The sequence below is a fragment of the Roseibium sp. AWQ4_254 genome, from assembly GCF_056161025.1.
Genome location: NZ_JBSWYH010000011.1, coordinates 57,128 through 113,643, shown reverse-complemented (window position 1 = coordinate 113,643; position 56,516 = coordinate 57,128). Strand labels below are relative to the sequence as shown.

At 60.3% G+C, this 56,516-nt stretch carries 50 protein-coding genes and 1 tRNA gene (2 of these 51 running past the window's edge); 27 read left to right on the top strand and 24 right to left on the bottom strand.

Features of this window, described 5'->3' with window-relative positions:
- A protein-coding gene (gene betA, locus ACXAIC_RS10600; protein ID WP_475177551.1) for a choline dehydrogenase crosses the window boundary here: on the bottom strand, window positions 1-1,159 show its 5' portion. It extends 500 nt beyond the left edge of the window; 1,159 of the gene's 1,659 nt are visible here — the first part of the coding sequence; it begins with the start codon at window positions 1,157-1,159; its stop codon lies beyond the left edge, outside the window.
- 4 nt (window positions 1,160-1,163) lie between these two features.
- Window positions 1,164-1,778, bottom strand: a complete 615-nt coding sequence (betI, locus tag ACXAIC_RS10595) for a transcriptional regulator BetI (protein ID WP_475177546.1) — start codon at window positions 1,776-1,778, stop codon at window positions 1,164-1,166.
- Window positions 1,779-1,972: 194 nt separating this feature from the next.
- Between betI and ACXAIC_RS10590 the strand changes: the two genes are divergently transcribed.
- The 4 genes from ACXAIC_RS10590 to ACXAIC_RS10575 all read left to right on the top strand — a co-directional run bounded on the left by ACXAIC_RS10590 (window position 1,973) and on the right by ACXAIC_RS10575 (window position 5,548).
- The gene (locus ACXAIC_RS10590) at window positions 1,973-2,917 is read left to right on the top strand and encodes a choline ABC transporter substrate-binding protein (RefSeq protein WP_475177539.1); all 945 of its coding nucleotides are present in this window, start codon (window positions 1,973-1,975) and stop codon (window positions 2,915-2,917) included.
- Window positions 2,918-2,999: 82 nt separating this feature from the next.
- Window positions 3,000-3,842 (top strand): choline ABC transporter permease subunit, encoded by an 843-nt coding sequence (gene choW, locus ACXAIC_RS10585; RefSeq protein ID WP_475177533.1) that lies wholly within the window; start codon window positions 3,000-3,002, stop codon window positions 3,840-3,842.
- On the top strand, window positions 3,839-4,885 hold the full coding sequence (choV, locus tag ACXAIC_RS10580; RefSeq protein WP_475177528.1) for a choline ABC transporter ATP-binding protein: 1,047 nt from the start codon (window positions 3,839-3,841) through the stop codon (window positions 4,883-4,885). The genes choW and choV overlap by 4 nt, the downstream gene beginning before the upstream one ends.
- Before the next feature lie 114 nt (window positions 4,886-4,999).
- Window positions 5,000-5,548, top strand: a complete 549-nt coding sequence (locus ACXAIC_RS10575) for an AraC family transcriptional regulator (RefSeq protein WP_475177522.1) — start codon at window positions 5,000-5,002, stop codon at window positions 5,546-5,548.
- Window positions 5,549-5,684: 136 nt separating this feature from the next.
- Here ACXAIC_RS10575 and ACXAIC_RS10570 read toward each other — a convergent pair whose 3' ends face one another.
- Window positions 5,685-5,897: a cold-shock protein gene (locus tag ACXAIC_RS10570; RefSeq protein WP_141188395.1), complete on the bottom strand. Its 213-nt coding sequence runs from the start codon at window positions 5,895-5,897 to the stop codon at window positions 5,685-5,687.
- Window positions 5,898-6,282: 385 nt separating this feature from the next.
- Here ACXAIC_RS10570 and ACXAIC_RS10565 point away from each other — a divergent pair, with 385 nt between their 5' ends.
- Window positions 6,283-6,633, top strand: a complete 351-nt coding sequence (locus tag ACXAIC_RS10565) for a BA14K family protein (protein ID WP_475177515.1) — start codon at window positions 6,283-6,285, stop codon at window positions 6,631-6,633.
- Window positions 6,634-6,706: 73 nt separating this feature from the next.
- Here ACXAIC_RS10565 and ACXAIC_RS10560 read toward each other — a convergent pair whose 3' ends face one another.
- Window positions 6,707-7,171, bottom strand: a complete 465-nt coding sequence (locus ACXAIC_RS10560) for a YaiI/YqxD family protein (RefSeq protein ID WP_475177507.1) — start codon at window positions 7,169-7,171, stop codon at window positions 6,707-6,709.
- On the bottom strand, window positions 7,168-8,439 hold the full coding sequence (locus ACXAIC_RS10555) for a TIGR03862 family flavoprotein (RefSeq protein ID WP_475177502.1): 1,272 nt from the start codon (window positions 8,437-8,439) through the stop codon (window positions 7,168-7,170). Before ACXAIC_RS10555 ends, ACXAIC_RS10560 begins: the two co-directional genes overlap by 4 nt.
- A 190-nt stretch (window positions 8,440-8,629) precedes the next feature.
- Between ACXAIC_RS10555 and ACXAIC_RS10550 the strand changes: the two genes are divergently transcribed.
- Window positions 8,630-9,814 (top strand): HD domain-containing phosphohydrolase, encoded by a 1,185-nt coding sequence (locus ACXAIC_RS10550; protein WP_475177497.1) that lies wholly within the window; start codon window positions 8,630-8,632, stop codon window positions 9,812-9,814.
- 41 nt (window positions 9,815-9,855) lie between these two features.
- Here ACXAIC_RS10550 and ACXAIC_RS10545 read toward each other — a convergent pair whose 3' ends face one another.
- Together ACXAIC_RS10545 and ACXAIC_RS10540 are read right to left on the bottom strand one after the other, a co-directional pair.
- Window positions 9,856-10,650, bottom strand: a complete 795-nt coding sequence (locus tag ACXAIC_RS10545) for a glycosyltransferase family 2 protein (protein ID WP_475177493.1) — start codon at window positions 10,648-10,650, stop codon at window positions 9,856-9,858.
- An 89-nt stretch (window positions 10,651-10,739) separates the two neighbouring features.
- On the bottom strand, window positions 10,740-12,404 hold the full coding sequence (locus tag ACXAIC_RS10540) for an alpha-glucosidase (RefSeq protein ID WP_475177490.1): 1,665 nt from the start codon (window positions 12,402-12,404) through the stop codon (window positions 10,740-10,742).
- Between the two features lie 763 nt (window positions 12,405-13,167).
- Here ACXAIC_RS10540 and ACXAIC_RS10535 point away from each other — a divergent pair.
- Window positions 13,168-14,334 (top strand): acetyl-CoA acetyltransferase, encoded by a 1,167-nt coding sequence (locus ACXAIC_RS10535; RefSeq protein ID WP_475177487.1) that lies wholly within the window; start codon window positions 13,168-13,170, stop codon window positions 14,332-14,334.
- Between the two features lie 405 nt (window positions 14,335-14,739).
- On the opposite strand, the gene ACXAIC_RS10530 is transcribed toward ACXAIC_RS10535, so the two are convergent.
- On the bottom strand, window positions 14,740-15,261 hold the full coding sequence (locus tag ACXAIC_RS10530) for an invasion associated locus B family protein (protein ID WP_475177481.1): 522 nt from the start codon (window positions 15,259-15,261) through the stop codon (window positions 14,740-14,742).
- Window positions 15,262-15,540: 279 nt separating this feature from the next.
- Between ACXAIC_RS10530 and cysG the strand changes: the two genes are divergently transcribed.
- The 5 genes from cysG (at window position 15,541) to ACXAIC_RS10505 (ending at window position 20,474) form a co-directional block, all read left to right on the top strand.
- Window positions 15,541-17,004: a siroheme synthase CysG gene (cysG, locus tag ACXAIC_RS10525; RefSeq protein ID WP_475177477.1), complete on the top strand. Its 1,464-nt coding sequence runs from the start codon at window positions 15,541-15,543 to the stop codon at window positions 17,002-17,004.
- A 17-nt stretch (window positions 17,005-17,021) separates the two neighbouring features.
- Window positions 17,022-17,321, top strand: coding sequence for a DUF2849 domain-containing protein (locus ACXAIC_RS10520; protein ID WP_475177474.1), 300 nt, complete (start codon window positions 17,022-17,024; stop codon window positions 17,319-17,321).
- 72 nt (window positions 17,322-17,393) lie between these two features.
- The gene (locus ACXAIC_RS10515; protein WP_475177470.1) at window positions 17,394-19,052 is read left to right on the top strand and encodes a nitrite/sulfite reductase; all 1,659 of its coding nucleotides are present in this window, start codon (window positions 17,394-17,396) and stop codon (window positions 19,050-19,052) included.
- Complete coding sequence (locus ACXAIC_RS10510) at window positions 19,039-19,800, top strand: phosphoadenylyl-sulfate reductase (protein WP_475177467.1); 762 nt, start codon at window positions 19,039-19,041, stop codon at window positions 19,798-19,800. Before ACXAIC_RS10515 ends, ACXAIC_RS10510 begins: the two co-directional genes overlap by 14 nt.
- A 134-nt stretch (window positions 19,801-19,934) precedes the next feature.
- On the top strand, window positions 19,935-20,474 hold the full coding sequence (locus ACXAIC_RS10505; protein WP_475177464.1) for a DUF934 domain-containing protein: 540 nt from the start codon (window positions 19,935-19,937) through the stop codon (window positions 20,472-20,474).
- Window positions 20,475-20,569: 95 nt separating this feature from the next.
- Here the strand turns inward: ACXAIC_RS10505 and ACXAIC_RS10500 are convergent, their stop codons facing one another.
- From ACXAIC_RS10500 to ACXAIC_RS10475, 6 genes are all read right to left on the bottom strand, one after another.
- Window positions 20,570-22,204, bottom strand: a complete 1,635-nt coding sequence (locus ACXAIC_RS10500; protein ID WP_475177462.1) for a HAMP domain-containing sensor histidine kinase — start codon at window positions 22,202-22,204, stop codon at window positions 20,570-20,572.
- Window positions 22,205-22,207: 3 nt separating this feature from the next.
- Window positions 22,208-22,915: a response regulator gene (locus ACXAIC_RS10495; protein WP_475177457.1), complete on the bottom strand. Its 708-nt coding sequence runs from the start codon at window positions 22,913-22,915 to the stop codon at window positions 22,208-22,210.
- A gap of 101 nt (window positions 22,916-23,016) precedes the next feature.
- Window positions 23,017-23,187, bottom strand: a complete 171-nt coding sequence (locus ACXAIC_RS10490) for a hypothetical protein (protein WP_475177454.1) — start codon at window positions 23,185-23,187, stop codon at window positions 23,017-23,019.
- A gap of 212 nt (window positions 23,188-23,399) precedes the next feature.
- Window positions 23,400-24,794 (bottom strand): aspartate aminotransferase family protein, encoded by a 1,395-nt coding sequence (locus ACXAIC_RS10485; protein WP_475177453.1) that lies wholly within the window; start codon window positions 24,792-24,794, stop codon window positions 23,400-23,402.
- Between the two features lie 39 nt (window positions 24,795-24,833).
- Window positions 24,834-26,240, bottom strand: coding sequence for a glutamine synthetase family protein (locus tag ACXAIC_RS10480; RefSeq protein ID WP_475177448.1), 1,407 nt, complete (start codon window positions 26,238-26,240; stop codon window positions 24,834-24,836).
- Between the two features lie 158 nt (window positions 26,241-26,398).
- A complete protein-coding gene (locus ACXAIC_RS10475; RefSeq protein ID WP_475177444.1) occupies window positions 26,399-27,127 on the bottom strand; it encodes a GntR family transcriptional regulator in 729 nt (242 codons plus the stop codon).
- Window positions 27,128-27,284: 157 nt separating this feature from the next.
- Between ACXAIC_RS10475 and ACXAIC_RS10470 the strand changes: the two genes are divergently transcribed.
- From ACXAIC_RS10470 to ACXAIC_RS10450, 5 genes are all read left to right on the top strand, one after another.
- Window positions 27,285-28,673 (top strand): glutamine synthetase family protein, encoded by a 1,389-nt coding sequence (locus ACXAIC_RS10470; protein WP_475177441.1) that lies wholly within the window; start codon window positions 27,285-27,287, stop codon window positions 28,671-28,673.
- Between the two features lie 149 nt (window positions 28,674-28,822).
- Window positions 28,823-29,917, top strand: coding sequence for a polyamine ABC transporter substrate-binding protein (locus ACXAIC_RS10465; protein WP_475177436.1), 1,095 nt, complete (start codon window positions 28,823-28,825; stop codon window positions 29,915-29,917).
- A 78-nt stretch (window positions 29,918-29,995) separates the two neighbouring features.
- Window positions 29,996-31,153 carry an ABC transporter ATP-binding protein gene (locus ACXAIC_RS10460; RefSeq protein WP_475177433.1) on the top strand — a complete coding sequence of 386 codons (1,158 nt, stop codon included), beginning with the start codon at window positions 29,996-29,998 and terminating at the stop codon, window positions 31,151-31,153.
- Between the two features lie 9 nt (window positions 31,154-31,162).
- Window positions 31,163-32,092: an ABC transporter permease subunit gene (locus tag ACXAIC_RS10455; RefSeq protein WP_475177429.1), complete on the top strand. Its 930-nt coding sequence runs from the start codon at window positions 31,163-31,165 to the stop codon at window positions 32,090-32,092.
- Window positions 32,089-32,913 (top strand): ABC transporter permease, encoded by an 825-nt coding sequence (locus ACXAIC_RS10450; protein ID WP_475177426.1) that lies wholly within the window; start codon window positions 32,089-32,091, stop codon window positions 32,911-32,913. Before ACXAIC_RS10455 ends, ACXAIC_RS10450 begins: the two co-directional genes overlap by 4 nt.
- 24 nt (window positions 32,914-32,937) lie before the next feature.
- On the opposite strand, the gene ACXAIC_RS10445 is transcribed toward ACXAIC_RS10450, so the two are convergent.
- On the bottom strand, window positions 32,938-33,183 hold the full coding sequence (locus tag ACXAIC_RS10445; protein WP_475177422.1) for a DUF6460 domain-containing protein: 246 nt from the start codon (window positions 33,181-33,183) through the stop codon (window positions 32,938-32,940).
- 305 nt (window positions 33,184-33,488) lie between these two features.
- Here ACXAIC_RS10445 and ACXAIC_RS10440 point away from each other — a divergent pair, with 305 nt between their 5' ends.
- The 3 genes from ACXAIC_RS10440 to ACXAIC_RS10430 all read left to right on the top strand — a co-directional run bounded on the left by ACXAIC_RS10440 (window position 33,489) and on the right by ACXAIC_RS10430 (window position 37,598).
- Complete coding sequence (locus ACXAIC_RS10440) at window positions 33,489-34,184, top strand: CoA transferase subunit A (protein ID WP_475177418.1); 696 nt, start codon at window positions 33,489-33,491, stop codon at window positions 34,182-34,184.
- 11 nt (window positions 34,185-34,195) lie between these two features.
- Window positions 34,196-34,822 (top strand): CoA transferase subunit B, encoded by a 627-nt coding sequence (locus ACXAIC_RS10435; protein WP_475177414.1) that lies wholly within the window; start codon window positions 34,196-34,198, stop codon window positions 34,820-34,822.
- A gap of 571 nt (window positions 34,823-35,393) precedes the next feature.
- Entirely contained in the window at window positions 35,394-37,598 is a 2,205-nt protein-coding gene (locus ACXAIC_RS10430) for a putative bifunctional diguanylate cyclase/phosphodiesterase (protein ID WP_475177408.1), read from the top strand.
- A gap of 64 nt (window positions 37,599-37,662) precedes the next feature.
- Here the strand turns inward: ACXAIC_RS10430 and ftsH are convergent, their stop codons facing one another.
- The 4 genes from ftsH to ACXAIC_RS10410 form a co-directional block, all read right to left on the bottom strand.
- A complete protein-coding gene (ftsH, locus tag ACXAIC_RS10425; RefSeq protein ID WP_475177402.1) occupies window positions 37,663-39,489 on the bottom strand; it encodes an ATP-dependent zinc metalloprotease FtsH in 1,827 nt (608 codons plus the stop codon).
- Window positions 39,490-39,581: 92 nt separating this feature from the next.
- Entirely contained in the window at window positions 39,582-41,273 is a 1,692-nt protein-coding gene (locus ACXAIC_RS10420; protein ID WP_475177397.1) for an ABC transporter permease, read from the bottom strand.
- A gap of 136 nt (window positions 41,274-41,409) precedes the next feature.
- Window positions 41,410-42,447 carry a Fe(3+) ABC transporter substrate-binding protein gene (locus ACXAIC_RS10415; RefSeq protein WP_475177734.1) on the bottom strand — a complete coding sequence of 346 codons (1,038 nt, stop codon included), beginning with the start codon at window positions 42,445-42,447 and terminating at the stop codon, window positions 41,410-41,412.
- A gap of 351 nt (window positions 42,448-42,798) precedes the next feature.
- Window positions 42,799-47,640 carry a PAS domain-containing sensor histidine kinase gene (locus ACXAIC_RS10410; RefSeq protein WP_475177393.1) on the bottom strand — a complete coding sequence of 1,614 codons (4,842 nt, stop codon included), beginning with the start codon at window positions 47,638-47,640 and terminating at the stop codon, window positions 42,799-42,801.
- Window positions 47,641-47,898: 258 nt separating this feature from the next.
- Between ACXAIC_RS10410 and ACXAIC_RS10405 the strand changes: the two genes are divergently transcribed.
- From ACXAIC_RS10405 to ACXAIC_RS10395, 3 genes are all read left to right on the top strand, one after another.
- On the top strand, window positions 47,899-48,285 hold the full coding sequence (locus ACXAIC_RS10405; RefSeq protein WP_475177388.1) for a phasin: 387 nt from the start codon (window positions 47,899-47,901) through the stop codon (window positions 48,283-48,285).
- A gap of 599 nt (window positions 48,286-48,884) precedes the next feature.
- Window positions 48,885-49,400: a phasin gene (locus ACXAIC_RS10400; RefSeq protein ID WP_475177385.1), complete on the top strand. Its 516-nt coding sequence runs from the start codon at window positions 48,885-48,887 to the stop codon at window positions 49,398-49,400.
- A gap of 197 nt (window positions 49,401-49,597) precedes the next feature.
- Window positions 49,598-49,674: transfer RNA gene (locus ACXAIC_RS10395), tRNA-His, on the top strand.
- Between the two features lie 182 nt (window positions 49,675-49,856).
- Here the strand turns inward: ACXAIC_RS10395 and ACXAIC_RS10390 are convergent.
- Entirely contained in the window at window positions 49,857-49,979 is a 123-nt protein-coding gene (locus tag ACXAIC_RS10390; RefSeq protein ID WP_475177379.1) for a hypothetical protein, read from the bottom strand.
- A 632-nt stretch (window positions 49,980-50,611) separates the two neighbouring features.
- Here ACXAIC_RS10390 and ACXAIC_RS10385 point away from each other — a divergent pair.
- Entirely contained in the window at window positions 50,612-51,112 is a 501-nt protein-coding gene (locus ACXAIC_RS10385; protein WP_475177374.1) for a hypothetical protein, read from the top strand.
- A 68-nt stretch (window positions 51,113-51,180) separates the two neighbouring features.
- Here ACXAIC_RS10385 and ACXAIC_RS10380 read toward each other — a convergent pair whose 3' ends face one another.
- From ACXAIC_RS10380 to ACXAIC_RS10370, 3 genes are all read right to left on the bottom strand, one after another.
- Complete coding sequence (locus ACXAIC_RS10380) at window positions 51,181-51,486, bottom strand: GNAT family N-acetyltransferase (protein WP_475177371.1); 306 nt, start codon at window positions 51,484-51,486, stop codon at window positions 51,181-51,183.
- 264 nt (window positions 51,487-51,750) lie between these two features.
- Complete coding sequence (locus ACXAIC_RS10375) at window positions 51,751-52,455, bottom strand: pirin family protein (RefSeq protein ID WP_475177367.1); 705 nt, start codon at window positions 52,453-52,455, stop codon at window positions 51,751-51,753.
- Between the two features lie 143 nt (window positions 52,456-52,598).
- Window positions 52,599-53,162, bottom strand: a complete 564-nt coding sequence (locus tag ACXAIC_RS10370; RefSeq protein ID WP_475177363.1) for a DUF3291 domain-containing protein — start codon at window positions 53,160-53,162, stop codon at window positions 52,599-52,601.
- A gap of 220 nt (window positions 53,163-53,382) precedes the next feature.
- Here ACXAIC_RS10370 and ACXAIC_RS10365 point away from each other — a divergent pair, with 220 nt between their 5' ends.
- The 3 genes from ACXAIC_RS10365 (at window position 53,383) to ACXAIC_RS10355 (ending at window position 55,452) form a co-directional block, all read left to right on the top strand.
- Window positions 53,383-54,210 (top strand): sulfite exporter TauE/SafE family protein, encoded by an 828-nt coding sequence (locus ACXAIC_RS10365; RefSeq protein ID WP_475177358.1) that lies wholly within the window; start codon window positions 53,383-53,385, stop codon window positions 54,208-54,210.
- 227 nt (window positions 54,211-54,437) lie between these two features.
- On the top strand, window positions 54,438-55,139 hold the full coding sequence (locus ACXAIC_RS10360; protein ID WP_475177353.1) for an AzlC family ABC transporter permease: 702 nt from the start codon (window positions 54,438-54,440) through the stop codon (window positions 55,137-55,139).
- Window positions 55,132-55,452, top strand: a complete 321-nt coding sequence (locus tag ACXAIC_RS10355) for an AzlD family protein (protein ID WP_475177349.1) — start codon at window positions 55,132-55,134, stop codon at window positions 55,450-55,452. The genes ACXAIC_RS10360 and ACXAIC_RS10355 overlap by 8 nt, the downstream gene beginning before the upstream one ends.
- A gap of 54 nt (window positions 55,453-55,506) precedes the next feature.
- Here ACXAIC_RS10355 and ACXAIC_RS10350 read toward each other — a convergent pair whose 3' ends face one another.
- Window positions 55,507-56,516, bottom strand: the 3' portion of a protein-coding gene (locus ACXAIC_RS10350; protein ID WP_475177343.1) for a bifunctional aminoglycoside phosphotransferase/ATP-binding protein. 538 nt of this gene lie beyond the right edge of the window; the window shows 1,010 of its 1,548 coding nt (coding positions 539-1,548); its start codon lies beyond the right edge, outside the window; its stop codon occupies window positions 55,507-55,509.

Below are 56,516 nucleotides of genomic sequence, written 5' to 3'. Positions count from 1 at the left end.
TTGAACGCATCGGGCCGACATGGGCCTGGAAGCCGTGGCCCTCGGCGGCCGCCTTGCCGTCATAGCGCACGGCGAAAGGCAGGAAGTGATATTGGATGTCGGGATATTTCACCCCGGCTTTGGAGCGGATAAAGGCACAGCTTTCAAACTGGTTGGATGCGCCAAGGCCTTTCTTGAAAAACAGCCACTGCGCCCCGATCAGTGCCTTGGAAACAAGGTTCCAGTGTTTGTAAAGAGTGATCGGCTGGGTGCAGGCCTGCTGGATATAGAGTTCAAGATGGTCCTGCAGATTGGCACCAACCCCCTGCCGGTCCGCAACAACGTCGATGCCGAGGGCGGAAAGCTGGCCGGCCGGGCCGATCCCGGAGTGCAGCAGGATTTTCGGGGAGTTGATGGAGGAGGCCGACAGCACCACCTCGCGGCCGGCATAAGCGGCCCGGATCTGGCCGCCGGTTTCAAACTCGACACCGGTGGCCCGGTTGTTTTCAATAAGCACCTTGCGCACAAGGGCGCCCTTGATCAGGGTCAGATTGCTGCGTTTGAGAGCGGGCTTCAAATAGGCATTGGCGGCGGACCAGCGGCGGCCCCTGTGGACCGTCATTTCCATGTCGCCGAAGCCTTCCTGGCGTTCGCCGTTATAATCCTCCGTCACGCCGTAGCCGGCTTGCAGTCCGGCGTCGCGGAACGCATGGAACAGGGGGTTCCACTTGGTGCCGCGCTGAACATGCAGGGGGCCGTCCGTGCCCCGCCAGCCGGCCTGGCCTTCCGGGTTCTGCTCCAGGCGTTTGTAATAGGGCAGCACATGGCGGTAGCCCCAGCCGCTGGCGCCCATCTCTTCCCAGGTGTCGAAGTCGCAGGCATGTCCGCGCACATAGACCATGCCGTTGATGGATGAGGAGCCGCCAACGACCTTGCCACGCGGCGTGGCAAGCCTGCGCCCGCCCAGATGCGGTTCCGGTTCACTTTCATAGCCCCAGTCGTAAAGCGGCATGTTCATGGGGTAGGAGAGGGCCGCAGGCATCTGGATCAGCGGTCCCATATCCGTGCCGCCGAACTCCAGCACCAGAACCTTGTTGGCCGGATCTTCCGACAGCCGGCTGGCGAGCGCGCAGCCTGCCGATCCGGCGCCTACGATGATGAAATCAAACCTGTCTGTCATTCGCTCAAGCTCCGGCTGTCCGGCCGTTCTGAAGGGCCGCATGGGCGGCAATCTGTGTTTCGACATAATCCTCCACCAGCGCAATGGCTGCGTGACGGTCGGAGGGGGTGTTGCGCAGGGCCTGACGGATCCAGACACCGTCGATCATGGAAGCGGTGCCTTCGGCAATCCGGCGCGCTTCATGTGCCGGCATGAAGACTTTAAGATTGTGGGTCAGGTTGGACGTCAACCTTGAGGAGTAGATCTTCAAAAGGCGGCTGTTGCTCTGTGTGGTGCGCGATTGCACGTAAAAGGCCAGCCAGGCGGCGATGACGGCAGGCTTGAACTGGTCCTGCGCAAAATTGCCGTGAATGATCGCGGAGATGCGCTCACGGGGCGTTGCGGCCGTGGCCAGATTGCTGCGGATCGCGCGGCCGAGCTCCGTCAGAAGATGGCGCATGGTTGCGGCAAGCAATTGATCTTTTGAGCCAAAATAATGATGCACCAGACCGCCGGACACACCCGCGCGTTTCGCGATCTCCGCCATTGTAATGTCTGTGTATCCACGTTCGTGAATCGCATCGACAGTGGCGTCAATCAGGCTTCGGCGCCGCTGCGCCTCCATTCCAACCTTGGGCATTGTCTTCTCCGAAGTTCCTGGTGTCTTATTTTTAATTGATCAGTCAATCAATGAAAACTTGCAAAATAATTCCACGGATGTTTGGATTGTTTGGTGGCAGCCTGTTAAACAAAACACCAGAGGCGGTTCTGCCCATGATCACATTCGCTTCTTGCAGCAAAGAACGAATCCAATTTCCCGAAGGAGGTTTACTCATGAAATTCACAGCGACACTCGCTGGAGGTCTTGCAATTGGCCTGATGTTGTCCGGAACGGCGCTGGCAAGCGACCCGGAAAGCTGCAAGACCGTGCGTTTTTCTGATGTGGGCTGGACAGATATTACGGCGACGACTGCGGCCTCCTCCGTGGTTCTGGAAGCGCTTGGCTACACGCCGGATGTGAAGCTGCTCTCCGTACCCGTGACCTATGTATCCTTGAAAAACAAGGACATCGATGTGTTCCTCGGGAACTGGATGCCGACTATGGAAGGGGACATCAAACCCTATCGCGAAGATGGTTCCGTGGAGACTGTGCGGGCCAATCTGGAAGGGGCAAAATACACCCTGGCCGTGCCGCAATACACTTATGACAAAGGCCTGAAGAGCTTTCAGGACATTGCCAAGTTCCGCGAGGATCTGGACGGAAAGATCTACGGCATCGAGCCGGGCAATGACGGCAACCGCCTGATCATCGGTATGATTGATGAAAACCTGTTTGACCTGAAAGGCTTCGAAGTTGTCGAGTCCTCCGAGCAGGGCATGCTGTCCCAGGTGGCCCGGGCAACCAAGCGGGACAAGGATATCGTGTTCCTTGGCTGGGAGCCGCACCCGATGAATGCCAATTTCGACATGGCCTATCTTGAAGGCGGGGATGATGTCTTCGGCCCGAACTATGGCGGCGCCACTGTCTATACCAATGTGCGCGCTGGCTATACCAAGGAGTGCCCCAATGTTGGCAAGCTCCTGGAAAATCTCGAATTCTCCCTGCCGATGGAAAACGAGATCATGGGGGCGATCCTGACAGACGGTGAAGATCCGAACAAAGCTGCCGCCGCCTGGCTGAAAGAGCATCCGGCGACTTTCGAAACCTGGCTGGACGGCGTGACAACCTTTGATGGCGGTGACAGTGTCGCGGCCGTCAAGGGCGCCCTTGGCCTTTAAGCAGGCACAATCCACCGAGAGCGCCGGCCAAAGTGCCGGCGTTCAAGCTTTTTAAGAACGAAAAACAAGAAGGGGCAGCAGGTTGGACTGGCTGACAGAACACAAGATACCGATTGGACCTTGGACCAAAGACATATTCGACTGGCTGACAGACCATGCCGCCGCATTCTTCGATTGGGTGTCTTCTGTCCTGGCAAGCCTGATCGACGGTATCATGTGGGTGCTGCAGGCCCCGCACCCGCTTGCCGCCGTCGTGATTGTCGCCGCCCTGGCCTATGTGGTTAAACGCTCTTTGTCCTTCGTACTGTTTGTTGCGGCCGCGCTGCTGATGATCATCAACCAGGGCTATTGGGAAGAAACCACGGAGACGCTGTCCCTGGTGCTTGCCGCTTCGGTGGTCTGCATGGCAGTGGCGGTGCCGGTTGGCGTCATGGCGGCGCACCGGCCGCGTTTTTTTGCGTTTCTAAGGCCGGTTCTGGACATGATGCAGACGATCCCGGCAATGGTCTATCTGATCCCGGCGATGATCCTGTTTGGCCTTGGTTTGGTTCCGGGGCTGGTTGCCACAGTCATCTTTGCCATTCCGGCCCCCATCCGTTTGACGCAGCTTGGCGTGTCTTCGACGCCGACGGCCCTGATTGAAGCCGGCGAGGCGTTCGGGGCCACCAAGTTCCAGCTCTTGTGGAAAGTGGAGTTGCCCTATGCGCTGCCGCAGATCATGGAGGGACTGACCCAGACCATCATGCTGTCCTTGTCCATGGTCGTGATTGCCAGCATGGTCGGCGCGGAGGGGCTTGGAGTCGAAATCATGCGGGCTCTCAACACGGTGAACATCGCCAAGGGCTTTGAGGTGGCCGTCTGTATTGTGCTGATTGCCATTGTGCTGGACCGGTTCTTCCGGAGAAAAGAAGGAGGCGGGCAATGAGCGGTCAGACATCCCAGGCAGTCGTGTCCTTCCACGGTGTCGACATCGTTTTCGGCGAAAAGCCGGAAACGGCGCTGCCGCTGATTGATGCCCGCAAGACGCGGCAGGAAATCCAGGCGGAAACCGGCCAGATCCTTGGGGTCGCCGGCGCGGATTTTGAGATCTACGAAGGCGAAGTGCTGGTGCTCATGGGCCTGTCCGGCTCTGGCAAGTCCACGCTGTTGCGCGCGGTCAATGGTCTCAATCCGGTGATCCGGGGGGAGGTCAAGGTTCATGACGGCGAAACCTATGTGAACCCGGAAACCTGTTCCCCGGCAGAACTCAGGGCCTTGCGCCGGGGCCGCATTGCCATGGTGTTCCAGCAATTCGGTCTTTTGCCCTGGCGTACGGTCTCGGAAAATGTCGGCTTCGGCCTGGAACTCTCGGGTCTCACCAAAAAGGACCGGGCCGCCAAGGTGGCCGCGCAGTTGAAGCTGGTTGGCCTTGACGGCTGGGGCGAAAAATATGTGCATGAATTGTCCGGCGGCATGCAGCAGCGTGTGGGCCTTGCCCGCGCCTTTGCCACCGATGCGCCGATCCTGCTGATGGACGAGCCGTTCTCCGCCCTTGACCCGCTGATCCGTGACAAGCTGCAGGATGAGCTGCTGGACCTGCAAAAGGAACTGAACCGGACCATCATCTTTGTCAGTCACGATCTGGATGAAGCGGCCAAGATTGGCTCGCGCATCGCCATTATGGAAGGCGGCCGGGTGGTCCAGCTGGGCACACCGCAGGAGATCGTCAAGAACCCGGCGGATGACTATGTGGCTGATTTCGTCAGCCACATGAACCCGCTGAATGTGCTGCGCGCCCGCGACATCATGGTGCCGCCTGGCAGCCTGCCGGGATCGCTGGCCAGCGGTGTGACCTGTGAGAGCAGCACGCCGGTGCGCGAGATCGCCCGGCTGAAAAAATCCAGCTCAGACCCGGTGGTGGTTCAAAAAGACGGCGCGATTGTCGGTGTGATCGGCGAAGCCGAACTTCTGGAGTGTATGCTGAAATGACCCCGTCTGTGCGCTGCAGGCGCGGGGCACAAGGGCTGCGACCACATGAAACAGACCTTTTCAAAGGTGGATGACGTTCGCCGCGCCATGGGCTTCCTGAGCCTGGAAGAGACCATGGACCTGGGCAGCAGGAACAGGGTTCTTGATCCCTTTTCCGTACTCATTTCCGCAGGAATTCAGGTCGGAGAGGGCAACATATTCTATCCGGGCGTGACGCTTCAGGCCGATGGTGCAGCTGAAATGCGGATCGGTGACGAAAATATCTTCCACAGTGGCACTCTTTTTCTGGCAACACGTGGCCATATCACCGTCGGGTCTCACAACCAGTTCGGCGATGGCGGTTTTACTGCAAAGTCGAATCGTCCTGGCGCCTTTATCGAGATTGGGGACAGAGGCCGTTATAGCAACAATCCCACGCTGCTTGGTCAAACCCGGTTGGGCGATGGCGCACAAGTGCTCGGGACCATTCTGGTCGAGTCTTGTATTTTGCAGTGCGGAGGCAGTTTTGAGGAACCGGATCCGGATTTGCGGGCCGCTGTTCTGAAAGGTTGGGGCGTGGCGCGGAACCTGAAAGTCGCCAGAGGCTACGTCATCAACGGCGCTGGTCCATTTGACGAGGCGCTGCCGCTGCCACAAAGCCACTTTCACCCAAAAGCCACATAGAGGGCGCGCAGTTGTCTCGGATCATACGCGATCTGCCCTAAAAGATCCGGCACAAAAAGCAAAACGGGGCCATAGGGGCCCCGTTCGAAACTCGCGTTTTCAGGCAGGCTGTCTGGCCGCCTGTGACATGAAAGACTTAGAGCAGTTCCAGCTGGGCTGCCTGCTTGCCGCGGCCGCGGCGGTCGTCTTCAGCGACGAAGGAGATCTTGGCGCCTTCGACGGGCGTTCCGATACCGGCCTGCTCGAACGCGGTTACGTGAACAAAAACGTCCTTGCCGCCATTTTCAGGCGTAATGAAGCCGAAGCCACGGTCGTGGTTGAAGAACTTGATGGTGCCGTTCTCACGCATGGAGAAACCTTTCCGTTGGTTTGGCGTCTGCCGGATTCCCGGCGGACGCGAGAAAACGAGAAGTCAATAAGAAACGGAAAGCTTGGGTTTTCAGAGCAGCGCTTAAAAGAGCGTCACCGAAGTCAGTCTCACCGGGTCTTTCGTCATGTCCCGTACGGCGCAACGCGCGCCGATGCCCGGCAATGTAGGTCCGAGGTGCGGGCAAGGCAAGTGAAAGAAACGTGAGAATTCGTCCTAAGGAGGTTTGTCAAGGGTGCAAAGGGGGCGAATTGCCAAAGAAACAGCCTGTGACTGCGGTCACAGAACCAAAGACCGGTCAGGGCTAAAGTCCTTTCATGAGCTGAGGCAACGACGAACCGCCTCACAGAACCGAAGGGACACCGACATGTTCAGGAAAATCGCACTCACCGCTTCTGCGCTGGCTCTTGTCGCCGGTGTCACGCTGACCGCCCAGACAGAAACCGCACATGCCGGGAACGGCTGGCGGGTTGGAGCCGGCATCGCCGGAGGCCTGGCCGCAGGCGCTATCATCGGCTCAGCGCTCTCCCGTCCGCGCTATGTGGCACCGCGCTATTATGCTCCGCCCCCGGCCTATTATCCGGCTCCGGTTGTCACCTACCGCCCGGCGCCCTGGACCCCGGCCTGGTACAATTACTGCCACGCCAAATACCGGTCCTTCAATCCGAACACCGGTTATTTCCTGGCCTATTCCGGCCAGTACAAGTTCTGCCGCTAAGCCGGTCCCGGCACGGGACACCGTGCAACCGGCCAAGCCCTGCAAGGTGTGCCTCCCCACCTTGCTGGGCTTTTCATGGGGTGGTTCCGGACAGGCGCCTGGCAGCCCGCATGGTCGTTTCAAGCTGGTTGAGAAAGCGGGACCGGTCCGCCTTGGTGAAGGCCGGGCCGCCTTCCCGGATCTCGCCAGCCTCGCGCAAATGGGTATTGAGGTCACGCATGGCGAGCCGCATGCCGATGCCTTCTTCCCGAAAGGGTTTGCCGGTGGGGCCGATCACCAGAGCCCCTTCCTTCACGCAGCGCGCGGCCAGCGGCACGTCCGCCGTGACCACCACATCCCCGATGCTTGCCCTCTCCGCAATCCAGTTATCGGCCTCATCGGGGCCTTCGGGCACGACCACCCGCTTGATCAGGTCGCCCTCCGGCAGCCGCATCCAGCTGTTGGACACAAAGACAATCTCCACCCCGTGCCGCTCCCCGACGCGCACGGCCTCCTGCTTCACCGGGCAGGCATCCGCATCCACATAAAGTCTGGTCATTTGAGGTCCTTTCCGGCTGCCGTTTCCAGATAGGCCATCAGCCCGTCGCTGGCCCGGTGGGCGGTGGCAAAACAGGCCTGTAACAGGTAGCCACCCGTCGGGGCTTCCCAATCCAGCATTTCTCCGGCGGCAAACACCCCCGGCACCGCCTTAAGCATCAGGTCCCCGGCGACCGCGTCAAGCGGAACACCGCCTGCCGATGAAATCGCCCGGCTGATGTCATAGGGCGCCTTGCAGGAAAGGGGCAGGCTCTTGATCCGTCCGGCCAGGGCTTCGGCTGAGCCGGGCAGGGGGCCGGCCTCACGCAACAGCGCCTGTTCGGCAGGGAGGAGCTTCAGGGTCTTTTTCAGAAAGGTGGCCCAGGACTGTTTGCCGCGCGGGCGGGCCAGCTTTTGGGCAAGTGTCTCCTCACTGGCCGCCGGGCGCAGGTCGAGGGCAATGCGGGCTGATCCTTCGCAGGCAATGGCCTCCCGGATCGCGGCGGAGAGGGCATAAACAGCGCCGCCCTCAAGTCCTTGGTCTGAAATCACCGCCTCGCCCAGCACTGTGTCGTCTCCAAGGCGGAGGCCGATCCGTTTCAGCGGGGCACCTGCAAAGCGCTCTTTCAGAACCGCGCTCCAGGCGATCTGAAAGCCGCAATTGGCGGGCTTGAAAGGGTGAAGGGCAACGCCCTTGTCTTCCAGCGCCGGGCACCAGGCGGCATTGGACCCAAGCTTGGGCCAGCTTGCACCACCCAGGGCAAGCAGCACCGCACGCGCCGGAACGGTGATCGTCTCGCCGGTTGCCGTTTCAAGCTGCACGGCCAGAGTGCTTTCAGGGGCGCTTTCCCTTGTCCTGCTTTGCCCGGCAGTCTCTTCTTGCGCAAACCCGGTGAAGCTGTGGCGCATCATCAGCGTCACCCCATTCTGCCGCAGCCTGCCCAACAACGCCCGCAGCAGGGGCGAGGCTTTCATGGCCTTCGGGAACACCCGGCCGCTTGTGCCGGTGAAGGTCTCCTGTCCGAGCCCCTCGCACCAGCCGGTCAGCTTGGCCGGGGGGAAGGCCTCAATCATCGGCGCCAGAAAGGGCTCCGCCTCCCGGTAGCGGGACAGGAACCGGGGCAGGTCTTCGCTGTGGGTGAGATTGAGCCCGCCCCGGCCGGCCATCAGGAATTTGCGCGCAGGCGAGGCCATCCGGTCGGCCACCGCAACGCGATGGCCTTCGGCCGAAAGCCGGTCGGCCGCATAAAGCCCGGCAGGGCCGGCACCAAGGATCAGGACATCAAGCATGAGGCCTTATAGAGCCTTCGCTTCAAAACGCCACAGGGGTGTTCCGCGTCTCTGCGACTTTTGGAGGAAACAGCGCCCGGAAACGGAACAGAAACGCAAGATTTTGTTATCGCTATTGTGGCATGCTTTGGGATCACCCGTTGCGGAGTGGCCCCAGAACAAGGGCCAGTCCCGGAAAAAGGGGGCTTTGATGGATAAGGCGGCCGAGCTGATTGTCGTAATGGATCCGGACCCAGCGGTCCGGTCGGCATTCGAGCGCCTGTTTGGCGATTTCTACCGGCTGGCCAGTTTCGGCGACCCGGAAGAAGCCCTTGTGTTTTTGAAGAAAAATCCCTCAACCGCGGTTGTGTTCTCCAGCTACAATCTGCCTGGGCTCAGCGGTTCTACCTTCTTAAGCGCAGCCGAGCAAATTGCGCCGCAGGCCGCGCGGGTCATGCTGACGCGCGAAACTTCTGCTGAGGCCATCAAGAAGACGCTGAATGAAGGCCATGCCTTCATGTATCTTGAAAAGCCGTGCCAGCAGAAGGACCTCGCTGCGGCCCTGGACAGCGCGCTGGCCCACCATGCGCAACTGGTCAAGGACAGGGGCATGCTGGAGCGGACACTCGCAGGTTCGGTCAAGCTTTTGATCGACATGCTGGGTCTGTTTCATCCCGAGGCGTTCCAGCGCACCGGGCTAGTGCGCAAGCAGGCGCTGAAACTGGCCCGCAAGATGGGCATGCGCAAGACCTGGGAACTGGAGATGGCCGTGTTGCTGTCGCCGCTCGGTGAAGCGCTGCTGCCCAAGCAAATCCTGGCCCGCTACCGGGCAGCCCGCAGCCTGACGGAACAGGAACGGGACGTGCTGGAACGGTCCCCCGCCCAGACCCGGGATCTTCTTTTGAACATTCCGCAACTGGAAAAGGTGGCCGAACAGCTTTACCTGTCCTCCCGCGGCTTTGACGGCTCCGGCTTTCCAAAAGACGGGCCAAAGGGCACGGATATTCCGGTGGTCTCGCGCATCATCAAGCTGCTGACGGACCTGTGGTATGCCAGCCCGCAAAACGGGCCGGATGCGGCTGCTTTTGAAGCGCTGACCATCAACCGGCGCAAATATGATCCCGATCTTCTGGCCGCAGCAAAGGAAGTGCTGCTGGATGACGTGCCCGAAGAGCGCAAGATGCGCATCATCGAATGCCACATCCGCTCGCTCCGGCCGGGCGACATCCTGGTCGATGATGTGCTGACGCAAAACAGCCACGAACTGGTACTGGCGCGTGACCATACGTTGACACCCACAACCATCCGCCGCCTTGTCCATTTCGATCAGACTGCCGGTGTGCGCCAGCCCATCCGGGTGGAGCGTCAGATGGCGTCAGAAGAGGCCGTGGGATAGGTCCCTCCACTGACCGGTAGCGCGCGCGATGCGGGGTTCCGTCAGCGGGGTTTGCCGTCCTTCCGGTCCGAAAGCTCCGCCTCATAGGCCTTGGCAACCCGCAGAAACCGGGCGTGGGCGTAGTTCACGGCAAGGATCAGACCCCACCAGCCATATTTGCGGTATTTGCGGGCAAAATAGGCTTTCAGAAAACTGACTGGAAATTCGGTGAGCAGCCGGCTGCGCGGCAGTTTGCGGCCCCTGGCGCGCATATCCTCCACCTGCATACCGGAGTAGCGGTTGTATTTGCCGACCTGAAACGCCAGTGACCGGATTGAGCGGTGGGCCATGATGCCGGACAGATCTGCGATTTTTGCCCCGTCATCCGGGCGCACCGTGTCATGCACGATGGAGTCGGAAAACCGGCCCTTGCGCCGGTCGTAGAGCCGGATCTGGTGATAGCCATAGGCCCAGGCGGCGGGGTCTGCCTCATGGGCAAAGATGTCGCGGATCATGATCCGCCAGCCATCCGCCGCTTTGTAGCTGCCATCTGCAAATTTCGCCTGGATCTCGGCGGCCAGCTCTGGTGTGACTTCTTCGTCCGCATCCAGATTGAGCAGCCAGTCATTGCGGCACTGGTCTTCGCCGAAGCGCTTTTGCGGGCCATAGCCGGGCCAGTCATGATGCAGCACCCGGGCGCCGAGTTCTGAGGCCACCTTGACGGTTTCATCGGCTGACCCACTGTCAATCACGATCACCTCATCGGCCCAAGTGATCACGCTTTGGATCGGCCTTGCAATGCGGTCGGCTTCGTCTTTGGCAATGATGAAGACGGAGAGGGGCAGGCGGTCGCTCATGGAAGGGTCCGGCAAGTCTTGAAAACGGAGCGGGGTCTGGCCCGGTGCGTTCTTTTAGCCGCACCGGGCCGGATTTTGAAGCCGCAAGATCAGGGTTTCACACGGGCAAAGGCGGCGTCCAGCCCCGGCAGGGTGAGGGTGCTACCCTCCAGGGAGCCGGAAAAGCCGGGGACGGGCAGAAGATCAAGGGCCCGCTTGCCCAGGTCGATCACCGCAGGCGCGTCTGCCAGATTGAAGGCGCACAGGAGGGTTTCGCCCTGATGGCTGCGGGTAAAGACCAGGGTCTCCCCGGCACTGTCTGCAAAGACAATGTCCCCCTTCAAAAGCGGCAGCTGCTGCTTGCGCCAGGCAAAAAAGGCCCGGTTCCGGTTCAAGATGGAGGCCGGGTCCACGTCCTGATCAAGCGCTGCAAGGGCCAGGTGCTCCACGGGAACCGGCAGCCACGGGGCGGCCTCCGAAAAGCCGCCATGCACGCGGTCCCCGTGCCAGGGCATGGGCGTGCGGCAGCCGTCGCGGCCCTTGTAGTCCGGCCAGAAGCGGATGCCGTAAGGGTCCTGGAGCTGGTCAAAGGGCACATCGGCCTGGGGCAGGCCCAGTTCTTCGCCCTGATAGAGGCAGGGCGTGCCTCTGAGGGAGGCACACAGGGCCGTTGCCAGCGGGGCGAACCGGTGCGGGTCTAGCTCTGCTCCCCACCGGGTGGCAACCCGCATCACATCATGGTTGGACAGCGCCCAGCTGGCCCAGCCGCCTTCAATGCCATGGGTCATGTCTTCAACGATCTGGCGGATATAGCTGGCGCCGTGCTGGGGCGTCAGAAGATCGAAACTATAGGCCATATGGATGCGCTTGTCCGCTTCCGTATAGGAGGCCGTCAGCTCGACAGCCTGGCCATCCGCGCCGATTTCTCCGACCGAGGCCGTGCCCGGATAGCTGTCCAAAAGCGCGCGGAACCGTTCCAGAAATTCAAGATTCTCCGGCCGGGTCTTGTCGTAAAGATGCTCCTGGAAGCCGTAAGGGTTGGTGGGATCGACCGTTGACGGCAATTCATTGGCGCTGAGCGGGGGATTGTCCCGCAAGGCGGCGTCGTGGAAATAGAAATTCACCGTATCGAGGCGGAAGCCGTCCACGCCCCGCTCCAGCCAGAACCGGGCCGCCTCCAGCACGGCGGTCTGAACCTCGGGATTGTGAAAGTTCAGATCCGGCTGGCTGGCCAGGAAATTGTGCATGTAATACTGGCAGCGGCGGCTGTCCCATTCCCAGGCCGGGCCACCAAAGATCGACAGCCAGTTGGTGGGAGGGGTGCCGTCCGCTTTTGCATCGGCCCAGACATACCATTCTGCCTTGGCATTGTCCTTCGACGACCGGCTTTCCTTGAACCACGCGTGCTGGTCGGAGGTGTGGGAGATCACCAGATCAATCATGACCTTCAGCCCGTGCGCATGGGCGGCGGCGGTCATGCGGTCGAAATCCGCCAGGGTGCCGAACATCGGGTCGACGGATTCGTAGTCCGACACGTCGTAACCGAAATCCTTCATCGGCGAAGTGAAGAAGGGGGATAGCCAGACCGCATCGGCCCCGAGTGAGGCGATATAGTCCATCTGCCCGGTAATCCCGTTGAGATCTCCGATGCCATCGCCATTGCTGTCCTTGAAGGAGCGGGGATAGATCTGGTAGATCACCGCGCCGCGCCACCAGTCCAGATCTTTGGCCTGCCGGGAGGCGTCCGTGCGGGCTGTGTCGGCATCTTCAAACATGCAGGGTCTCCACGCCGCGTCCCGTGCGGCACTCAAAATTTCAAAGCGCTTTGAACCGCTACAGACAGGGGATCTTCAGGTCAAGATGGCGTTTTGAAAAAGACGGGGGCTGCTGCAGCAGGCGCACAAAAGGCAGAGATTGTCAGGCACGGCGCGGGCGTGGAGCCGACCGGTGCGCGGGCCCCAAGAAATCGCGGCAGGCGGCGAAGTCCTCAATCTTAAACTATTGTGCCAAAACGAAAAACCGGCCCTGAAATTCAGGGCCGGTGACTCGTCTGAAAAATCTCGAAAAACGATTTTGTCCGGAACGCGCAGATGAATAAACGCTTCTCGTGACAGGTCAATGAAAGATTCCGTAGGGTTTTGCTGAATTTTTACGCAATTTTGACGAGGGGTGCCACTGAAGATACCCGAAATCTCATTTTGAAAATAAAATAAGACATTGAAATAAAAAATATAATATAAATTGAATGACGTTTTCGTCAATTTCTTCTTGCAATGCCGACGGGAAGCTGGAACTGTCCCGATCAACAAATTGTCATTTCTGCCAAAGTGAGTTTGGGAGGCATCCGCCCGGTTTGAAGCCGTGCGCCTGTCCGCTCAGCTGGAGCGCCGGTCTAGCCTGCAGACGGGTTGGCCCTCTTTCAGAGGGGCTTCTCGGGTTCTCTTTGGTATAAAGTCGATACCGGACCGGACAGGCGGTCCCTGCTGCTAGGGGGATACCCCTGCGGGGCAACCGGTCAGACCAACTGGAGGAACTCTCATGACGGCAGCAATGGTGGGCTGGGCCCATATGCCTTTTGGCAAACATGCGGACGAAACGGTGGAAAGCATGATCGTCAAGGTGGCGGTCGAAGCGCTTCACGACGCGGGCATTGCCCCGGAAGAGGTCGATGAAATCCTGCTCGGGCATTTCAATGCCGGGTTTTCGGCCCAGGATTTCACCGCGTCGCTCGTGCTTCAGGCTGATCCGGCGCTTCGGTTCAAACCGGCTACACGGGTGGAAAATGCCTGTGCCACGGGGTCTGCGGCCGTGCACCAGGGCGTGCGCGCGATTGCCTCCGGAGATGCCCGTATCGTTCTTGTGGTTGGCGTGGAGCAGATGACCACGACGCCGGGACCGGAAATTGGCAAGAACCTTTTGAAAGCCTCCTATCTGAAGGAAGAAGGGGACATTCCGGCCGGGTTTGCCGGCGTTTTCGGCAAGATTGCCGATTCCTATTTCCAGACATATGGCGACCAGTCCGATGCGCTGGCCAGAATCGCCGCCAAGAACCACAAGAACGGGGTGAACAACCCCTATGCCCAGATGCGCAAGGATCTTGGCTTTGAGTTCTGCCGGGCGGAAAGCGAGAAGAACCCCTATGTTGCCGGTCCGCTGAAGCGCACGGACTGCTCACTTGTGTCCGATGGGGCGGCGGCTCTGGTTCTGACCGACACGGCGACCGCGCTTGGTATGAAAAAGGCGGTGGCCTTCCGCGGCATGGCCCATGTGCAGGATTTCCTGCCCATGTCCCGCCGGGACATCTTAAAATTCGAAGGCTGCTCCAAGGCTTGGGGCGAGGCTCTGGGCGATGCCAATCTGGCGCTTGAGGACCTGTCCTTTGTCGAGACACATGACTGTTTCACCATCGCCGAACTGATCGAATATGAAGCCATGGGCCTGACGGCAGAGGGCGAAGGGGCACGGGCGGTTCTGGAAGGCTGGACCGAAATGGGCGGCAAGCTGCCGGTCAACCCGTCCGGGGGCTTGAAGTCCAAGGGCCACCCCATCGGCGCCACCGGGGTGTCCATGCATGTGCTCACCGCCATGCAGCTCACCGGAACCGCCGGGGACATTCAGGTCAAGGACGCGGAAATCGGCGGCATCTTCAACATGGGTGGCGCAGCCGTTGCCAATTTCGTCTCCGTCCTTCAGGCGATGAAATAAGATTTCTGTCTTTCAGGAGTGGTTCGGATCCTCTAAGACCACCGCGCCACTCCTCGTCCCACGGGCTGGCCGCCCATCTGCCAGCCGGGAATGTCAGGACGCAAAGGCGGCCGTATGGCCGCTCCTATCGCAAGTGCTGAGACGCGTGTGCTGGGTGTGGCCCGTCAGCTGCCCGCTACTCAGTTTTCCCACGCAGCGCACTCGATTGCTGCTTTCGCTGGAATGACGGCGGGGGCAAACCGGCGTGTTGCTCCGGGTGCCGTCCCGGCCCAGCGAAGCCCGTGACAGGATCCAGTCTGCGAAAACCGGGACATCTCACCATTTCCAATGGGCTTCGGGGTTCCGCGAGCGCCGTCCCGGATCAGATCCGGGACCGGCCCCTTTGGTGAGGTTGGCATCAAGCTCCTACTGGATTGCCGCCATGGCGCGGCTGAAGCCGGTCAGAGGGATTTCAACAGCTTGCCGGCTACCGGCTGCCGGGGCGAAATCGATTTTTAGCTTTGCCCCCGCTTTCATGGCCTCGATCATGTCTGGCGTCGCTTTAGCCGACAGGAAGCAGCCGCGGCCGTCACAGGTGCCCACATCCAGGTCGCGCATCGGCGTGCCGTCCACCGACAGCTTGATCTTGCCTGGAATATAGAACCCCAGCGGCAGCTGCATCTGCAGCACCGGGGCGGCCTTGTTGGCCGGATAGATGATATCGACCTTGAAGAGCAACTGGCCGCTGTCTTTGACGCGAACGCTCTGGGACGCTTCGCAAATCAGCGCATCGGCGGCGCGTGAGCCGCCGGCGCATCGGGTCTGCCACAAGGCGTCACCGGTTGCCGAGGCAGGAGGAGGGGTCTCCTGGGCGCTGGCGGGAAGGGCAACGCTCAGGAGGCAGCAGGATGTGGCGGCGGCCACGAGAAAGGCTTTGAGGGAAGACATATTTACGATCTTTGTCTGGATGGGTCGCGTCCGGGCGAAGTCATAGCGTTCAAAGCCAGCCCCGTCACGCAAAACGTGCCGGATTTCGCCAGACAGCGTCCGGATTTTCCACCTGCCGCAAGGGCAGTTTTTGCAGCTCCGGAAACCGGAATCGGCCAAATGCCGGGAACGGAAAAAACTATTCCCCTTCCGCGCCAAGCTTTGAAAACCGGTGCCCGGCACCGGTGGCTGCAGCCCTCTACATTAGAGCCATCAAACTGGGATTGGAGACCCTTGACGATGGCAATCCGCCGTGGCGACAAAGTGAAAACGCTGAAAAAGCCGGAAGACCGGCTGGACGTCTTCCCGGCGTTCATGAAGGTGGCGGGCCGCAAGGTGATTGTGGTTGGCCATGGCGGCGAGGCAGCGGCGAAGGTCCGTCTTCTGGGCGAGACCAATGCGCAGATCACTGTGATCGCCCGGGAGATCGAACCGGATCTTCAGGAGGCTGTCGATCTGTTCCAGGCAGACCATCTGGCCGAAGACTTCCGTCCCGCCCATTTGACCGGGGCCGCTCTTGTGTTTTCCGCGCGTGAAGATCTTGCGCTTGATAAAGCGGTGGTCGGCGCCGCCCGGATCATGGGCGTGCCGGTCAATGCGGTCGACAAGCCGGAGCTGTGCGATTTTTACACCGGGGCGCTGGTCAACCGGGCGCCGATTGCTGTTGCCGTCAGCTCCACCGGGGTTGGTCCGGTTCTCTCCCGCCACATCCGCGCGCGGATTGAGGCAATGCTGCCTTTGGCCACCGGAGAGCTAGCCCGGCTGGCGGAAAGCTTCCGTGATGCGGCCACAAAGGTGATTGCCGATGGCGCGCTGCGCCGGACTTTCTGGGCCCGTTTCTTTTCCGGCTCTGTCGCAACCAACCTTTATGCCGGGCGGGCCGGTGTGGCGCGCGCCGAAGCGCAGCGTCTCCTGAACGGCATGGCCGATGAGCCGGGCTTTGTCTGGCTGGTCGGGGCAGGCCCCGGTGCGGAAGATCTCCTGACGCTGCGCGCGCAGCGCCTGCTGCAGGAGGCGGACGTGATTGTCCATGACGCGCTGGTGCCGGCAAGCGTTGTTGCCATGGGCCGCCGGGATGCGGAGCGGATTTCTGTCGGCAAGCGCAAGGGCGCCCATTCCGTCCCGCAGTCGGAGATCTGCCATTTGCTGGTGGAGCTGGGCCGCAAGGGGCATAAGGTGGTGCGGCTGAAAGCCGGTGATCCGATGATTTTCGGCCGGGCGGCGGAAGAGATGGATGCCCTGCGGAAAGACGGGATCGGTTTCGAAATCGTGCCGGGTGTCACGGCTGCCTTTGCGGCAGCAGCCTCGGCCCAGATCCCGTTGACCCTGCGCGGAGTTGCCTCCAATCTGGTATTTGCCACCGGCCACAATGCCAAGTCCGAAACCCTGCCCGACTGGGCCGGGCTGGCCCTGAAAGGCGCGACGGTTGCTGTCTATATGGGCCGCACGGTGGCCTCAGCTGTTGCTGACAAAATGATCAGCGCCGGCCTGAAGCCGGAAACTCCCGTTGCCGTTGTTGAAAACGCCGCCCATTCCGACGAGCGCCTGTTTGCCGGCACCTTGTCCGAGCTGGCGGTCCTGTCGAACCGGGCGGAGATTGACGGCCCGGTCCTGATTGTCATTGGCGAGGCTGTTGGCCACGCCGCCCTTCACAAGGCCGAACCGCTGGCGCCGCTTGATGTGGCCCGCGCGGCGGTTGCCTGAGGCAAGAAAGAGACGCGATGAAAGTCATTACCGCCAACCGCCTGTTGAATGGCGATGTCGTCTGGCTTGGAGAACACGGCACCTGGGTCGAGCGGGTCACGCTGGCCCGGGTCTATGACGGCAAGGAGGCCGTTGCCGAAGGCCTCGCCCTTGGTCAGGAGGCTGAACGGAACCAGGAGGTCGTTGGGGTCTATGACATGGCGGTGACCCGGGAAGACGGCGTCATTGTTCCGGTGCGTCTGCGCGAGCGCATCCGCGCCGCAGGCCCGACCACACACCCGGAGCTCGGTAAACAGGCCCAGCCTGTTTCCGCCTGATCACCCACCACCACGAGGGAAGGGCTGCGCCAGCACTCACGGCCCCGGCAGCGCCCGCAAGGAGAGTTCAAGATGTACCGCTACGACGAATTTGACGCCAGCTTTGTCAATCAGCGCACGGAACAGTTCAAGGATCAGGTCCGCCGCCGCATGGCCGGCGAATTGTCTGAAGACGAGTTCAAGCCGCTCCGGCTGATGAACGGGCTCTACCTCCAGCTACATGCCTATATGCTGCGGGTCGCCATTCCCTATGGCACCTTGAACAGCCGCCAGATGCGCAAGCTTGCCCATATTGCCCGCACCTATGACAAGGGCTACGGCCATTTCACCACACGCCAGAACATTCAGTTCAACTGGCCCAGGCTGGAAGACACACCGAAGATCCTGGAAGAACTGGCCGAAGTGGAAATGCATGCCATCCAGACCTCGGGCAACTGCATCCGCAATGTAACGGCGGACCACTTTGCCGGGGCAGCGGCGGACGAGATCGCCGATCCGCGCCCCTATGCGGAAATCCTGCGGCAATGGTCGTCTCTGCATCCGGAATTCTCGTTCCTGCCGCGCAAGTTCAAGATTGCGATCACCGGTGCGCCGAATGACCGGGCCGCCGTTCAGGTCCACGACATTGGCCTGCAGCTGGCCCGCAACGACGCGGGGGAAGTCGGTTTCGTGGTGTTTGTCGGCGGCGGGCTTGGCCGCACGCCCATGATTGGCCGCAAGGTGCGTGACTTCCTGCCGGAAGAAGATCTTCTAGCCTATTCCGAAGCGATCCTGCGTGTCTATAACCGCTATGGCCGCCGCGACAACAAGTATAAGGCGAGGATCAAGATCCTGGTGCATGAGACCGGCCTGGACGAGCTGAAGGCGGACATTGAGGCGGAATTTGAAAAGATCCGCTTCGGGGTTCTGCGCCTGCCGGATGAGGAAGTGCGCCGCATCGAGGCGTATTTTGCCCCGCCACCGCTGGAAGTGGGCGCCCCTGAGGCCGAGGCCGTCGAGGCGCGGCGCGCCAGCGATGCCGCCTTTGCGCAATTTCTGGCCCATAATCTCAACCCGCACCGGGTTCCCGGTTATACGTCCGTGACCCTGTCCATGAAGCCGATCGGCGGCATCCCGGGCGATGCGTCCGATGCGCAGATGGAGGTGATCGCGGATCTGGCGGAGCAGTTCGGCCATGACGAAATCCGTATCAGCCACGAGCAGAATGTCATTCTGCCCCATGTGAAACTGGAGGACCTGCCCGCCCTGTTCGACCGTCTGACGGCGGCGGAGATTGCCGAGGGAAATGCGGGTCTGATCACCGACATCATCGCCTGCCCGGGCATGGATTACTGTGCCCTTGCCACGGCCCGCTCGATCCCGGTCGCTCAGCGCATTTCGGAGCGGTTCGGCACGGCGGAGCGCCAATCGGAGATTGGCGAGCTGAAGATCAAGATCTCCGGCTGCATCAATGCCTGCGGGCACCATCATGTCGGACATATCGGCATTCTCGGCCTGGAGAAGAAGGGCGAGGAATTCTACCAGGTGACGCTTGGCGGCTCCGCCAATGAAAACGCGTCCATTGGTGAGATCGTTGGCCGCGGCTTTTCCTCAGATGAGGTGGTCGATGCCATTGAGACCCTTGTGGACACCTATCTCGGTCTGAGATCGGGCAAGGAGGAAACCTTCCTGGAGGCTTACCGCCGGGTCGGGGAGGAGCCCTTCAAGGAGGCCCTTTATGGCGCTGCATGATACATTTTCCCTCGGAGTGGATCCGGAACTCGGTCTTCAGGCAGAAGCTGCGGCACTGAACACGCAGTTTGAGGATGCCCCGGCCGAGGAGATCTTGCGCGGTGCGATCCGGCATCAATTTGCCGGCCGTATTGCCATGGTCTCCAGCTTCGGCGCGGACAGCGCGGTGCTGTTGCATATGGTGGCGCAGATCGATCCCACGACGCCGGTCCTGTTTATCGACACGGTGAAGCTGTTTCCGGCAACGCTTCTTTACCGGGATGAACTGGTCTTCCGGCTTGGCCTCAGCGATGTCAGAACCTTCAAGCCGGAAAAGGAGGATATTGCGGAGAAGGACCCCGCGGGCATGTTGTGGATGTCCGATACGGATGCCTGCTGCCATATCCGTAAAGTGGTGCCGCTGGAACGGGCGCTCACCGGGTTTGAAGCCTGGGTGTCCGGACGCAAACGGCATCAGAGCGCGACCCGTTCCAGTCTGGAGCATTTCGAGATTGACGCCGGGCGCGTGAAGGTCAATCCGCTGGCCGAGTGGTCGGCGGCCGAGGTGCTGGACTATGCCCGCGCCCATGACCTGCCACCCCATCCGCTTGTGGCCCAGGGCTATCCGTCCATCGGATGCCTGCCCTGCACCAGCAAGGTCGCACCGGGGGAAGACCCGCGTGCCGGGCGCTGGCGCGGACAGGAAAAGACCGAGTGTGGTATCCACTGGCCGACCCATGGCAAGGAAATTGACGGCAGCGGGATCTGACCTGCGCCGGAATCAGGGCAGGTCCGGGAAGGGGAAAACCGGTTTTTCTCCGGAACTGCCGCAAGAACAACGAGTTAGAGTGAGCCTCGGGCTTTGTGTGAGACCGGAATGCTCTGGAATGTGAGGACGCAGGAATGGCCACGATTTTCAAGGACGGTGAGTTCGCCGAAGAAAGCTGGACCCGGTTAGAGGCAGATGCCGCGCAACCGGCCAGCGATGAGGCGGATCTGCTGGTGCCGCAGACGCAGTTTCTGGACGCAGCAGACGCTTTTCTGGCCCGCTCCGGGAAAACAGCGGTTCTGGTTGAAGCCGGAGATGATGTGGAGCTGATCCAGCCCTATCTGGACCGGCTGGCTCATGTGGCGGTCGACTTCCCGAGCTTTGCGGACGGCCGTAGCTTTTCCGCAGCGCGCGTGCTGCGGGAACGGATCGGGTATCAGGGCGACATCCGCGCGGTTGGAAGCTATATCCTGGATCAGGTGCCGCTGGCCCGCCGCTGCGGGGTGTCGTCTTTCGAACTGTCCAAGCCGGAAGTGCTGAAGGCGCTTCAAGCTGGCGAGTGGCCGGAAGTCACCAAATACTTGCAGCCGGTCGGCACAGTGGACGAAATCCCCGAGGGCACCCGCCCCTGGGCCCGCCGCTCCGTCCGCGATGTGGCTGTGGCGGCAGAATAGCGCTTTCCCAGGTTTTGCCTAGGGTCCCTCACGCGGTTGAAATGCGCACAGCAATATATGTGTGACAGCCTCACAGCGTGCGGGGCTGCTTTATCTTAGCTGGGCACCGGCAAGAACCGGATTTCGAAACAGGCGCCCTTGTCCTGCGGTACGTGGGTGATGGTGCCGTGGTGGGCCTGAAGAAGGGCGCGGATGATGCCCAGGCCCATGCCGGTGCCGCCGCTGGCGCGGCGGGTGGTGAAAAACAGATCAAACACCTGATCCTGATTGCCCGGCGAAATCCCGGTGCCAGTATCCCTGACCGTGAGCACTAGCCCGTCGGCAGACCGGTCCGGTATGAACACGATCCGGTCGGCCCCGTGGCGCCGGGAATTGTCGATCAGGTTTTCCAACACGATCCGGGCATTTTCCGCCGACAGCGGCAGCAGGCAATCGGCTGTCATGTCGATGGAAATGCCCTGAAATCGGGCGCGGCTGGTCTCCAGCACATTGCCCATCCGGCAATTGCCGCCGATCTGGACGCTCTCGGCGCGTGCAAGGTCCCGCAGCCGGTTGAGCAGCCGCGAGGCCCGGTCCGTGTCGGTCAGGATATTGCCGAGAAATTTTGCCCGTTCGGCCTCCGTCAGGTCCCCGCCGCCATCGCGCAGCAATTCGGCCGCCCCCTGGATGGCGGTCAGCGGGGTCTTCAGCTCATGGGTGACATGATTGGCGAAGGTATTGATATAGTCGTTGCGCTCAAACAGCTTTTGCGACGTCTCCAGCATGCTCTGCGAGAGCTCATGGATCTCCCGGTTGCCATGAAGGGCCAGCGGCTTAAGCGCGTCCCGGTCGCCGCGGCCAATTTTGCGTGAGCGCTCCGTCAGAGCCTTGATCGGCGCGGAAATGCCCCGGGAAAAGATAGCGCCGACGATGAAGGTGGCGCCGAGAATGAAGGCCAGAACCCAGAAGACGGTTTCCCGCTTCAGGAACATTTCCTTCAAGATGTTGCTCGGCGTGCGCGAGGCATAGACCGCCCCGGCCACCCGCCCGTCGACCAGCACCGGCAGGGCCACAAACACCCGCACGCTGGTGCCCCGGCTGAGGGAGTAGATCGGCTGGGGATTGTTGACCACCCGTTTGCGCAGCGCGCTGCCATAGCGCCCGGCAAGGGCGCTTTTGACTTCCATCACATGGGCGAGCGACCGGCCTTTTTCGGTCCGTCCCGCAATCACGACGCCTTTGGGGTCCAGCACCCGGAACCCGGCCAGGGTCAGCCTTTGGGTCTGAAGCAGGATCGGATCAAGCTGCTTGCCGACCTTTGTATAAACACGTGCAACCGGCGAGGAGGCGGGTCGTGCCTCCGGCCGGCTTGGCAGGACCGGTGTCTTGTTGAGATTGAGCACCGGCAATTGCGGTGTCCATCCACCTTTGAGGCGGTAGGAAGCACTCCGGTCTTTCTTTTGTGGAGACGGGCTGCCACTTTCCGGGGACGCCGCTGCAGTCCGGACCGGGCCGAGGGGGATCTGACGGGCGCGTGACTGGGACAGAAGCTGGGCGGTCGTTGCTGCGATTGCGGCCGACTGGGCAATCAGCTCAGCCTCTGTTGTTTCAATCAGCTGGTTTTCATAGACCCGGAAGAACACGATGCCGGCAAGCGGCACCAGCAGCATGATGGCCAGAACCAGGGCAATCACGAGGCTGAGCGGAGGGCGCCAGCGGTCCCGGAACGCGCGGGGGAACAGGCTCAGCACAGGTCAGCCCGCTGCATCGCACGGACCGAGACGGAAGCCGACCCCGTGGACGGTTTCAATGGCATCCTTGCAGCCGGCCGCTCCGAGCTTGGCTCTGATGTTGCGGATATGGCTGTCGATGGTGCGGTCTGAAACGTGAATATTGTCCCGGTAGGCCTGTTCCAGGATCTTGTCCCGGGTGAAGACGATCTTGGGCCGGGTCATCAAGGTGGTCAGAATGTCGAATTCAATGGCCGTCAGTCCAATGGCGCTGCCGTCGACCCGCACCTGCCGTTCCTCCTTTTCAAGGCTGATCAATCCTTGCTCAAGCCGGGACACGTCCGAAGACGCGGCGGAGACAGGGGCTCCATAGCGTTTGAGAATGACGCCGACCCGTGCAATCAGCTCCCGCGGGCTGAACGGCTTGGTCACATAGTCATCGGCGCCAAGCTCCAGGCCGATGATCCGGTCAATTTCATCATCCCGGGCGGAGAGGAACAGGATCGGCACCTCGGAGGTCTTGCGCAGCTCCCGGCAGACGTCAAGACCATCCATTTCCGGCAGGCCGATATCCAGAATGACAAGAGCGGGGGTGAACAGGACAGCCTTGTCCAGCGCCTCCTTGCCGTGGGTGGCGATCTCATGGCTGTAGCCGGCTTTCTGGAGCGCGAAACAGATGACATCCCGGATATGCGGGTCATCATCGACAACGAGAATGGTTCTGGTCTGCACTGAACGTTTCCGAAGAAAAGTTGGCCTTGCCGGGCTGCAACGCCATTGAATGACAGGGGCTGTCCAAACCGGCTTTCTCTCAAGAGATAGCCGAGGCTGGCTCAGGTTTCCAGCCACCAGCCATCGCGGGCGAGGCTGCGGGGCAGGGACCGGTCCAGAACTGGAGCCCGGCGCCAGCGGCGGCGCACCGGTTCTGCAAGCCGGTCGGCAGACCAAGGCGTAAAGGGGCAGGGGCGGAACCTGAGCGGGACCTTGAACAAGCGCAAAACCATGACAGCCACCTCGCAGTCGGGTTGGTCGGCGGGGCTTTGAGGCAAAGGGTCAGCCGCAGAATGCCCCAGGGAACAGACCCTTTTTGCCGGAGGGGCTTGCAGGGCCGTGTCAGGCCATGTGCAGATTTTGTGCAGTTTCAAAAAAGACGGGTGGAACCCAAGCGGGCGGCACACTCCCGCCCGCGCTTGTGTGGTCTGGAGATAGGCCGGGGTCAGCCCAGCCAGCCATCTTTTTTCAAGGTCCGGTAGGTTTCATCCAGGGCCTTTTCCGCCGTTGCCACCAGAATGTCTGCTTCTTCATGGCTGAGCACAAGGGGTGGAGAAATGATCATACTGTCACGCACGGCGCGCATGACCATGCCTTGCCGAAAGGAAATGTCGCGGCAGAGTGTGCCAACCGTGCCGGTCTCCGGGAAGCTTTTGTGCAGGTCCTGTTTGTCCGGCACCAGTTCCAAAGCGCCCATGAGGCCGGTCATGCGGGCTTCGCCCACTAGTGGGTGATCCCCCAGTTTCTCCCAGCGGCTCTTCAGGTAAGGGCCGATATCGGTCTTGACCCGGTTGACCAGGCCCTCGCGCTCCATGATCTCCAGATTGGCAAGGGCGGCTGCCGCACAGACCGGATGGCCGGAATAGGTGTAGCCGTGATTGAAATCGTCGCCGCTTTTCATCAAGCCGTCCGCGACCCGGTCCGAAACGAGAACACCGCCCATGGGAAGGTAGCCGGAGGTCAGGCCCTTGGCGATCGGCATCAGGTCCGGGGTCATGCCGAAATAGGTCGAGCCGAACCATTCGCCCAGCCGGCCGAAGCCGCAGATGACCTCATCGGCCACAAACAGAATGTTTCGCTCGTTCAAAATGCGCCGGACTTCCGGCCAGTAGCTGTCGGGCGGAATGATGACGCCGCCAGCTCCCTGGATCGGCTCGGCAATGAAAGCGGCAACCTTGTCTTCACCGATCTCGTCAATCGCCTGTTCGAGCTTTTTCGCAGACGCAAGCCCAAACTCTTGCGGGCTCATGTCCTGGCCCTCGCCAAACCAGTAGGGCTGGTCGATATGGTGGACACCGCTTACGGGAAGGTCACCCTGGGCATGCATGGCTTTCATGCCGCCCAGGCTGGTTCCGGCCAGGGTTGAGCCGTGATAGCCGTTCCAGCGGCCGATAATCACCTTCTTGTCCGGTTGGCCCATCTTGTCCCAATAGGTGCGGACCATGCGGAACACGGTGTCATTGGCCTCCGATCCGGAAGAGCAGTAAAACACGGTGTTGATGTGATCGGGCGCCAGCTTGGCAAGCTTTTCAGACAGGGCGATCGCCGGCGGATGGGACGTTTTGAAGAAGGTGTTGTAATAGGCCAGCTCGTTCATCTGCCGGTAGCTGGCCTCGGCGATTTCCTTGCGCCCATGGCCCACCTGCACGCACCACAGACCGGCCATGCCGTCCAGGATCCTGTTGCCCTCTGAATCGGTCAGCCAGACGCCGTCGGCGCTGGTGATGATCCGGCTGCCCTCTTCATTGAGAGACTTCATGTCCGAGAACGGATGCCAGTGGTGGGCCGCGTCAAGCTCCTGCAGGGCCTTGGTCGGATAGATGTTGGAATGGGCCGTCATGGCTGGTGCTCCAAAGAAAGAAAGGGGGAAGCGGACCGCTCAGACATTGAGCAGGAGGTATTCCCGCTCCCAGGGGCTGATCACGGACATGAAGGTTTCGAATTCCTCGTATTTGATCGCCCGGTAGGTGGCGACGAACTTTTCGCCGAACACCTCGATCATCTCGTCGGATTTCTCGAACTTGGCCACCGCTTCGGGCAGGCCGCGCGGCAAGGACTTGGCCAGTTCCGTGCAGTCGTCCTTTTTCGGTGAGTCGGGTTTCAACCCGTTGACAATGCCCAGATAGCCGCAGGCCAGGCTGGCAGCAATGGACAGATAGGGATTGGCATCGGAGCCGGGAATGCGGTTTTCCAGGCGGCGGGCATCCGGGCTTGAATAGGGCACGCGCAGCCCGACCGTGCGGTTGTCATACCCCCAATAGACATTGACCGGCGAGGTCGAGGTCTTGGAAAAGCGCCGGTAGGAATTGACGAAGGGCGCCATGATGCAGGCCACACGTGGCAGGAACCTCTGGTGGCCTGCGATGAATGACAGAAAGGCAGGTGTTTCCGCACCGTCTTCATCGGAAAAAATGTTCTTGCCCGTTTCCAGATCGACCACGGACTGATGAATATGCATGGCCGAGCCGGGCTGGTGGGACATGGGCTTGGACATGAAGGTGGCATACATGTCATGGCGTAGGGCTGCCTCGCGAATGGTGCGCTTGAACAGAAATACCTGGTCGGCCAGGATCAGCGGGTCGCCATGGCGCAGGTTGATTTCCATCTGCGCGGCACCTTCCTCATGGATCAGCGTGTCGATCTCCAGGCCCTGTTTTTCCGAAAGATCATAGATGTCGTCGATCAGGTCGTCGAATTCGTTCAAGGCCGAAATGGAGTAAGACTGGCGGCCCACTTCCGGGCGGCCGGAGCGGCCGGTGGGTGGCTCCAGCGGATAGTCGGGATCCGTGTTCGGGCGCACCAGATAGAACTCGATTTCCGGGGCAATCACCGGCTTCCAGCCCTTGGCCTCGTAGAGCTTCAAAATGCGCTTGAGCACATTGCGCGGGGCCGTTTCCACAGGCTCGCCTTCCCGCGTATAGGCATCGTGAATGAGCTGGGCTGTCGGGTCGCTCTCCCACGGTACAGTGGTCAGCGTGCTGTAGTCGGCCCGGAAATAAAGGTCGCCATCGGTCGGGTTGTGCTGAAACCGGTCGTCATCATCGGGATAGTCGCCGGAAATCGTCTGCGCAAAGATCGAGGCAGGCATGGTCATGACCGGGCCGGAAAAGAACTTCTCAACCGGCATCATCTTGCCGCGGGCGACCCCGGCAATGTCCGGCACGATACATTCTATGTCCTCGATATTGCGTGCATGCAGCCAGTCCTTGGCGGCGTCTCCGTCCGGGACTCCGCGCAGACTATCGATGGCATGTTTGTTGTCTTTTGTCGGCGGTGTATCGCTCACGTCAGGCTCCAAAGGTCTGGTGCGGATCGGGCTGGAAAGAGCGCCCGTCAAATCTACTCTGCGGCCTTGCCCTGGCAGTAGCCGGACAGACCGGACAGAGAGCGCAGGAGGTCGAGGAGAAGTTTGTGATCACAAAATGACATGGAGTGGAATGCGGATCAAGCGTTCCGGGCGCTGTTCAAGATGGCAGTTCCCAATAGCCCCATGCCGTCGCTGATGTCCCCGGCAAGTGCAGCCCGCAAAGCCGCTATATTTTTCTGCTCAACCGCGCGGATGGCTTCCTTGTGCTGATCGATCAGGCTGGCCGTGCCCACCCGTCCGTAGACCGTGCGCATGAAGGGGGCGAATTGCAGCCACAGACTGTCAATCAGAGGCAGCAGAACCTTGGACCCGGACGCCCGGTAGATATGGAAATGAAAGGCGTGATTGAGCCGCATATAGGCTTCCGCATCGCCGCTGTCGATGCAGTTATCGATCTCGTCATCAAGGGCCGTCAGGGTGGTCACATCGGCGTTGTGAAGGTTGGGTAGGGCGCGTTGCGCCAATTCTGGCTCTAGCAGCAACCGGGCCTTTAGCACTTCGTCGAAGCGCTCCGGCGTCATGTCCGGCACTTGAACCCGGCCGTTGCTTTTCACTTCCAGGGCGTTTTCAGCAGCCAGCCGCTGCAGCACTTCGCGCACCGGCATGGGACTTACCCCCAGCTCTCCGGCAAGGCCGCGGATGGTCACAGCCTTTCCGGGAATGAAGCGTCCCGTCAGAAGTCCGGCCCGGATGGCTGCATCCACCTGCCCGCGGGTTGTCTCCCGGCGCTTTGACGCCATCGTCACCACCGCAGCAGGTTCGGCGGGACCTGAGGAACTGTTTGTGCGGTCGGACTGCCGGGCCATTGCGGCCGTCTTCCTTTCATCTGGACGCTGCGATTTTGCGATCTGCCTTGACAGGCTTTTCCGAAAGTGATCACATTTTTAAAAAGGACGCAAACAAAAGCTGCGGGCGGGCCGGGTTTGCCGGGCAGCGCTCCGTAAGTTGTGAAAGCAGGGTTTTATGAACGAGCTTCCCCATCAGATTCTGGAGCATCCGGCGGAGCCGGGATGGAAGACGGAATTTGATGCCTTTCTCGCTGCCAATCCGGATCTGGACACGCTGGAAGTTATTTTGCCGGACACCAACGGGGTCTTGCGCGGCAAGTGGCTGCCGGGCAAGACCCTGCCGAAAGTGTTCGAGCAGGGCGTTGCCTTTCCATATTCCCTGTTCGGGCTGGATGTGTGGGGGCGGGAAGTGGAAGCCACGGGCATGCATCTGGAAACCGGTGACAAGGACGGGGTTTGCTGGCCGATCCCGGAAACCTTGAAGCTGGTGCCCTGGACAGACCGCAAGACCGCACAGGTGCTGTTGTCCATGTATGACCGGGACGGCCAGCCGTTTCTGGCCGACCCGCGCCATGTGCTGGAAAATATGGTGGATCGGCTCCAGGCCGAATTCGGGGTGACGGCTACGTGCGCCTTTGAACTGGAATTCTACCTGTTTCAGGAAAGCGACGGCGACTGGACGGAACAGCCCAAGCCGCTCTTTTCCACGCATCTCGGCCCGGCCCGTCAGAACATGTATGCGCTGTCGGATCTGGAAGCGCTGCTGCCGGTGGTCGATGACCTGCGCAAGGCCTGCGAAGTGCAGGGCATTCCGGCCGATGCGGCGGTCTCCGAAGCCGCACCCGGACAGTTCGAATTGAACTTGCACCACCGGCGCAATCCGCTGCTGGCCGCCGATGACGTGGTGCTGCTGCGCCGTCTGGTGGCCGGGGTTGCCCGCAAACACGAACTCAAGGCCTCCTTCATGGCCAAGCCGTTCGTGGAATGGCCGGGCAACGGCATGCATGTGCATGTGTCGATGGAAGACGGTAACGGCAATCTGTTTGCCGATTCGGAAACGGGTCCCGAGCGTCTGGGGCATGCCATTAACGGCCTCTTGAAGACCATGCCGGAAGCCTTGCTGCTGTTTATCTCCACGTTCAACGGCTTCCGCCGCATGCAACCGGGCTCTTATGCGCCTGCCTCAATCTGTTGGGGCTATGACAACCGGTCGGTGGCCCTGCGCGTTCCGGCCTCCAGCCCGGAAGCGGCACGGGTGGAGCACCGGATCGCGGGGGCGGATGCCAATCCCTATCTGGTCCTGACCGGCATTTTGGCCGGCATGATGCAGGGACTGGTGCTGCAGAAAGATCCGCCGGCCCCGGTGACCGGCAATGCCTATGAAAAAAGAAAGAAGCGCCTGACGCCCTGGATGGACGAAGCGATTGACGCGTTCGAAGCCTCCAAGCTGATGAAACAGGCGGTGGGACGGGAAATGCACAAGGTCCTGACAGAGATCAAAAGAGAGGAGTTAAATGAGTTCGGGCGGGAGATCTCCTCGCTGGAACGCCAGACCTATCTTTGAGGCGTTTCCTGCTCAAAATCGGCGCTGGACAAACAAGATCCCCAGCGCCAATCTGCCAGTGAAAGATGACCGTAGCAGACCCGAATGTCTGTTTACAATCAGGGACAAGGCCGGAAAGGCTGCCACCAAACCTCCGAGGGGAGACCAGAATGAATTTGAAATGTGTGTTGACCGGAATCGCCGCCCTCAGCCTCATGGGCGGGGTTGCCCATGCCCAGGACCGGACCGTGAATGTCTACAACTGGTCCGACTATATCGATGAGTCGATCCTGGAAGGTTTCACCAAGGAAACCGGTATCAAGGTTGTCTATGACGTCTTTGACAGCAACGAGGTTCTGGAGACCAAGCTGCTGGCAGGTGGGACGGGCTATGATGTCGTCGTGCCGACCGGCAGTTTCCTGTCACGCCAGATCACGGCCGGTGTCTTTGAAAAGCTGGACAAGTCCAAGCTGCCGAACCTGAAGAACATGTGGAAGGATATCGAGGAGCGCGTCGAGAAATACGATCCGGGCAACGCGTATTCCATCAACTACATGTGGGGCACCACCGGCCTCGGCTATAATGTCGACAAGGTCAAGGCGATCCTTGGCGATGATGCGCCCGTGGACAGCTGGGACCTTGTGTTCAAGGAAGAGAACATTTCGAAACTAAAGGACTGCGGTGTGTTCATGCTGGACGCGCCGACGGAAGTGTTTCCGGCTGCCCTGAACTATCTTGGCATTGACCCGGACAGCAAGGACCCGGCGGATATCAAGAAGGCTGGCGAGTTGCTCACGAAGATCCGGCCCTATATCCAGAAATTCCACTCTTCTGAGTATATCAATGCGCTCGCCAATGGTGATATTTGCCTGGCGCTTGGCTGGTCCGGCGATGTGCTTCAGGCCCGCGACCGGGCGGCCGAGGCTGACAATGGCGTGACCGTTGAGTACAGCATCCCGAAGGAAGGCGCGCTGATGTGGTTCGACCAGATGGCGATCCCGGCAGATGCTCCGCACAAGGAGGAAGCGCTTGAATTCCTCAACTACATCATGAAGCCGGAAGTGATGGCGAAAGCCTCCAACTATGTCTATTACGCCAATGGCAACAAGGCCTCGCAGGAGTTCCTGAACGATGATGTCATCGGCGATCCGGCCATCTACCCCTCTGAAGAGGCGATGAAGAACCTTTACACCGTGACGGCATATCCGCCAAAGGTGAACCGGGTCGTCACCCGGACCTGGACTGCGGTCAAGAGCGGTCAGTAAGGACAAGCGACAGCGCCGGGCAGCCTCAAGCGGTCCGGCGCTTTTCTTGGCACGTCTCTTTTGGGGTAGGGGATCACAGTGGCGAAGAAATCGATTGGACCGGTGCGGCGGGAGTTCAGTCCCTGGGAAAGTCCGGACCACCCACCCTTTATTGAGTTCCGCAATGTTACCAAGAAGTTCGGGGACTTCACGGCGGTCAGGAACCTCTCTCTGAAAATCTATGAACGCGAGTTTTTTGCGCTTCTGGGCGGGTCGGGCTGCGGCAAGACCACCTTGATGCGTATGCTGGCCGGCTTCGAGACGCCCACATCCGGGCAGATCTTTCTGGACGGGCAGGATCTGGCCGGCATCCCGCCCTACCGGCGGCCCTCCAACATGATGTTCCAGTCCTACGCGCTGTTTCCGCATATGAATGTGGCAAAGAACATCGCCTTTGGCCTGAAGCAGGACAAGGTGCCTGCGCAGGAGATCGAAGACCGGGTCGCGGAGATGCTGCGCCTGACCAAGCTGGAGCAATTTGCCAAACGCAAGCCGCATCAGTTGTCCGGAGGCCAGCGCCAGCGGGTGGCCCTGGCCCGCTCGCTTGCCAAAAGGCCCAAGGTTCTGCTGCTGGACGAGCCCCTGGGCGCGCTGGACCGCAAGCTGCGCGAGGAAACCCAGTTCGAACTGATGGCGCTGCAGGAAGATCTCAAGATGACTTTCCTGATTGTTACCCATGATCAGGAAGAGGCCATGACGGTGGCCGACCGGATTGCCGTAATGGACAAGGGTGAACTGGTCCAGGTGGCCACACCGGCTGAAATCTACGAAGCGCCCAACTCAAAATTCGTCGCCGACTTTATCGGTGACGTCAATCTGATCGAGGCCAAGGTGTCAGAGACCTCTGCGGAGGGCACGAAAATGGTCGCTGTTCACGACGGCTTGGCCATTGAGTGCGACCAGACGACGGCAGCCGGGGTCGGTGACACGGTCTGGTATGCGATCCGTCCGGAAAAGATGCGGATCAAACAGGGCACGGCTGAGCCCGGCCAGGTCAACCAGATCGGCGGTATCGTCTGGGACATTGCCTATCTCGGTGACGTCTCGATCATCCATTCCAAGGTGGGCGAAGACGACGGGGACACGCTCCGGGCGACGTTTGCCAACGTGTCGCGCATGGTCGAAAACCCGATCAACTGGGACGATCCCGTGGTGCTGAGCTTTGACCGGGACGCCGGTGTCATTCTGACGCGATAGGAGGGGTTGATGGACGAGGAACACATCGCCGCACCGCCAAGAAGAAGCCTGGGGGGGTGGCTGTTGATTGCCGTACCCTATCTCTGGCTGTTCATCTTCTTCCTGGCGCCCTTCCTGATCGTCTTCAAAATCTCTTTGTCGGAAGTGGCGATTGCCATTCCGCCCTATCTGCCGACCTTCGATCTGGGAGAGGGCTGGCAAGCCTTCAAGGACAATCTCGCCGCCTTTTCCCTGGACAATTACATCTGGCTGACCGAGGACGACCTCTACTGGAAGTCCTATGTGTCCTCGGTCACCATCGCGGCGATCTCCACAGTTTTGACCCTGTTGATCGGCTATCCGATTGCCTATGGCATGGCCAGAAGTCCGCAAGGCTGGCGGCCAACGCTTCTGATGCTGGTCATTCTGCCCTTCTGGACCAGCTTCCTGATCCGGGTCTACGCCTGGATCGGCATCTTGAAGAATGAGGGACTGTTGAACCAGTTTCTGATGATGCTCGGGGTGATTGACCAGCCGCTGGTCATCATGAACACCAACATTGCCGTCTATATCGGTATCGTTTATTCCTATCTTCCTTTCCTGGTACTGCCGCTCTACGCCAGCCTGGAACGGCTGGATGGCAGCTTGCTGGAAGCGGCTGAAGACCTCGGCTGCCCGCCCTGGAAAGCTTTTTGGAAGATCACCGTGCCGCTGTCTCTGCCCGGGATCATCGCTGGGTGTTTTCTGGTCTTCATTCCGGCCGTGGGGGAGTTTGTCATTCCCGATCTGCTGGGCGGGTCCGACACGCTAATGATCGGCAAGACCTTGTGGGTTGAGTTCTTCAACAACCGGGACTGGCCGGTGTCCTCGGCCGTGGCGGTGATCCTGCTGCTGATCCTGGTGATCCCCATCGTTCTGTTCCAGAACCAGCAGCAGAAAATGGCGGAGAAAGACGGATGACGCGCGGCCCGACCTGGTTCAACATCACCTCGCTGGTGCTCGGATTTTCGTTTCTATACCTGCCGATCGTGCTGCTGGTGATCTATTCCTTCAATGCCAGCCGTCTGGTGACGGTGTGGGGCGGGTTCTCAACCAAATGGTATGTGTCCCTGCTCGACAATGAGCAATTGCTGGATGCGGCCTGGGTCACATTGCGGGTGGCCTTCACGTCGGCGACCATCGCAACCGTCTTCGGCACTCTGGCCGCGCTGGTTCTGGTGCGCTCCGGGCGGTTTGCCGGCCGCTCGCTGTTTTCCGGCATGATCTTCGCGCCGCTGGTGATGCCCGAAGTCATTCTCGGACTGTCGCTGCTGCTTCTCTTTGTGGCCATGGACACGGCACGGGGGTTCTGGACCGTGATGCTGGCCCATACGACCTTTGCCATGTGTTACGTCGCTGTCGTTGTGCAGTCGCGTCTGGTCGGCTTCGACAAGTCGATCGAGGAAGCGGCGGAGGATCTGGGGTGCCCGCCGGTCAAGACCTTTTTCCTGATCACCTTGCCGGTCATCCTGCCAGGGGTGATTGCCGGATGGATGCTGGCCTTCACCCTGTCTCTGGACGATCTGGTGATCGCCAGCTTCACCACCGGTCCCGGTGCGACAACCTTGCCAATGAAGATCTATTCCCAGGTGCGGCTTGGGGTCACACCGGAAATCAATGCTGTCTGCACCATTCTGGTGGGGCTGGTCACGCTTGGGGTGATCGCCGCATCCATTGTGACCAGGCGCCAGCAGGCCCAGCGGGAGCGGGACGAACGAGCGGCATTCGGGGCAGACGGGTAGCGAAATGGGAAAGGCCCGCTGGTATCAGCCTGCACGGGGCGGGCGCACCAGGTAGATCAGCAGCCAGACCGGCACGACAATGAATGCGCCCAGGATCATGTTCGGGATCGCCCAGTCGCGGAATTCAAGCAGATAGATCCACAGCTGCAGCGGGCTCAGACCGGCCGAGGCCAGTATGTCTTCCGCCGTGATGTCGAGAAAGGACAGCCCGGCCCCGACAAGCAGGGAAAAGATGGCGATCTTGATCAGGGTCGGCCAAAATGGGTACACGGGATGCGGATCTTTCACTTGTGGCGTGCGGCAGAAGATAGCAGGGACTGATTTGCTCCTGCCCGGTCAGGTCTAGTCTTGGCTTTAAGCATTTAAAAACCATAAACACCTTGCAAAAAACGAACCCGTTGCGATGCGGAAGGCCTGTCTTGCCGCTGGCTGCGTGTGTTTTATTGCCTCTTCTTTGCGTGAGTGACGCGGTAGTCATGTTTTTCGCTGCAATGCGACAATGATCCCTTGACCGCAATGCACCAAGCGGCGAATGTGCGCGGCACGCACCATGCGGTCCTAACTGGGAGTGAAACATGAACAAGATATACCCGGACGCAAAGGCCGCCCTTGACGGGCTGACCTTTGACGGCATGACGGTGATGGCTGGCGGGTTCGGCCTCTGCGGCATTCCGGAGAACCTGATCGTTGCGCTCAGGGAAACGGGCGCCAAGGACATCACGGCGATCTCCAACAATGCGGGCGTGGACGATTTCGGCCTTGGCCTGCTCCTGCAAACGCGCCAGATCAAGAAAATGGTGTCATCCTATGTGGGTGAAAATGCCACGTTCGAAAAACAGTATCTGAACGGCGAGCTGGAGCTGGAATTCAACCCTCAGGGCACGCTGGCCGAGCGCATCCGCGCCGGCGGGGCCGGAATTCCCGGCTTTTACACCAAGACCGGTGTCGGCACGCTCATTGCCGAAGGCAAGGAGCACAAGGATTTCAACGGGGAAACCTACATCATGGAGACCGGTCTGGTCGCCGATGTCTCTCTGGTAAAGGCCTGGAAAGCGGACAAGGAAGGCAATCTCGTCTACCGCAAGACTGCCCGCAATTTCAACCCGATGATGGCAACTGCCGGGAAGGTCTGCGTCGTGGAAGTGGAAGAGCTGGTCGAGATCGGTGAGCTTGACCCGGACAACATCCACACCGCCGGGATCTTCGTCGACCGCATCATTGTCGGCAATCACGAAAAACGCATTGAAAAGCGCACCACGCGCGCAGCCTGAGGAGATACATCATGGCCTGGACTCGTGATGATATGGCGAAGCGCGCCGCGCAAGAGCTTGAAGATGGGTTCTATGTGAACCTGGGCATCGGCATTCCGACGCTGGTATCCAACTACATTCCGGAAGGGGTGCATGTCGCCCTGCAGTCGGAAAACGGCATGCTGGGCATGGGCCCGTTCCCGACCGATGACGAGGTTGATGCCGACCTCATCAATGCGGGCAAGCAGACCATTACCGAATTGCCGCAAACCAGCTACTTTTCCTCTGCCGACAGCTTCGGGATGATCCGCGGGGGGCATATCGACCTGTCCATCCTGGGGGCGATGGAAGTGGCCGAGAACGGCGATCTTGCCAACTGGATGATCCCGGGCAAGATGGTGAAAGGCATGGGCGGCGCCATGGATCTGGTCGCCGGTGTGAAGCGGGTCGTGGTGATCATGGATCACACCTCCAAAGCGGGTGATCCGAAGCTGCTGAAAGCTTGCACCCTGCCGCTGACCGGAGTGCAATGTGTTGACCGGGTTATCACAAATTTCGGTGTCTTTGACGTCGTGGAGGGCGGCCTGAAAGTGGTCGAGCTGGCTCCGGATGTGACGCTGGAAGAGGTAAAGGAAAAGACGCAGGCAACCCTCGTCTGACCCGGATCCGGTAAATTGGGGGGAAGCGCTGACTGGGCTTCCCCGTTTTTCCGGCAGAGATATGCGGGTCCCGATTTTTGTCCGGACCTTTGATAGGCATCATTCCAGGAATGGTGCCTTTGCCGTTTCATGGCCTGGGCTGATGGCCAAAATACCCTGAAAGACATGCTGGATGGTGCGTGTTTTCGGACAGATTGGATAGTATTTTATCAATTTAATCAAAACAAATACGTAAAAATCGATTTTTAGCGGCTGAAATATCTCCGGTTTTACAAATCTAAATTTAACGCTTTAAGCGAAGGTGTGTCATATCGGGCCTTATACGTATAAATGACATGGGAAAAAGTTAACAAAACAGACCCTCTCACCTGTGAATAAATCCGATAAAACCCGCAAAATGGGCTCACCGGCTCCTAGATTCCACCATGGAAGCTTTTCCAGCTAAAGAACACTTCAACGTTTACGAATTGACGGCAATTCAGAAGGTGCTGATCAACCCGGTTGCAAGACTTTCTCAGTAAATTATCGCAGTTTTCAAAAGGGGTCAGCCGTGCCAGGAACGCCGAGAGCCATGGAAAAACTTTTGGAAGTCCTGTCGTCCTGGCTTCCGAGCCTGCGCAGCCGATTTGTAATACTTGTCGCAGGGTTGTTTCTGGCCCTGTCGGTCGTCATGATCATGGTTGCAAGCTATCTGGACCTGCGCGATGAAGAGCAGCGGGTTGTATCGGATGCAAGGGCCATCGGCGCTACCGTCAGCCGGCTGGCGGTGCCGCACCTGATCAACCACCACTATCTCATTCTGGAGCAGGAGCTGGAAAGCATCGCCTCAAGCGGTGTGGTGGAATTGGCTGAGGTGCATGATCCGGCCCGTTCGGTGACCATCGACAGCGACCCGGCAACCAGCTATTTCGACGAGCGGCAGCAGCAGCCGCTTGTTGCAGAGGTCTACAAGACCGGCGAAACCCGGATGCACCAGTCCCGGGACCGGATCCAGATCGCTCTTCCCGTCCGCGACATTTCCAACGGCACATTGCTGGGCGTGGCCTTTGTTGCAGTCAAGCGGGCCCCGGCCGAAGGCATGCTCTTCACCATATGGAGCCGCAATTTTGTCATCACGCTGGTGCTGCTGGTCTTCTGCGTTCCCGTCACCGTGCATTTTGCGGAGAACTTCGTCCGGCCGATCAAGGAACTGACCCAGACCGCCCATACAGTGAGCGCGGGCAATTTCGATGCGCCGTTTCCTGTGGAACGTCAGGATGAGATCGGGGGTCTCGCCCGGGCGTACCGGGATATGGTCGCTACGATCCGCAACAACATGGCGCGCATCCATGAACTCGCCTTTGTGGATTCGGTCACGAAACTCTCCAACCGGGAGCACTTCCGCCAGCATTTCACCAAGAACCAGATCCGCGCTGATGGCACGCAGAACCGCATGTCGATCCTGTTCATCGATCTGGACCGGTTCAAGCGGGTCAATGACAGCTATGGACATGACCACGGGGATGCGCTTTTGAAGGAAATCGCCTCGCGGCTGCGGCGTTTGCTCAAGTCGGCGAATGGCTGTGTCTCGCTTGCGTTGCCTGCGCCGCTGGATCAGGACCCGGAAACGGGAGAGCCCCGGCAGGGGGACATCCAGCCGCTGGTGGCCCGGCTTGGCGGCGACGAATTTGCCGTGCTTATCCCAGCCGAAGAGGGGATGAAAAATGTCTATCTGCTGTCAGAGCAGCTGGTGCATTGCATCGAGCAGCCGCTGGAGATCCATGGTCTGACCATGACGGTTGGGGCCAGTATCGGCGTGTCCACCTATCCCGATGACGGCGAGGACTATACCGCCATCTTGAAAAATGCGGACATTGCCATGTATGCCGCCAAGCGCACGGGCGGGAACAGGGCGTGTTTCTACAATGAGATCGAGCGGGACACACGTTCCGGCGAACGTATCCGCCTGGAAGCCGAGCTCAAGAAAGCCTTGCTGCGGGACGAGATCCGCATCGTGTTCCAGCCCAAGATCGACTGTGCCAGCGGCACGGTGGTCGGCGCGGAGGTGCTGGCCCGCTGGGAACATCCGGAAAAGGGCCTGCTGGGCCCAGGTGTCTTCATCGAGGTGGCCGAGGAGAGCGATCTGATCACGCGGCTCGGCGACCGGGTGCTGGAGCTGGCCTGTGTTCAGGGGCGCACCTGGCTGGACCATGGCCAGCGCATCCCGCTGGCGGTCAATGTGTCGATCCGTCAGCTGGAAAAACCGGGTTTTGCCACGCGTGTGCTCGACATTCTGGACTTTACCGGCTTTCCGGCCGAGCTGTTGCAGCTGGAAGTGACCGAGACTGTGGCCATGGCCGATCCGGAGCGGGTGTCCGCCACCACAAAGCCGCTGCTGGAAGCAGGGATCACCTTTGCCATTGACGATTTTGGCACCGGCTATTCCAGCCTCGCCCATTTGCAGCGCCTGCAGTTCAACACCTTTAAAATCGACCGCAGCTTTGTCAGCGGTGTTGCCAGTGATCTGCAAAGTCGGTCCATTGTCCAGACCATCCTGGCCATGGCCAGAAGCCTGGATTATGAAGTTGTCGCCGAAGGCGTGGAGACCAGCGAACAGCAGGATTTCCTCACAGAGCATGGCTGCAGTATTGCGCAGGGCTTCCTTCATGCCCGGCCCATGCTGGCCGAGCATTTCGACGCCTGGCTGCTGACGACCAATCCCGATGGCAGCCCGCGCTACGATTTGCCGGCCGCCAAGACCCAGTCCGGCACACCGCACCTTGCGGAGACCGGCTAATACCATAAGCAACTGCGCTTGCTATTAAGAGGTCTGCCGGAGACGGTCGAGCGGTTGGATCTGACTATTCTGCTGCTTTGGGCTTCTGCCGTTCTGCAAGCGGCCGGATTGCCGGGAAATCCGTATCCGTCAGGGTTTCCTTGGCCAGCAGCAGCTGGGCGCCTTCTTCCAGATCGGTGCGGTGGGCGACCAGAAGATCCTTGGCCTGTTGGAAAGCGGTTTCAACCCGGGCCTTGATCGCCAGATCGATTTCCCGCTGGGTGTCGTTGGAGACCTCCGCGATGTCCCCGGCGGGCTGGCCCAGAAAGGCCTGCCGCTGAGTGGCATAGGCCCGGTTCCCGAGGCTCTCTTCCATGCCGTAGCGCATGACCATGTCCCTGGCGACCTCCGTCACCTTCTGCAGGTCATCGGAAGCGCCGGTCGAAATCTCCCCAAAGACAACGTCTTCCGCAGCCCGGCCCCCCATCAGAACGGCCATGCGGTTTTCGAGATCTCTCGCTGACAGCAGGAACCGGTCCTCCGTCGGGCGCTGCATCGTATAGCCGAGGGCACCAATGCCACGCGGGATGATCGAAATCTTGTGCACCGGGTCGCAGCTGTCCAGATTGGCGGCCACAAGCGCATGGCCCATTTCGTGATAGGCGACCGTGGTACGCTCCTTTTCGGAGAGAATGCGGCTGCGTTTTTCAAGCCCGGCAATGACCCGTTCCACGGCCTCGTTAAAATCCTGCAGGGTCACCGCGTCGGCCTGGCGGCGGGTCGCCAGAAGCGCAGCCTCATTGACCAGTGTTGCCAGATCCGCCCCGGAAAAGCCTGCGGTGAGCTGGGCGACCTGATCAAGATCCGTTTCGGGCGCCAGCTTAATCTTCGCCACATGCACATCAAGAATGGCGCGCCGCCCGGACTTGTCCGGCCGGTCTACGAGAACTTGCCGATCGAAGCGCCCGGCCCTGAGCAAGGCCTGATCCAGAATTTCCGGCCGGTTTGTGGCAGCCAGAAGGATGATGCCGCTGGACGGATCAAACCCGTCCAGTTCGGTCAGGAGCTGGTTGAGGGTCTGCTCTTTTTCGTCATTCGTACCCATGGCACCGCTGGAGCGGGCCCGGCCAAGGGCGTCGAGTTCGTCAATGAAGATGATTGCCGGGGCTGCTTTGCGGGCCTGCTCAAACAGGTCCCGGACCCGGGCGGCACCGACACCGACGAACATTTCGACAAATTCGGAGCCGGAGATGGAAAAGAACGGAACGCCAGCCTCACCGGCAACGGCGCGCGCCAGCAGGGTCTTGCCGGTGCCGGGAGGGCCGACCAGCAGGATGCCCTTGGGCACATGGGCCCCCAGGCGGCCATAGGATGTCGGATCTTTCAGGAAGTCGACCACCTCCTTCAGCTCCCGCTTGGCCTCGTCCACCCCGGCGACATTGCCGAACCGGACTTTCACATCCGTTTCCACATAGACCTTGGCTTTGGACTTGCCGACGGTCATCATGCCACCGATGCCCTGTTTTTCAGCAAAGCGGCGGATGACGAACATCCAGAGGCCGAAAAAGAGCAGGACCGGCAAAATCCAGGACAGGAGATCCCGCAAGAAGGTGCTCTGAACCACGCCGGTGAATTTGACGTCGTATTTGCTTAGCTCCTCGGCCAGCGGAACATCGACCCGCGTTGTGACAAAGTATTTCTTGCCATCCTTCAAGGGCTCCTTGAATTTGCCTTCGATGGTATTGGTCTTGATCGCGATTTCTTCGATCTTCTTGTCTTTGAGATATTGCTCAAATTCGCTGTAGGGGATCGGCTCCACGGTCCTGTAGGTCGCCCACCAGCTCTGGAACGTGAACACCAGCATGATGGCAATGAAGGCGTACCAGAGATTGATCTGATGTTTCTTGTCCATGAAAACACATCCCGGCAATGAACAATGCAATGGCGCCATTGGGGCGATTTGGGAGCAGCCTGTCAAGGCGGGGGGACGGAACGCCTTGTTTGTCAGACCGCTTTTGCCGGTGTGTTGCGGCGGGACGTGCTGGTGCGGAAAGACCGGGCGCTGGAGCGGGCCAGATAGATCACCGGGATCAGCCCGACAAGCACAATGGCAAGCGAGGGCAGGGCGGCCTCCTCGAAGGCCTCGCGGGAGGCAGCCTCAAAGACGGTGGTGGCCAGCGTGTTGAAATTGAAGGGCCGCAACAGCACGGTTGCAGGTAGCTCCTTCATGCAGTCGACAAAGCTGAGCAGGGCGGCGGACAAGAGCACCGGCTTCAGCATGGGCAGATGCACCTGGGTCAGGGTCTGGCCCGTATTTCGGCCAAGGGTGCGGGCGGCCATGTCGAGATGGGGACTGATACGTCCGAAGCCCCCCTCTACCTGGCCATAGGAAACGGCGAGAAAGCGGACGACATAGGCATAGACAAGGCCGGTGCCGCTGCCGAGCAGCAGGAGGCCGGTGTTGATCCCGAACCAGGCCTCCATGCGCGCATCCAAAAAATTGTCAAACCCGGCGAGCGGAATAAGAATGCCGATGGCCAGAACCGTGCCCGGGATCGCATAGCCGATGGAGGCAAGGCGGACAGCAGCCTTCAAGGGGCCGTGATTGTTGAGGCGCAGGGCATAGGCGAGCGCCACGGAAATCAGAACTGTCAGAAGCGCTGCGGCCGCAGCCAGGCTGAAACTGTTCCAGACGATCTGGAAAAAATCTCCCGTCATCAGACTGTCCAGCCTGCGGCTTGCCCGGTCGGCCAGCATCAGGCCGGGAATGACAAAGCCGATCAGGACCGGCAGCAGGCACAGGGCCAGGACAGCGCCAGCCCGAAGCCCCTTGAGCTCGAACCGTTTTGGCGCGCGTTGCCTGGCGCTGCCCCCGGCATCAAAGCGCTGTCTGTGCCGTCCAGCCCGCTCCAGCCACAACAGCAGCAGCACCATAGCCAGCATGGCCAGCGCCAGTTGGGCCGCCCCGCTGAGGCTGGACCGGTTCAGCCAGACATCATAAACGGAGAAGGTCAGGGTTCTGACACCGAAAAACGTGACCGCGCCAATGTCGTTCAGGCATTCCATCAGTGCCAGGGAAACGCCGATGGCAATGGCCGGCCGGGCCAGCGGCAGGGCCACCCGGAAGAACAGGCCGGCCGGGCTGGCGCCAAGCGTGCGTGAGACATCGAGCGTGGCAGCGGACTGGATCAGGAAACTGGCTCTGGCGGTCAGATAGACATACGGGTAGAGCACCGCGCTCATGACAAAGATGGCCCCGCCAAGTGAACGGATTTCCGGGAACCAGTAGTCTCGTGACGTCTTGAAGCCGAAAAGCGCCCGGATGCCGCTTTGCACCGGCCCGGTATAGTCAAGAATCTCGATATAGGAGAAGGCGATGATATAGGTGGGCACTGCGAGCGGGATCAGCAGCGCCCAATCGAGGATCCTTCGGCCTGGAAAGCTGCACATGGTCACGAGCCAGGCAAGGGCAACCCCCAGACTTCCGGTGATCAGCCCGACACCAAGCATCAGCAAGACGGTTGTTTTCAGGGAGCCGGGCAGAACGGTCGTCAGAAGCCGGGTCCAAAGGTCCCCGGTCGGGCTCAGTGCGATCCACAAGATGGCCGCCATCGGCATCAGCACAAGCGCGGTGATCACCAAGGCAGCAATTTGCCAGATCCGGTCAGCCAGGGTGAGGGATGGGGGGCGGAGCAAGGGCGGTCTTCGTATTCTTGAACTGTGACCAAGGTCTACTGGCAAATGCTTGAAAATGCAAAAAAGCGCCGTCCTGAAACGGCGCTTTTCGCGGTTCCGGTCAAGCCGGATCAGCTTACCGGTGCTGACGGGCCGGTCAGGACGCCGGGCCGTCGTCGAAGCCCACCTTGTCGACCAGCTCACTCGCGGTCTTGCGGTTCTTGGCGATGTCCGCGAGGGACAGGTCGTCCGGGGTCAGTTCGCCCCAGTTCTGCACCCGCTCGGACACCGGCACGCCCGGGGTCACCGGATATTCGAAATTCGATTCCGCATAGATTTCCTGGGCCTCATGGGAGGTCAGGAACTCGATCAGCTTCATGGCCGTGTCCATGTGCGGCGCGTTCTTGGCCAGCACAATGCCGGCGACGTTCACATGGGTGCCCCGGTCCGCGGCGTTCGGGAACAGGATGCGCACGGATTTGGCCCATTCCTTCTGCTCCGGTTCCTTGTCGTTGGTTTCCATCTTGCCCATGTAATAGGTGTTGCCGATGGAAATGTCGCATTCACCCGCATAGATGGCTTTCACCTGGGCGCGGTCGTTTCCGGCCGGTTTGCGGGCCAGATTGTCCCGGACACCTGCCAGCCATTCTTCCGTCTTCTCAGCACCGTGATGCGCGATCATTGAGGCAATCAGCCCGATCGTGTAGACGTGCTGGCCCGAACGGGTGCAGATGCGGCCCTTCCATTTCGGATCGGCCAGTTCTTCATAGGTGATGCTGTCCTGATCAACCCGGTCCTTGGAGGCATAGATAATGCGCGCGCGCGTGGTCAGGCCGATCCAGTGGCCGTCCGGATCCCGGAACTGGGACGGGATGTTTTCGTTGACGACATCGGAGACAACCGGCTGGGTGATGCCAAGCTGCTTGGCGCCGTCCAGACGCCCAATGTCAACGGTCAGAAGCACGTCGGCGGGGGAGTTCTTGCCTTCGGCCGCGATCCGCTCGCCAAGGCCCTTGGAGGCGAACACGACATTCGTCTTGATGCCCGTTTCCGCCGTGAAGGCGTCCAGCAGGGGCTGGATCAGAAAGGGCTGGCGGTAGGAATAGATATTCACCTCATCGCTGGCAAGCGCCGGGGTGCCGGTAAAGGTCGCGGTGGTTACGGCAAACGCGCCAGCCAGGGCGCCAAGGATCATACGCATTGAAGTCTCCCAAAAAACCATCTGGTTTCCCGACCCGGTCTCCGCCGGATCCGATGGGCGCCTATATGTCGTTCAGGCCGGTTTAAGTCAATAAACTTAAGAATATCAATAGTTTAGAATTGTTCAAAACAGCAGTCGTGAGGGGGTGATCCTTGTTTCAAAAACGAAGAAAAAACAGGAGTTTATTTATCATATTTTCCAAATTTTGCGACGAAAATACATGCCCCGCCTAACCTTCACGAAACCGTGAGCAGGAGGGGCCGCACCTTTGCAAGGTCCGCCGCCGGACCGGGCCGGTTTCCGTTCAGGCGCCGTGGAAGGCCAAGGGTTTGTCTGCGGGGACTTCTACTCTGACAGCACCCGCTGGGTTGGAAAGATGATTTCCACAAGGGTCCCCTGATCCGGAGTGGAATCGATGTGGAAGCTTGCCCGGTTGGCTTCCACCAGCGCTTTTGTCAGCGGCAGGCCCAGACCCGTTCCACCACCCCGGCTGGAGGTGTGCAGCTGCCGGAAAGGCTCCAGCGCTGCCGTCAGCTGTTTTGCGGTCATGCCGGTGCCCGTATCCCGCACCCGCAGCGCCACTTCACCGTTGCTTTCCAGCACCGTGGACAGGATCACCTGTCCGCCGGACTTGTTGTATTTGATCGCGTTGGACAACAGGTTCAGCACGATCTGGCGCAGGGAGCGCGGATCGGCGACCACATCGGGCACGGTGTCAGGCAGGCTGGTGCGGATGATCACCCGGTCCCGGTTGGCCTGGGGCTGCATCAGGGCCACACATTCGTTGATGACGTCATTGCTCGACACGGCGGTAAAGTTCATGTCCAGCTTGCCCGCCTCGATCTTGGAGAGATCCAGAAGATCATTGATCAGGCTCATGATATGGGAGCCGGAGGTGCGGATGTCTTTCAGGTAGTCCTTGTAGCGGTCATTGCCGATGGGCCCGAAGCGTTCTTCCATCATGACCTCGGAAAACCCGATAATCGCATTGAGCGGCGTGCGGATCTCGTGGCTGATCTTGGCAAGGAAATCGGATTTCTGAGAATTTGCATTCTCCGCCTGGCGCTTGGCTTCGGTCAGTTCCTCTTCCGCCGACTTCCACTGGGTGATGTCGCGCAGGACAGCGCAATATTTGGCTTCCTCATCACGGCTGGTGATCCGCCCCATGGTCATGAACAGGGGGATAATCCCGCCGGCCGGCACCTGTCCGAGCACTTCGCGGCCGTCATTCAGGATGCTGGCCACGCCATTTCGGGACAAGCCGTCCAGATAATCGGACGCGGCCCGGTGGCTTTCCGGGGCCAGAAACGATGTCAGAGGCGCACCGATCATATCGGTCCGGCTGGCGCTGAACAGGGCTTCGGCAGAGCCGTTGACCTTTAGGATCGTGCCGTGCTGATCAAGAACCAGAACGCCATCGGTCGCCGTCTCCAGGATCGTTTCCATCTCGGAAATCTGATTGCGGGCGCTGTCCAGTTCCGCACGCACTCCGGCAAAGAAATTCGGCGCTGCAGGGGCCGCCACCGGCTGGGCCGGTTTCAACGGGCGCTCGGTGATTGAAATCATCAGACCCCGCGTGCCGTTCCACGGAACGGAGTGCATATGGGCATCCACATTTAAAACGCCGCCATCGGCCATGCGCATCTTCAGGGCCTCGTCGACTTCCCCGTCAACGCCAACCGCATCCGCTAGATCGTCCGTATCGTCAATGAAAAGGGCTTCCAGACCGCCCGCTTCCGACAATTTTGAAATGGTCGGATAGCCAAGCATTTTGAGCAGCGCCTTGTTGGCGTAGAGCACTTCCCGATCATGCACGATGGAAATGCCGATTGGCAGGCGGTCCAGCAGGGTCGGGTCAATCGGTCCGGCCTCCGGCACCAGCTCCTGCGGCAGCTCAAGGATCGGGCTGTCCTCCTCACCGCCGGAATCGGGAGCGTCGAAATCGTCCAGATCCCCTTCAAGCCTTGCGCCAAGGGCTTCGGCGATTTTGCGGAAGGCCTGGCGCTCGGGCCGGGAGAGGCCGGATGTGTCGACAGGCACCACCCGTGGCCGGGCCGTCGCCAGCGGAATAACCTGGCCGGTCTTCTGGACCGGGCCGTCCTCGTGTTCAGCGGCAGCCCCATCGCGCGGGGGCGTGTTCGCACCGCCACCTGTGTCCTGCTCTTCGTCTCCAAAGGCGGCGGTTTCTTCAAAGAATTCGCGCTCTTCGTCATCGGAGAGAGTCGAGCCGGTGTCCTCCACCGCGTCCGCTTCGTTCACATCTTCCTCCGGACGGGAGCTGCGGCCATCCGGGGAATTGTCCTGCGCGGTGCTGCCAATGACAGGGATCCCGGCACCGTCATCCGCGTCAGAGGTGTCCGGCTCCTGATCGGCGTCCGCATCAACCATAATGTCCAGGCGGTCCTCGTCAGTCTCCTCTATAAAGTCGGCAAAAGAGATGTCGAGCAGCGGTGTCGTGCTGACTTCTGCCGCCAGAAAGGCCTCGTCGTCAGCAAGATCTGACGTGTCTCTGGGGCTCGATGAAAGGGTCTGCGCGTCAAGGCCTTCAGTTTCATCTGCTCCGTGCGATGCTAGCGCGCTGTCCGGGTTGTCGATGAGTTGGGAGGGATCGGGCGTCTCGAACAGGTCCGGCGATTTTTTCTCCGCAGCCTTGTAGGACTTTGCAAGGCTCTTGACCGCACTTTCGATTTCAGAGGGCTTGAGTTCAGCCGACCCGGTGATGCCAGTTGGAATGTCCGCATCGTCCGGCTTGGGGGCAGGCGCCGCGCTGGAGGCAGCCGCTGAGCCCGCCTGATTTCTCGCGCGGCGCGCGGGAACGGAGACTTCGGCAATATAGCCGCCATTTTCATGGGTGAAGCTTCGATCGTCTTCGTTCGCCCCATCTTCGTCCACACTAACAGCGCCCGCTTCATCCTGCTGGTCATCGTCCTGCTGCGGCGCTGCGGCCTTCGGCCCGGTGTCTTCTGAGCCGTCCGCGTCTTTGGCGTCATCCGGAGCGGTGTTTTCAGCGTCTTTCACGGAGTCCGCAGGATCGTCAAAGGGGCCCTTGCTGTCCTCAGCCGCGTCCAGTGCGGCGGCCGCCTTTTTCAGATCGTCCGATAGGCTTGTGTCTTCGAAAGGCTGGTCTTCGCGCGGGCTGTCGTCCGGCGCCGGCGCTGAAGGCGGCGCACCGGCCGCAGTGCCAGCCGGATCAGCCCCTGTCTTGCCCTTGAACACGGCCAGAGAGCCGACCAGGGCTGCGGCGCTGGCTCCCAGAAAGGTGCGGCCCCCAAGGGAATTGGGCTGGGCTGGTTTCAAGTCTTCCAGCCGAGCCTGGGCAGGTGCGGTGTCCGGAGCAGGGCCCTCGGCGCCATCGTCAAAAGCGTCTTCGGGGAGGCCGTCAGGATCTTCAAGCGCATCCGCTTGCGGCGGTGGCTGGCGTTTTTCTGCGCTGTCCTCGTCCGCGCGGTCTTCAGCGCCGTCAGTCTCCTTCGGGTCGAACAGGCCGTCATCCGCAAGCTCAAGTGGAGTGCCAGCGTCTTTGTCTTCGTCTTTGCCTTCTGGCGCGGAAGCTGGCGCGGGAACAAAGCCATGCGGGTCCTGAACCGCATCGGAGGTGCGGCAGACGCCAAAGCCACGGTAGCCTTCAAACCGGCGCTCCCGGTCAAAGGCGGGCAGGGCGGCCATGTCGACCGGCACCCGGAGAGCAGCACCGCTCACGGGCCAGTCAACAGTCTTGCCGCTCCAGGTGTCGCGCCGGTCCAGCGCCCTTGCAATCTGACCGCGCGGGTCCAGGCCGAACCGGTCAGACACTTCTTCCCATGTCAGGCCGACAATATCGGTCGCGTCCGGGCCCAGCACATCGGCAAATTCATCGGAGAGGAAGGTGAAGCGCTGGGCCATATCCATCTTCCAGGCAAAGCGCACCGGGCGGCGGCGCGGCTGGAACACGAACGCCTCTGGCGTGCTGACCGGGGTCAGCTCAGGCAGGGCATCCTCATCCCGGCCGTCGTCGTCCTCCGGCCTGTCGTCTGGAGCCGGCGCTTTGGCCTCGTTTTGCCCCTCATTCGGCAGCGCCTCCTCAAGAAGGTCCGCCTCCACCTCTTCCAAAGGGTCCGCCTCAAGAGCGCTTTCGTCGTCTAAAGTCCCGTCCGAAGCATTCTCTGAAACATCTTGCCCGTCACTTTCATCATGCTCCATATCCGCTGCAGTATCCGCGGCAAGAGACACGCTGGGCTCGCCGCTTGCCGTAACTTGGCCCGCATCTTCAGCGGCCTTGTCTCCGGCCGGGCTGCCGTCTGTGTTCTCAGCGGCGGCCGGCTTGCCGGTGTCTCGCTGCTCCGGCCCGGCCGCTTCCAAAGCGCCGCCGTTGTCCTGAGGCATCTCGGCTTGATCAAAGGAGGAAAAATCTTTTTCTACCTCTGCGTCATCTGTCGCAGCGTCCAAAGATGTCGCGGTGGAGGGCATGCCGTCCTCGGCCGTGGCCGCCCAGGCAGTGCTGGCGGAGGTTTCGGCGGCCGCCTGAGCGTCACCTCCGCCTTCCTCTGGCGTGTCGTCCGGGAACTGCACATTGGCATTGTCCGCCAGGGGCGTGTTGCTCAAGACAACAACTTTCGGCCCGGCCGGGATCTGCAACACGGCGCCATCGTGAAACCGCCCCTCCAGATCAAGCGGGCCGAACAGGACCCTTTGACCTTTTGGCAGATCAAGGTCTTCCGGGGTGCTTCCCAGGGCGCCGAAACGGGCATCCACCGTGCCGCCGGTCATCAGATAGGCGGTGATGCCATCGCCTTTCAACAGCTGCGCAAAGGCCGGGATGGGCTCTCGCGTCAGCGTTAAGCCCTTGTCCGTACACACGATCAGCGCAGCATTGCCGCCATCCTCCAACGCAATGCGCTTGCACTGGCAGGTCAGGAGCATAACCCGCAGGCCCTTGTAGAACCGCAGCCGGTCGATGCTGAATTTCCCGGTCTGGCCGGTCTCGGCAATTCGGGCGATATGGGGGCGGGCAGGGGAACGCTCAAGCGAGGTCAGGCCGGACAGTTCACGCACGTTCTGGGCTGAAAAGAATGCGGCTCCGGCCGCATTCGCCCACAGGATCCTGGAGCCGTCAGCCGACCAGAGCCAGGCTGCGCGCGTGTCGGCAGCCAGTTGGACCAGATCATTCATGGCACTGAATTCCAGGAATGATTGGGTCTGAGTGTCCATCGCTTTGCTCCAGGGGGCGGCGATACCGGAAAGAAAAGGGACTGCCGCCAATTCGCGTGCTTTTGTAAACATTCTGTTAATACAAGCAAAGCTTGACAACGTCCACGTAAAGCAAGGTTGCTAAAGGACTTACATGAAGGCGTGGTTAATCTGACAGGGTTCGTTTGCCGGATTGCCATCTGCGTGTTACGAATTTTTGGCAGGAACAAATCTCAAGAATTGCGGGCGCCCCCTGCCCGTGAGCCGAGGAGCGCCAAGATGAGCACTGACAAGACCGGGTTCGAAGTCCCTGAACAAATGCGTGATTTCGCAGAGAAAAGCGTCGATCAGGCCCGCAAGGCCTTTGACGATTTCATGGGCGCCACCCACAAGGCCGTCTCCAATGTGGAAGACAGCGCCAATGCGGTGCAGGCCGGTGCGGCCGATGTGAACAAAAAGGCGCTCGGTTACGCGGAAGAGCATGTGAACGCAGCGTTCAAATTCGCCCAGGAACTGGTCAAGGCGGAGAATGTCGAAGACATGATGAAGCTTCAACAGGCGTATCTGCGCGGCCAGATGGAAGCGCTTGGCGAACAGGCCCGCGAGGTCTCCAACTCCGCGAGCAAGGCGGTGCAGGACGCCGCCAAGGCCGCCCAGAAAAAGTAACACCGGACCAAAGCCGGACACACTTCCGGCCCTCAGGGGGGCCAGGCCCCCCTAGCCCCGAAAGGGGCAACAAGACCCTCAGGGTCCTCCGGAAGCCTTCCGGGGGGCGGCAGCAGGGCCCTGCGTCCCGTCCTCAATAGCAACTGTTTCTCCCCCGCAGACCGGCGTTTTCGTCGGCTCAGGCGTGCGGGTGTATCCGGCGCCCCGGACTGCACCCATGGACTGAACCCACGGACTGGCCCCCCGGACTGGCCGCTCTCCCGGCCGGCCTGCAGCGCCAGTCTGGAGCAGGCTGTGGCGCTGGCTTTGGCCCGATGCGCCCGGATAGCCCCCAAGGCGGTAGGGACCCTAGCGCTCCTGACCCTTCCGGCAGCGACCGTCCCGAAAGACCATCCGTATAAGTGGCAGGACGGGAAACCGTTCTCTGGATCATGTGAAAAATATGCAACCATGACGCGTTGTGCAGTGCAAAAAAATATTGCAACGCAGCAAGAGATGTCCTATATAGGGACTGCGGATGACGACAGGGTCCGCCGGCAGATGGACCGGCGGGATGAATTTGCACCGATGATCGCGTCCGGACCCAAGGAGATGAGATCATGACTGACACGACGACGACCGCCAAAGCGGCCCCGAAAGCACGCACCACCAAAGCCAAGACCGCAGCTCCGGCTGGGGTCGCGTTCCCGGACTTTGAGGCTTTTGCAATGCCGAAAATGGAAATCCCGGCTGCGTTCCGTGAAGCCACTGAAAAAGGCATCGAAAACGCCCGTGAAGCTTATGCCAAGGTCAAGACCGCTGCAGAAGATGCGACCGACCTGATGGAAGACACGTTTGAAACCTCCCGCCAGGGCGTGGTTGAGTTCAACCACAAGGCTGTCGATGCGGCCAAGACCAATGCGGATGCGGCCTTCACTTTCATCAAGGACATCATGTCTGCCAAGACCCTTGCTGAAGCCATTGAGCTGCAGTCCACCTTCGCCCGCCAGCAGTTCGACACTCTGAGCGCCCAGTCCAAGGAAATGCAGGAACTGGCCACCAAGCTCGGCACCGACGTGTCTGCTCCGGTTAAGGAAGCCATGGAAAAGTCCTTCAAGGATCTGAAGGTCAACTGAGCTTTTTTAAGCTGAGGGCCAAGCCTGCCCGCAGGCGGCCCCAAAAACCGATGCCCGGGATTGTCCCGGGCATTTGCTTTTCAACAGGCCGGATTTTTCCGAAAATTCGCGCTTGCCGGTTCCGGAAAACAGGGGTAGAAGACGCCCTTGAAAATGGCGGTCCGGGCCCTTAAGGTCCGCGCCACTTGAACGCCTTAGCAGACGTAGCTCAGTTGGTTAGAGCGTCGGATTGTGGCTCCGAAGGTCGGTGGTTCGAATCCACCCGTCTGTACCATTCTTCCAGAAAGTCAGAATTTCGCGAACGCGTGGACCGGGGCGTTGGGATCGGTTCGCCGCTGAAGTCCCGGTTTGTGGACATTTGAACGGCGCGAAGGTGCCAGACTTATCGCCTGAGGCTTAAGGCAAATCCGTTGGAGGCAGGCAGCGCAAGGCAAAGCCGATGAAACGCGATTTGCTTCAAAGACACTTCTCAAAATACATGTTGAAGAGAATGGAGTTTCCGTCGTCTGAGCGCACGGTATAGTGCCCACCTTCGTCCTTTGAGGCCGGGCCCCAGGTGAAGCCCTGCTGAGTTGTCATTTCAGGCTCAGGCAGTCCCCGGAACATATACGAGCGCATCGGCCCCCAAAGCGTACTGGTTCCCGTTTGGCCATCTGGTGTGATGAAGGAGAAGACGAGGCCAATCGCTGGTATCTTCCTGCTTGAGCCTTGAATGGGCCATAAGCCCGTTCCTTCTTTCAGAACTTTTGCCTCTATGCCCTTTTCCGCCAGGAACCAAAGCGACGGCCCCGGACACGTTTCCGCCAGGGCGGGAGTTGAGAGGGGTGCGAGGGTGGCCAGGGCGAGAGTTGACAGCAAGCCAGCAGAACGGGTCCATGTCCTTGAGAAACAGCGCATTGTGAGGCTCCGGAAACGAAAGGGAGAGGGCTGGAAGCGAAATGATCCGAAGGTCAGCGTGACACAGAAATCCCAAAGGCGCATCACAATTCATTCAACCTGAAATTATTTTTTTGACAACTACACCAGCCTGCTTCTGCGGGTATTTGACGGCTGAAGAGCTGTTGTCCTAAGGGGGAAGCAGAATCCACGCACCCGCTCTGGTGGCTGGGCGTGGTCAAGATAAGATCCGGAAAGCGCGGGCGGGCGGACGAACCTCTGCCGGGCTGCAGAGTGGAACGGTTCTGGACTGGTTGAGTAGGGATGGGGGTGACATGGTGAAGGACACGCAGGAACTCAAGATACGGATCAAACGGCTGCCGGGACAGGTGTTGCTGGCGCTGGTCAATGCGACTGCGCTGCTTGTGATTGCGGCCTGTCTTCTGGTGATCGTGGTCCTGAACCGGGTGGACCATGTGGGCGCGCAGCTGGGGGCAACGGTGAGTGAGGCGGCGCTGGCCCGGCTGGAGATGACCCCGGCCACTTTTGAAGAACGCCTGCGGGAAATGGAAGGGCGGACCGACTATCTGGTCTCTTTGCTGACCGCGCCCGGAGCGCCGGAACATTGGGAAATGACCCATCAGGTTGCGCAGCTCAACGAGACCCTGACCAGTGTCAAGCAGGTGGCCGACCTGATCGGCGCTGGCGGGCCGGACGTGCTGGATGCAGCTTTCAAACAGGCCGGAGCGACACTCACCGACACCCTGTTCGTGCTTCGCAGCTGCAAGAGGGCGCCGGAGACGTCAGACCGGGCAGAGTCTGCGTCCAAGTCCTGAAGCTGCGGCCTTACAAGCCGCTTCTGCAGGACCAGTCCTTCTACAGTCTCTATCCATTGAGATTGGTATCACCCCTGAAAAACGTCCGCCCATTCAGGGTGTTTTTGACGTTGGGCATTCACATAGGGGCAGAGTGGCACGATCTTTGTCCCGGTTTCGCGGGCGTCAGCCACCAGCCGCTCCACCAGGGCCTTGCCGACACCAAGCCCGCGCAAGGTGTCCGGAACACCGGTGTGGTCCGCAATGATCAGGTGGTCGTTGACAATGGAAAAGGTCAGTTCCGCCGGATCATCAAATCCGTCGACCGCGGCCACATATCGGCCCTTGGCGCCGCTCTTTTCCAAAGTGATCTGTATACGGGGTGTTTCAGACATCGAGGTCTCCAAAAGCTTGGTCAGACACCAGGTGTGGCCAACCTGCCGGGACTGGATCTGCGGTAAGGGGATTTTACCGGTCTCAACTGAGAGCCTCCTCCAGGGAGAGGGACGCTATTCCCTGGAAGGGGCCTTTTTTGCAGGGGCGTTGCGGCGCCTTATTCAGGCAGAGCGCGTTTCACCGGATTTGCCTTGCGCTGTCTGACATCAAAGATGTCAACGCAAAGGACAAAGCGGTTTGAAACCGGAGCAACGCGATAAGCTTTAAGCAGCCAGATCAAACAGGAGGAACTCGGCCGGTTCCTGAGCTGTCAGGTCGATCCGGCCGGGCTCCAGCAGGCCGAGCCCGTCTCCGGCTGTCAAGGTCTGGCCGTCCACACTCACCTTGCCCTTGACGATCTGGATCCAGGCCTTGCGGCCTGCAGCGATCTCATGGGAGACGCTTTTATCGGCGCTCAGCAGGCTGGCATAAAGGCTGACATCCTGATGAATGATCACCGAGCCATCGCGTCCGTCGCGGGAACCGATCAACCGGAGCCGGTCCTGCTTCTCGCTGTCGGCAAAGGTCTTTTGCTCATAGCCTGGGGCGAGGCCATCTGCTTGCGGAACAATCCAGATCTGCAGGAAATGGACCGGGTCCTTGTCCGAATGGTTGAACTCGCTGTGGCGCACGCCGGTGCCCGCGCTCATGCGCTGCAGGTCACCTGGACGGATCACCGAACCGGTGCCAAGGGAATCCTTATGCTCCAGGCCGCCGGAGACGACATAGGAGAGGATCTCCATATTCTGATGCGGGTGGGTGGGAAACCCGGCGGATGGGGCCACCTTGTCCTCATTGATCACCCGCAGCGCTCCGAAGCCGATATGGTTCGGATCGAAATAGGAGCCGAAGGAGAAGGTGTGTTTGCTTTTCAGCCAGCCGAAATCGGCATCGCCGCGGGCATCTGACGGACGGAAGATCTGGGTCATGTGTCAATCCTTTCCCGAACGTTGGGGGCATGGAACCACTCCATGCGCTGTTGAGGGAAAGATTGGCCCGTTGGTGCCACTTTACAATTCCGGCGTTGATTGACGATTAGTCCAGTAATATTGAACAATATTCTTCGGAAAATCTATTGAATCGCTTTGGGCAGATCCGCCCGCTGCTGGTTATGCCCGGCAATACGGCGGGTTTTCTCGCTGTCCACTGCCAGGGGCCTGCCTGCAGGATCAAATGCCGTCTTGAAGGTGAAGGCAGCGGCTGTGGGCCCGTCATCGCCGAGCCGTTCCAGGTGCTCAACGGCTTCTGCCCAGTCCGGCTTGTGGCCGACCGGAACCCACCACAGCACATAGGGCGGATAGTCGATGGCGTCGTGAAAAAGGGGCCCAAGCCGCAGGATCTTGCCATGGGCGCCGCGGTAAACGGCGGCAAGGGCCGATTCCAGATCCTGCCAAAGGGAAATAGTGGAGGGAGCCCAGCCGTCACCAGTGTCGCTCCAGTATTTGGGAAACACCTGATCCCCCCAGAGCTCCGTGCCCGCCTCATCCTCATAGCCTGCCCGGGCAATAAAGCCGTCCGAGCGTTCCATGGCGGCCCAGATCCCCGGTTCGCTGGAGAAAAACGGGTCATTCACCGGTTCATCCGCACGGGTTTTGAATTGAGCAAATGTATAAAGCGCAAGCCAGTGGCCGGACATGGAATCTCCCCTCAGTCCAGGCAGAACCCTGTCGTGTCTCAAGGCCTTGCGCAAGGGGGGCTCTCCCATGAGATTGCCATTCGATGAGGCTTTGAAACAGCTTCTCCTGCCAAGGGTGTTGACGTGCCCCCTTTGATGGACCATTCCCCTCTGCCTAACAGAATAAACGGTGCAGCATGCCCTCAGCCAGTCTGCGGGACTGGCCGGAAAGGAGACCAGTTTGGACGATCTCAGCCTTTTATCCCTCAGCCTCCTGGCGGTTTCCCTTCTGGCCACCGGGGTGGTTGCCGGGATCATTGCCGGATTGCTCGGAGTTGGCGGCGGCATCGTGATCGTGCCGGTTCTCTATTACATGTTCACCGCGCTTAAGATAGACCCTGACGTGCTCATGCATGTGGCTGTTGGAACCTCCCTTGCGACGATCCTGGCCACGGGCACCTCTTCGGCCCGCGCCCATTTCAAACGGGGCAGTGTGGATTTGGATCTGCTTAAACGCTGGTGGTGGGCAATTGCCCTCGGGGTGCTGGCGGGCGGTACGCTTGCGGGAAATATCTCCGGCGGAGCGCTGACCCTGGTTTTCGGCATCGTCGCGCTGGCCGTGGCTGCCAACATGCTGTTCCGCAAGGACGGCTCCCACCTGGCGGACAAGCTGCCCGGTTCGCCGGTCAAGGAATTGCTCGGCGTGTTGATCGGCGGCATTTCGGTGATGATGGGCATTGGCGGAGGCACGCTCGGCGTGCCCACCCTGACCCTGTTCAACTACCCGATCCGCAAGGCGGTCGGCACGGCGGCGGCGATTGGTCTGATCATCGCCGTGCCCGGTACGCTGCTCTCGATCTTTTTCGGCCTGGGCGCAGAGGGAAGACCGCCCCTGTCGCTGGGCTATGTCAACCTGATCGGGTTTCTGCTGATCATTCCGGCCTCCACCCTCACGGCACCGCTGGGCGCCAGAATAGCCCATGCCATTGACCCGGCCCGGCTCAAGCTGGTTTTTGCGCTGTTTCTCGGCTTTACCGGGCTGCGCATGATCTATGGGGTACTGCTCTGAGGGGCCTGGCGGCCGGGATGCCAAGGCGAATTGCCGTAAAGACAATGTCAACTGACCGAAAGCCGTCAGATCGCTTGCTATCAAACGACATTGGAATAAGGTGCTTTTTCGGATGACGCAGCAGCATCCGTGATAGGTGAATCAAAAGGTTTGATTGGTTTCCGGTCTGTCTTGCGCTGATAGTAAACGCTCCGATGCCGGACATCATTCCCAGTTCCTGGTCGCAAATGCTTGAGAAGACTGTAACCCTCAGCCTGAGAGGCTGCGCGCACGGGGCGCTTGTTTCTGTTCCAGTCTTGCCAGGCGTGATTGCGCTCGGCCTGGTGTTCGGCACGGTGGCAGCCCAAAAGGGGCTGAGCCTGTTTGAAACCGTTCTGATGAATTCCGTTGTCTTTGCCGGGGCCAGCCAGTTCGTGGCCATGGAAATCTACAAGGATCCGCTCAACTGGGCGACGCTGATTGCCATGGTCGGGGCAACCGGTGCTGTCAATATGCGCATGCTTCTGATCGGCGCCAGCCTCAGGCCCTGGCTGGGGCAGGTTCCCGCCTATCAGACCTACCCGGCCCTGTTCTTCCTGACCGATCTCAACTGGCTATTGGCTTTGTCTCAATATGACAAGGGGGACCGGGACTGGGGCGTTTATCTTGGCAGCGGGATGCTGCTGTGGGCGGTCTGGTCTCTGGCGGCAGTGCCCGGCTTTTTCGCCGGGAGCCTGATTTCCGATCCGAAAATCTACGGCCTCGATGTGGTTCTGCCGGCGTTTTTTGCCGCGCTTCTGGTGCCCCTTTGGAAGGGCAAGCGCCAAACCTATAGCTGGCTGATTGCTGGCGGCGTGGCTGCTGTTACCTGGGCACTGCTTGGCGGCTATTGGAGCATTTTCACCGGCGCCATAGCGGGGGCTGTTGCCGGGGCGTATCTTGATGACTGAGGGCGCTTTTTCAGCAGACACCATGTTCCTGATCGCCGTCTTTCTGATGACGGCGATCACCTATTCCCTGCGCGCCGGAGGCTATTGGGTGATGGGGCGCTTGCCGATCACCCCTCGCATGCGCCGCGGTCTGGAGGCCTTGCCCGGCGCGATCATTGTCTCGACGATCCTGCCCATCATCCTGAAGGGTGGCCTTGTGGTCGGTCTGTGCATGATCGTGGCCACTGCCGCGCAGCTCACACTGAAGAGGGAATATCTGGCGGTTATATGCGCCGCCGCCGCTGCCGCTGCATTTCGGGCAGGCGGACTTTAGACCGTAGCATGGTCCTGCGGTCGCAGACCGCAATCCGATTCCGAGGCTCCACAGCTAGGAGACAGGCTGCAGGCGGGGGCGGAGCACGTCCCGCGCCCTGTCCAGCGTTAGCGCCCTGCCGCCGCCCGCTTCAATCCGGGGCCAGGCCAACGTCCCGAGATCATAGCCAAGCTGTTGATCGACGATCTCCACGGTTGCATCTGAGGCATCCCCGGCCCTTGCGGCAACCCGGTCTTTCAGCGTTGCGGCTGGAGCTTCCAGCCACAGCCCGGCAAAGGCGGCGTCGACCGTAAGGGCAATGGCCTGGATCTTTGACCGTTCTGCTTCGGCAGCAAAGACTGCATCAAAAATGGCAGAGTGCCCGGCCGCCAGAACCGCCTGGATCTCGACGTCCAAGGCCTTGTAGAGCCGGTCTGAAGCCTCTTTGGTATAGGCAGCGACCGGGGCTTTTTCGGTCTCGGACATGTTGAGCAGGCGCTTGCGCATTACATCCGTGCGCAGCACGCGCGCGCCCGGTGCCCTGCCAAGCTCCGGTGCCAGCCCATAGGAAAGGGTGGTCTTGCCCGTGCCGGACAGACCGCCAATGGCGGTCAGACAGGGCTGTGAGGGCTCCAGAAACGCCAGGGCGAAACGGAAGTAAGTTCCGGCTTCCTGCCGCTGGCGCTCTTTTTCGGCCGGATCGGACTGCTCAAGCGCAGCGCTGGCGGCAATTTTGGCCCGGATGGCAGCCCGCATCATCAGGTAAAAGGGCAGCGCGGCGAGCCCTTCGGCGGTGTGATCCAGGCGGGACAGGTCCAGATAGCGGTTGAAGACCCGGTTGGCTGCCCGTTTCTGGCCCCGTTCCCACAGGTCCATCAGTAAAAATGCGAGATCATAGAGCAGGTCGCCGGTCGCAATCGCATCGGAAAACTCCACCGCGTCGAACAGAACCGGCGCACCCTCGACCAGCACGATGTTCCGGGTATGGGCATCCCCATGGCACCGCCGGACGAGGCCTTGCTCTCCGCGCTTCAAGATCAGCGGCCGCAGATCCTCCAGCAAGGCGCGGGCGCGGGCCGTCAGGG

What these genes read in the sequence shown, in the direction of transcription:
- ACXAIC_RS10380 (WP_475177371.1), bottom strand. Translation starts at nt 51,486, where the DNA reads ATGTCTGAAACACCCCGTATACAGATCACTTTGGAAAAGAGCGGCGCC.
- ACXAIC_RS10355 (WP_475177349.1), top strand. Translation starts at nt 55,132, where the DNA reads ATGACTGAGGGCGCTTTTTCAGCAGACACCATGTTCCTGATCGCCGTC.
- cysG (WP_475177477.1), top strand. Translation starts at nt 15,541, where the DNA reads ATGGCAATCCGCCGTGGCGACAAAGTGAAAACGCTGAAAAAGCCGGAA.
- ACXAIC_RS10375 (WP_475177367.1), bottom strand. Translation starts at nt 52,455, where the DNA reads ATGACCCAGATCTTCCGTCCGTCAGATGCCCGCGGCGATGCCGATTTC.
- choV (WP_475177528.1), top strand. Translation starts at nt 3,839, where the DNA reads ATGAGCGGTCAGACATCCCAGGCAGTCGTGTCCTTCCACGGTGTCGAC.
- ACXAIC_RS10540 (WP_475177490.1), bottom strand. Translation starts at nt 12,404, where the DNA reads ATGTTTGAAGATGCCGACACAGCCCGCACGGACGCCTCCCGGCAGGCC.
- ACXAIC_RS10430 (WP_475177408.1), top strand. Translation starts at nt 35,394, where the DNA reads ATGGAAAAACTTTTGGAAGTCCTGTCGTCCTGGCTTCCGAGCCTGCGC.
- ACXAIC_RS10550 (WP_475177497.1), top strand. Translation starts at nt 8,630, where the DNA reads ATGGATAAGGCGGCCGAGCTGATTGTCGTAATGGATCCGGACCCAGCG.
- ACXAIC_RS10415 (WP_475177734.1), bottom strand. Translation starts at nt 42,447, where the DNA reads ATGATCCTTGGCGCCCTGGCTGGCGCGTTTGCCGTAACCACCGCGACC.
- ACXAIC_RS10560 (WP_475177507.1), bottom strand. Translation starts at nt 7,171, where the DNA reads ATGACCAGACTTTATGTGGATGCGGATGCCTGCCCGGTGAAGCAGGAG.
- ACXAIC_RS10490 (WP_475177454.1), bottom strand. Translation starts at nt 23,187, where the DNA reads ATGGTTTTGCGCTTGTTCAAGGTCCCGCTCAGGTTCCGCCCCTGCCCC.
- ACXAIC_RS10555 (WP_475177502.1), bottom strand. Translation starts at nt 8,439, where the DNA reads ATGCTTGATGTCCTGATCCTTGGTGCCGGCCCTGCCGGGCTTTATGCG.
- ACXAIC_RS10535 (WP_475177487.1), top strand. Translation starts at nt 13,168, where the DNA reads ATGACGGCAGCAATGGTGGGCTGGGCCCATATGCCTTTTGGCAAACAT.
- ACXAIC_RS10515 (WP_475177470.1), top strand. Translation starts at nt 17,394, where the DNA reads ATGTACCGCTACGACGAATTTGACGCCAGCTTTGTCAATCAGCGCACG.
- ACXAIC_RS10465 (WP_475177436.1), top strand. Translation starts at nt 28,823, where the DNA reads ATGAATTTGAAATGTGTGTTGACCGGAATCGCCGCCCTCAGCCTCATG.
- ACXAIC_RS10470 (WP_475177441.1), top strand. Translation starts at nt 27,285, where the DNA reads ATGAACGAGCTTCCCCATCAGATTCTGGAGCATCCGGCGGAGCCGGGA.
- ACXAIC_RS10505 (WP_475177464.1), top strand. Translation starts at nt 19,935, where the DNA reads ATGGCCACGATTTTCAAGGACGGTGAGTTCGCCGAAGAAAGCTGGACC.
- ACXAIC_RS10485 (WP_475177453.1), bottom strand. Translation starts at nt 24,794, where the DNA reads ATGACGGCCCATTCCAACATCTATCCGACCAAGGCCCTGCAGGAGCTT.
- ACXAIC_RS10510 (WP_475177467.1), top strand. Translation starts at nt 19,039, where the DNA reads ATGGCGCTGCATGATACATTTTCCCTCGGAGTGGATCCGGAACTCGGT.
- ACXAIC_RS10450 (WP_475177426.1), top strand. Translation starts at nt 32,089, where the DNA reads ATGACGCGCGGCCCGACCTGGTTCAACATCACCTCGCTGGTGCTCGGA.
- ACXAIC_RS10530 (WP_475177481.1), bottom strand. Translation starts at nt 15,261, where the DNA reads ATGTCTTCCCTCAAAGCCTTTCTCGTGGCCGCCGCCACATCCTGCTGC.
- ACXAIC_RS10565 (WP_475177515.1), top strand. Translation starts at nt 6,283, where the DNA reads ATGTTCAGGAAAATCGCACTCACCGCTTCTGCGCTGGCTCTTGTCGCC.
- ACXAIC_RS10440 (WP_475177418.1), top strand. Translation starts at nt 33,489, where the DNA reads ATGAACAAGATATACCCGGACGCAAAGGCCGCCCTTGACGGGCTGACC.
- ACXAIC_RS10455 (WP_475177429.1), top strand. Translation starts at nt 31,163, where the DNA reads ATGGACGAGGAACACATCGCCGCACCGCCAAGAAGAAGCCTGGGGGGG.
- ftsH (WP_475177402.1), bottom strand. Translation starts at nt 39,489, where the DNA reads ATGGACAAGAAACATCAGATCAATCTCTGGTACGCCTTCATTGCCATC.
- ACXAIC_RS10385 (WP_475177374.1), top strand. Translation starts at nt 50,612, where the DNA reads ATGGTGAAGGACACGCAGGAACTCAAGATACGGATCAAACGGCTGCCG.
- ACXAIC_RS10370 (WP_475177363.1), bottom strand. Translation starts at nt 53,162, where the DNA reads ATGTCCGGCCACTGGCTTGCGCTTTATACATTTGCTCAATTCAAAACC.
- ACXAIC_RS10590 (WP_475177539.1), top strand. Translation starts at nt 1,973, where the DNA reads ATGAAATTCACAGCGACACTCGCTGGAGGTCTTGCAATTGGCCTGATG.
- ACXAIC_RS10400 (WP_475177385.1), top strand. Translation starts at nt 48,885, where the DNA reads ATGACTGACACGACGACGACCGCCAAAGCGGCCCCGAAAGCACGCACC.
- ACXAIC_RS10405 (WP_475177388.1), top strand. Translation starts at nt 47,899, where the DNA reads ATGAGCACTGACAAGACCGGGTTCGAAGTCCCTGAACAAATGCGTGAT.
- ACXAIC_RS10390 (WP_475177379.1), bottom strand. Translation starts at nt 49,979, where the DNA reads ATGACAACTCAGCAGGGCTTCACCTGGGGCCCGGCCTCAAAGGACGAA.
- ACXAIC_RS10575 (WP_475177522.1), top strand. Translation starts at nt 5,000, where the DNA reads ATGGACCTGGGCAGCAGGAACAGGGTTCTTGATCCCTTTTCCGTACTC.
- ACXAIC_RS10360 (WP_475177353.1), top strand. Translation starts at nt 54,438, where the DNA reads ATGCTTGAGAAGACTGTAACCCTCAGCCTGAGAGGCTGCGCGCACGGG.
- ACXAIC_RS10520 (WP_475177474.1), top strand. Translation starts at nt 17,022, where the DNA reads ATGAAAGTCATTACCGCCAACCGCCTGTTGAATGGCGATGTCGTCTGG.
- ACXAIC_RS10410 (WP_475177393.1), bottom strand. Translation starts at nt 47,640, where the DNA reads ATGGACACTCAGACCCAATCATTCCTGGAATTCAGTGCCATGAATGAT.
- ACXAIC_RS10475 (WP_475177444.1), bottom strand. Translation starts at nt 27,127, where the DNA reads ATGGCCCGGCAGTCCGACCGCACAAACAGTTCCTCAGGTCCCGCCGAA.
- betI (WP_475177546.1), bottom strand. Translation starts at nt 1,778, where the DNA reads ATGCCCAAGGTTGGAATGGAGGCGCAGCGGCGCCGAAGCCTGATTGAC.
- ACXAIC_RS10545 (WP_475177493.1), bottom strand. Translation starts at nt 10,650, where the DNA reads ATGAGCGACCGCCTGCCCCTCTCCGTCTTCATCATTGCCAAAGACGAA.
- ACXAIC_RS10435 (WP_475177414.1), top strand. Translation starts at nt 34,196, where the DNA reads ATGGCCTGGACTCGTGATGATATGGCGAAGCGCGCCGCGCAAGAGCTT.
- ACXAIC_RS10570 (WP_141188395.1), bottom strand. Translation starts at nt 5,897, where the DNA reads ATGCGTGAGAACGGCACCATCAAGTTCTTCAACCACGACCGTGGCTTC.